Genomic DNA, 56,817 nt, shown 5'->3' on the forward strand with positions numbered 1-56,817 from the left:
CGCGTGCTTTTTCAAACGCGGAGAGCTCACGATTTGTAGGGACCATGCCTCCATGCTCCCGCGGAATCAGGCCACGGTCGATATCGCCCTGGACCAACATCTTGCGCCACCTGCGGAACGTCCAGTCGGAAATGGACTTCGAGGCAAGCCACTCCTTCCTGGTCCCGTGCGGCTGCAAATAATACTCATGCATGAACTCACGGATCTCTTCACGCGTAAAACCCTTGTTATCAACGGGCACCGCCGGCTCCTTCAATCAACAGCTAATGAATGACTCACAACCAGCTTGACGAAGAGGGGCTCTCTCACTTTCTTAGGGAAAGTGAGAGAGCGTTTGGGGTTTTCCTGCATTAACTGAGAGAGCGTCTACCGCGGGTCGGCCACCGTTCCCATGAAGAGCGGCAGGCCCGTTGCAACATGCACGATCTGGTAGTGGAACGGCCGGTTGAAGCTAATGGACCGCTCAGGCCCCGGCGGAGCGCTGGAGACAGCTCCGTTGATCTGAGTGACAGCGGTCCCAGCGCGGTAGCTGGATCTGCACCCGCTCCAGTGCTCCAGCGTCGAAGGCATCCGCGATTTCCGTCAGCATTTCCGCACTGAAAACTGCGGAGGCTGCCTTTCGAGCGAGCGGAGAACCGAGTTCATGGCCGCATCGCGCTTCGCTGCGGGAAATCGCAGGACGCTGTCCATCTCGGCCGCCGTCTCGCCGTACGCTCCCGCACGAAGCATGGCGAGGGCAACCAGAAGGCTCCCGGGCGAGGACACGATGTTTCCGTTGGAGCCGTCGCCGCCATTGGTCAGCAGGGCCTCGCCGAGGACCAGAGCGGAAGTCCGGAAGGAACGCAGCTCGGCGGTATACCCCGCCGAGCGCCACAATCCGCTGTGAACGAAACACTTCAGTTGCCTCCCGCGGCGCACAAGGGCGGGAATCCGCCTTCTCCCAGTCAAACAGCGACGGCGGTGCAAGACGATGACGGCAGGGTCACGCTTTGCACTCATTTTGCTTTCGCCGATCCGCACGGCGCACAGGACGCGCGGCGCGCCGAGCCTACCGCCGGGGAATGTTCCGCAGGTTGCTCCGGGCCATACTGACCGCCTCACCGGCACCGCGGTTCAGCACCACCTTGGACATGGCAGTCGCGAAACCAAGCACCTGGGATCCGGAAATCTTCGGCGGAATCGAGAGGGCCTGCGGATCCGTAATCAACTCCACCAGCGACGGACCGGGATGGGCGAAGGCTGCGCGGTAAGCCCCCTCGATCCGCGCCGGGTCCGTAACCCGCACGGCATGGAATCCCAGGGCCCGGGCGACGGCGGCGTAGTCGGCGTCGGGCACGTCCACGCCAAAGTCGGGAAGCCCGTCCACCAGCATTTCCAGCTTGACCATGCCGAGGGTGGAATTGTTGAAGACCACAACGTTGACCGGCAGTTTGTGGGCAGCCACGGTGACGAGTTCGCCCAGCAGCATCGACAGGCCGCCGTCGCCCGATACTGACACCACCTGCCGGCGGGGGAATGCCAACTGGGCGCCGATGGCGTGGGGCAGGGCATTGGCCATGGAACCGTGCAGATACGAACCGATCAGCCGCCGCGTGCCGAGGGGGTTGACGTACCGGGCCGTCCAGACATTGCACATGCCGGTGTCCGCCGTGAAGATGGCATCCTTCGCGGCCACCTGGTCCAGCAGGGAGGCCGCGTACTCCGGGTGGATCGGCTGTTTCTTCTCCACTTTGCGGGTGTAGGCCCCCACGGCCTTGTTCATCAGCCGGTCATGCTTCTTGAGCATCCTGTCGAGGAAGCGGCGGGTCTTTTTCGGCTTCAGCAGCGGCATCAGTGCGGCGAGGGTGGGCCGCACGTCGCCGTGGACTGCGACGTCGACGTCGGTCCGCCGTCCCAGCCTGTGCGCTGCACGGTCCACCTGGGCGGTACGGGTTTCCGGCAGGAACTGGTCATAGGGAAAGTCGGTGCCCAACAGGATCAGCAGGTCAGCGTCCTCGATCCCCTCCGCGGCAGCGCCGTAACCCAGCAGGCCTGTCATCCCGATGTCGTAGGGGTTGTTGTACTGAACAAAATCCTTTCCGCGGAGTGTGTGCCCGATCGGGGCGTTGATCAGTTCCGCGAGGGAGATCAATTCGTCGTGGGCGCCCTCCACGCCGGCGCCCGCGAAAATGGCGACCTTCCCGGCGTCGTTGATCGCCTCGGCCAACTCCCGGACGCTGGCCGGATCCGGGTTGAGCGTGGCGCGCCGGAACGTGGCGGGCAGCGGCGCTTCGGCTGTCGCTTGCAGCCCCGCGATGTCACCGGGAAGCGTGACGACGGCGACTCCCCCGAGCCCGAGGGCGTGCTGGATGGCGCTGTGCATCACTCGCGGCGCCTGCTCGGCGGTGCTGACCAGTTCCGAGTAGACCGAACACTCGTTGAAGAGCCGGTCCGGGTGGGTTTCCTGGAAGAAGCTGCTGCCGATCTGCTTGCTGGGGATGTGGGACGCGATGGCCAGCACGGGCGCCCCCGAGCGGTTCGCATCGTATAGGCCGTTGATCAGGTGGAGATTGCCCGGGCCGCAGGATCCCGCACATACGGCCAGCCTGCCGGTCAGCTGGGCTTCCGCTGCGGCGGCGAATGCGGCGGCCTCTTCATGCCGGACGTGGATCCAGTCGATTCCGTCCTCCTTGGCGCCTCCGGTTTGTCGGACCGCATCGACGATCAGGTTGAGGCTGTCGCCCACAATCCCGTAAATCCGCTGCACCCCCGCAGCCTGGAGCTGTTCGATGAGCTGGGTGGCGAGTTCCTTGGCCATGAGTGCACACTCCCGCGATCAGGTTGATTGGCTGTCAGGGCCAATATAGTCCCGCCGCCTGAACGCGCAACCTGATATACCAGGGACGCTCTCTCACTTTCCTTAAGAATGTGAGAGAGCGTTTGGAGAAAACCTGCAGGAAGTGAGAGAGCGTTCTGGTGCGGAAGTGGTGACGGCGGTGAACGGACGACGGCGGGCGGCCACCCGCCGTCGTGCGCTCACCGGAGCCTCTGCCTCAGCGTCTAGACGTTGATGAGGTCTTTGTCCTTGTCATCGTCCTTGGCAGGCCGGTTCCAGGCATCGCCCTGTTCGCGGTCCAGGTGCGTGGCCTTCTTGTTCTTCAGGGCGAAGATGTAGACCACCAGCGAGATGGCAATGGCAACCGTGACATAAGTGAAGAACAGATCCACCCGCCCGGCCTTCTGGAACGCGGCACCAAGCAGCGGGACCGTGCCGCCGAAGAGCGAGTTGGCGATCGCGTAGCCCAAACCGACACCGAGGGCGCGGATGGAGGCGGGGAACAGCTCGGCCTTCACGAGGGCGTTGATGGAGGTGTAGCCGCCAACAATGAGCAGGCCACCCATCATGAGCAGGAACGCCGTGAACGGATCCTTGGTGTTGGACAGGGTGGAGAGCAGCGGCCAGGTGAAGAGGACGCCGGTAATGCCGAACCAGAGCAGCAGCGGCCGGCGCCCGACCTTGTCCGAGATGATCCCGTAGACCGGCTGGAGCAGCATGAAGATGAACAGCGCCCAGAAGTTGATCACGGAGGTGTCGGTCTTGGCGATGCCGGAGGTATCGTTCATGAACTTCAGGATGAAGTTGGTGTACGTGTAGAACGCCACGGTGCCGCCGAGGGTGACGCCGATGCAGATCAGCAGCGGCTTCCAGTGCTGGGTGAACAGCAGCTTCATGGTGCCCGGCTGGGCTTGGCCAGCCGCGACGGGCGCCTTGGCGGCCGCGACCTGCTCGGCGGACACGGTTTCCTCCATCGAGCGCCGCAGCCACAGGACCACGAGCGCGGCGACGCCCCCGATCGCGAACGGGATGCGCCAGCCCCATTCGGTCAGGTCGCCTTTTGGCATAACGTTCTGCAAAACGACCAGAACCAGAAGAGCCATCATCTGGCCGCCGATCAGGGTCACGTACTGGAAGCTGGAGAAGAAGCCGCGCCGCTTGGACGTTGCAGCCTCGGACATGTAGGTGGCGCTGGTGCCGTATTCGCCGCCCACGGAGAACCCCTGGACCAGCCGCACAAGGATCAGCAGGATCAGCGCCCAGACGCCTATCTGCTGGGTGGTCGGCAGGATGGCGATGGCGAAGGAGCCGGCGGACATGATCGTCACGCTGAGCGTCAGGGCGGCTTTGCGGCCCTTGCGATCGGCATAGCGGCCGAAGAACCAGGCGCCGACCGGTCGCATCAGGAACGACGTCGAAAAGACGGCCATCGCCTCGAGACCAGCCTGGAGCTGGTCCGTTGAGTTGAAGAAGTGCGACTGGAAATAGGCGGCGAAGACTGTGTAGACGTAGAGGTCGTACCACTCCACGAGGTTGCCGGATGAACCCTTGAGGATGTTGCTCACGGCCCGGCGGGTCTGGGCTGACTCGCTTTGGACTTCGGTTTGCTGGGTGCTCATCGCTGAACCTTCCTGGGCTTCTGCGCCTTCTGGCTTACTTTCATGCTTTCCATGGCTTCGTTGCCCATGGTTCCTCCTCGAAATTGGCGGTCCCCCTTGAACACCGAGGACCTGATCCAAGTTATGCGTGAGCCAAGGCACATCCAACGTGGGAGGGCATTTCCTAACACTTCCTTAGGTTTCACCGGGGGAAGGGGTAACCTCCAAAGCGGGCAGGTTGCAGGTGCCCGCTCAACGAACAAGGGAACAGGACATGGAGTTGCTCATCGTCGAGGACGACGACGCCATGGCGTCCGCCCTCGCCGCAGCCGTTGCGACGGCCGGGCACCACCCCACCCGCGTTGCCCGCGGAGCCGACGCCCTGCTGGTCCACCGGAAGTTCGAAGTGATCCTGCTGGACCTGGGCCTTCCCGATATGGATGGCTTGGAAGTGCTGCGGAAGCTGCGCCAGGTCACGCCGGTGCCGATCCTGATTCTCACCGCTCGCGACGACGAACGCAGCGTGGTGCTCGGCCTGCGGTCCGGAGCAGACGACTACCTCGTCAAGCCGGTGAAGCTCGTGGAACTTCTTGCCCGCATCGAAGCCGTCACCCGGCGTGCCGGCCGCAATAGCGCCCTGCGGCAGCAGAGCGTGGTGCTGGGTGAACTTGAGATCGACCTCGAGCGGCGCGTGGCTGCCCTCCGTTCCGAGGTCCTCCCGTTGACGGCCACCGAGTTCGACCTGCTGGCGCTTCTAGCCAGCCATGCGGGGTCGGTGGTCACCCGCGAACAGATCCTGGACGCGCTGTGGGGCGACGCTTTTGTGGCCTCTTCCCGGTCCCTTGACGTGCACCTGACCGGGCTGCGGGCCAAACTCCAGTTACCGGGCTTCATCATCAACGTCCGCGGCGTTGGTTACCGGGTCGAGGCGGGCCAAGCGTGAAACTGCGCGTGCTGGGCGTCCTCAGCGTCATGGCGCTGCTCATCGTCATCATCACCTCCAACGCCATCCTGTCCTCCGCCAGCCGGGAACTGACCCAGGAACTGCAGATCAACCGTGCCGCGTCGCTCAACCGCCTGGCGCAAGTGGCGTTTGACGCAGCTTCCACCGGCGAGACCGGGCAATTGCAGACGGAGATGGACCGGTATTCCGGACTTTACGGGGAGGGAGTCCTCATCCGCCTCCAGCAGGGAACCCTTCGCGCCGGCGGCCTGAGCGAGGATAGGCCGGACGTCCGGGATTCGGTGGCCAGGGCGAACCTGAACCTCAACGACACCACGCTCGCCCCGCTGCAGCCGTTCGGGCCATCCTCCGAGGTGATCTCCCGTTCCTTTGGCAGCGCCAGCCAGGTCCTGGGCGAGGCCGTTCTCGAGGTCAACCTGGACGCTGCCCGGCAGAAACTTCGTGAGCGGTGGATAGTGGTGGGATTGGCGGCGGCAGCCCTGGCGGCGGCGCTCCTCCTGGGCGCGGCCGGCGTAACCCGGTGGGTGCTGCGCCCTGTGAACCGGCTGAACGCGGCCGTCACCGAACTTGAGGCGACAGGACGGACCGGCCGACTCCCCGAGGACGGGCCGCCGGAGCTGCGGGAGCTGAGCCGTTCATTCACCGCCATGGCGCAGACCGTCAGCAACAGCCTCGACTCCCAACGGCAACTGATAGCGGACACGTCGCACGAACTGCGCAATCCCGTGGGCGCCCTGCGGCTCAGGATCGATCTGCTGCAGCTGGAACTTAAGACCGCCCGGGAACACGACGCCGCGGCTGGGGTGCTGGCCGAGCTCGAGCGCGTGGAGGAGATCCTGGACGGGGTACTGAAGCTGGCGGCCGCCGAGCACAGGGCCTCTGAAGACTCCGCCCGGGGCCCGCTGGGAACCACGTCACGTGCGGCGCAGGCGCCCCTTGATCCTTATCCGGTTCTGCAGGAAGAATCCGAACGGTCGGGCCCTGCCGCCCAGCGCAGCGGAGCATCGATCCTGCTCGAAGATCCGCCTGCCCCCGCCGTGCACATCGCCTGCAGCGCCGCCGAGCTGGCCCAGATGGTCGGCGAACTTCTGAACAACGCCATCAAGTACGCTCCCGGCGCCCACATCTCGGTCGCTGCCCGCGCCCGCCAAAGCATGGTGGCCATCGAAGTGTCCGACGACGGCCCCGGGCTTTCGGCCGACGAACGGACAGCGGCTACGGGCCGCTTCTGGCGGTCCCCGGCGCACCGGACCACTAGCGGCACCGGGCTGGGCATGACCATCGTGGACAAGCTGGCAGCAGCGAACGGTGGCCGGCTGGTGCTTGCCGAGGCATCGCCGCATGGCCTGATCGCGCGCCTCGAGTTTCCGGGCGCAGCGGACGTGCCAGGACGTTTGCCGGGACCCTTTGCCGGACCGGAGCAGGTGGTTCCGCGTGGCTGACCTGACCGGAGCGCGCCTGACCGGAGCGCTGGACCTGCCCATGTCTCCGCCACTTCCCCCGCGGCGGACCGTCCTCAAGGCCGGGCTCGCCGGGATGTCCGGACTGCTCCTGCCGACCCTGGGTGCGTGCACGCCCCCGGACCGCCCGGGCACGGTCACCGTGGCCGGCGGCGAGCCTGGCGGCTTCTATCTGGAGTTCGCCGAGCTGTTGGCGGCGTCCCTCCAGCGTCACGGCGTAGCCGGCCAGGCGTCGGCGCTGACTACCGGTGGCAGCCTGGACAACCTCGAACATCTACTGACCGGCAAAGCCACGTTCGCCGTCGCCCTTGCGGACTCAGCCGCCCAACGCACCGCGGTGGGTGAGACGCCCGCCGTCGGACTTTCCGCTGTGGGAAAGGTGTACGAGAACTACGTCCACTGCGTCATCCGGCGGAACAGCGGGATCCGGGACATTGGCGGGCTTGCCGGCCGGACCGTGGCTGTCGGCGAGCCCGGCTCGGGGACGTCGCTGACCACTCCGCGGCTGATCGAAGCAGCCGGGCTGAGCACCACTGCCGGCACCGCCGACGGCGTCACGATGCTGAGCCTCGGCCTCAACGGGGGCCTAGCGGCCCTGCGGGACGGAACAGTGGACGCGTTGTTCTGGTCAGGAGGAGTGCCCACCGCGGCCATTGCTGCCGCGAACGACGACGTCGGGCTGGGTTTCCTCGATCTGTCCGCGCTGCTGCCGGCGCTGCGGGCCAAATACGGCGTTTTCTACGACCGGGTGCTGATCCCGGCGGGCGCCTACGCGGGGATTCCGTCCGTGTGGACGGTGGGCGTCGCGAACCTGCTGCTGTGCCGGAGCGATCTTGACGACCAAACCGTCAAGCGGACCGTCAAACTGCTGGTGGTCCACGCCGAGGAACTCATCCCGCGCTCCAGCCTGGGCGTTCAGTTCCTCAGCCCGGAATCCCTGATCAACACCGCCGGTTTGCCCCTTCACCCTGGTGCCGCTGCCGCGTACCGGGAACTCCACGGGTAACGAAACGCTCTCCCACTTGTTGCAGCAAATACGCAAACGCTCTCTCGCTTTCCTTAGGACAGTGAGAGGGCGTCCTTGAAAGACCCGCATTAGGTGAGAGAGCGTCCCTGCGGTCAGCTCCCCGAGTGCGCCGCCAAAAAGCTGTAGACCTCGGTCTCGTCCACGCCGGGGAACGCCCCGGGCGGCATCGCAGCCAGCAGGTGTGAGTGGGCCCGGGCAGACGGCCAGGCGTTGCCCGCCCACTCGGAGGCCAGCGCCGCCGGTGGACGTTTGCAGCAGTTCGGGTCCGGGCAGGTGGACTTTTCGCGGGCAGTGGTTTCCCGGCCGCGGAACCACTTCACATGCTGGTACGGTACCCCGATCGACAGCGAGAACTCGCCGTTGACCGAGCGCTCGGTCCGGGCTGTGCACCAGTACGTGCCGGACGGAGTGTCGGTGTACTGGCTGTAGGCGCTGAACTTGTCCGGCACATCGAACACCGCCCGCGACGTCCATGCCTTGCACGACGGCTGGCCCTCGATGGCGCCAGTATGGTCCATCGGGAACGTCACGCCGTCGTTCTCGTAGGCCTTGAAGATGATGCCGCTCTGGTGGGTCTTCTGGAAGTGCGTGGTGATACCCAGGTGCTTCGTGGCCAGGTTGGTGAAGCGGTGGGCAGCGGTCTCGTAGGACACGGCAAATGCGTCACGGATGTCCTCAACCGCGATTTCCTTGGCAGCCTTGGCTTTCTGCAGGTAGTCCACGGCGGCCTGCTCCGGCAGCAGCAAGGCGGCCGCGAAGTAGTTGGTGGCGACCCGCTGGGCGAGGAAATCGCCATAGTTCTTCGGCGTCTCGTGCCCCAAAACGTAGTGACCCAGCGCCTGCAGCAGCACGGACCGGGGGTCGTGATCCTGCCGCTGGCTCTGCGTCAGGTAGATTCTGTGGTTCTTCAAATCCGTCACGGAACGCGTGGAATGCGGCAGGTCACTCACGTGGTGGAGGGTGAATCCAAGCTTCTCGGCGATGTCGGCAATGACGTGCTGGCTCAGCGGCCCGGCCGTGTATCCCACCAGCCCCAGCACCTTCTGCGCCTCGGCCTCATACTCCGGAAAGTAGTTGCCGCGCTCGCGCATCATGGCACGCAGCTCACCGTTTGCGCGACGGGCCTCCTCCGGCGTGGCCACCTGCTCGTTAAGCTTGCGTTCGAGCTCGTGCAGCAGCCCCACCTGCGCCTCCAGCACGTCGGCTGGGAGCCGTGAGCTGATGCGGATTTTGGGCAGATTAAGGGACTCATAAAGGGGCCCGCGCTGGTAGCGTTCCAGCTCAATTTCCAGGGCCGCGCGGCGGCTTGGCGGTTCGGCGCCAAGCAACTGGTCGATACTCACGTTGAGCGCGGCTGCCAGCGCCTGCAGCAGGGAAAGTTTGGGCTCCCGTTTGCCGTTTTCGATCAGGCTCAACTGGCTGGGGGCGGTCCCGACGGCGGCGCCCAGGTCATCGAGCGTGTACCCGGCCTGCTTGCGCAGATGCCGCACGCGGCGGCCCAGGCTGATGACGTCCAGTTCCAGGGAGGCGGCGGACGACGGGGGCAGTACTACTTCGCGGTTCCAGCTTCCAGGCGTCATTTCTTGAGCATACGCGAAGAAGTGCATTTCTTTCCATAGCTTTCCCCTAGAGAAGTGTTCCGAAGTGCTGAAAAGTAGTAATCACGGAAAGAAACACCGCACCGGGGTAGCCGGCCGGAACTGCAACGAAGCAGCTCCGGCCGGCAGATACCACCCGGAGCTCAATCAAGGAGACAACGATGACTGCAGCATTTGAGCCCACCCAGCAGACGCCCGAAGAGCAGGCCGCCGCCCTGGAGCTCGAGTGGGCCGCGAATCCCCGCTGGGAAGGTGTGACCCGTGACTACAAGGCAACGGATGTCGTCAAGCTCCGCGGCCGTGTCTCCGAGGAACACACGCTGGCCCGCCGCGGTTCCGAGAAGCTGTGGAAGCAGCTCACGGAAGAGCACAAGACCGGCGGGTACACCAACGCACTGGGCGCCCTGACCGGCAACCAGGCCGTGCAGCAGGTCAAGGCCGGCCTGCGCGCCATCTATCTCTCCGGCTGGCAGGTCGCCGCTGATGCCAACAACTCCGGCCACACCTACCCGGACCAGTCGCTGTACCCGGCCAACTCGGTTCCCACAGTGGTGCGCCGCATCAACAACGCGCTGCTCCGTGCCGACCAGATTGAATTCTCCGAAGGCATCCAGACTGTTGAGGACTGGATGGTGCCGATCGTTGCCGACGCCGAGGCCGGCTTCGGCGGCCCGCTGAACGCCTACGAGCTCATGAAATCCATGATCCAGGCCGGCGCGTCGGGTGTGCACTGGGAAGACCAGCTCGCCTCGGAGAAGAAGTGCGGCCACCTCGGCGGCAAGGTGCTGATCCCCACCCAGCAGCACGTCCGGACGCTGAACGCGGCCCGCCTGGCCGCCGACGTCGCCGGCACCCCTTCGGTGGTCATCGCCCGCACCGACGCCGAGGCAGCCACGCTGATCACCTCCGACGTCGATCCCCGCGACAAGGAATTCGTCACCGGCGAACGTACCCCGGAAGGCTTCTACAAGGTCCGCAACGGCATCGAACCCTGCATCGCCCGCGCCAAGGCCTACGCCCCGTACTCCGACCTCATCTGGATGGAGACGGGCACCCCGGACCTGGAGCTTGCCCGCAAGTTCGCCGAGGCCGTCAAGGCTGACTTCCCGGACCAGATGCTCTCCTACAACTGCTCGCCGTCGTTCAACTGGCGCAAGCACCTGGACGACGCCACCATCGCCAAGTTCCAGCGTGAACTCGGCGCCATGGGCTTCACGTTCCAGTTCATCACCCTGGCCGGCTTCCACGCCCTGAACTACTCGATGTTCGATCTCGCCCACGGTTACGCCCGTGAAGGCATGAGCGCCTACGTCGAGCTGCAGGAGAAGGAATTCGCCTCCGAGTCCCGCGGCTACACCGCGACAAAGCACCAGCGCGAAGTCGGCACCGGCTACTTCGACGACATCGCAACTGCGCTCAACCCGAACGCATCAACCCTGGCACTGGTGGGATCCACCGAAGAAGGCCAGTTCCACTAAATTTCCCCAAGTAAGTAGCAGTAAGTGTCGTTCTGGAGGCTCACAACGACACTTACTGCTACCCAGCTGGGCCCTGCACCAGGAGAGATTGAAATGAACAGCTTCACTGACAGCTTCACCATCAACGGGATCACTTTGACCGCGCAGCCTGTTTGCCGGCAGGACGAGGTTCTCACTCCGGATGCACTGGAGTTTGTCGCCAAGCTGCACCGGGCCACGGCCGAGCGCCGGCAGGAACTGCTGCAGGCACGCCGGACCCGCCGGGCCGAGATCGCCGCCGGTCAGGACCCCAGGTTCCTCCGCGAAACCGAGGACATCCGAAACGACCCGTCGTGGCGCGTCGCTCCCCCGGCCCCTGGCCTTGAGGACCGCCGGGTGGAGATCACCGGTCCGGTGGACAAGAAAATGACCATCAATGCGCTGAACTCCGGCGCGAAGGTGTGGCTCGCTGACATGGAGGACTCCTCCACCCCCACGTGGCGGAACGTCATCAAGGGCCAGCTTAACCTCACCGACGCGCTGGAACGCCGGATCGACTTCACGAGTCCTGAGGGCAAGGAATACAAGCTCCGCCCGGCCGGCGAGCTGCCCACCATCGTGGTGCGCCCCCGCGGCTGGCACCTGCCCGAGAAGCACATGATCATCGACGGCGCTCCCGTGGCCGGCGGCATCGTGGACTTCGGCCTGTTCTTCTTCCACAACGCCCGCCGCCTCCTGGCCCAGGGCAAGGGCCCGTACTTCTACCTGCCCAAGATCGAGAACCACCTCGAGGCACGGCTGTGGAATGACATCTTTATCCTCGCCCAGGACCTGTTGGGCATCCCGCAGGGCACCATCCGCGCCACTGTGCTGATCGAGACCATCACCGCGGCGTTCGAAATGGAGGAGATCCTCTACGAACTGCGTGATCACGCGTCGGGCCTGAACGCCGGCCGGTGGGACTACATTTTCTCCCTGATCAAGAATTTCCGTACCCGCGGCCCCCGGTTCGTCCTGCCGGACCGCGCCCAGGTGACCATGACGCAGCCGTTCATGCGTGCCTACACCGAACAGCTGGTCCGTGCCTGCCACAAGCGCGGCGCCATGGCCATCGGCGGTATGGCCGCTGCCGTCCCCAACCGCAAGGACGAGGCCGCCAACACCAACGCGTTCGAGAAAGTCCGCGCCGACAAGACCCGCGAGGCCAGCGATGGCTTCGATGGCTCCTGGGTGGCCCACCCGGACCTGGTACCGGTCTGCCGCGAAGTCTTCGATGCCACCCTCGGCGAGCGTCCCAACCAGCTGGACCGCACCCGCGAGGACGTCATCCCCGATGACCGAGCCCTCATCAACGTGGCCGCCACCGAAGGCACCATCACCGAGCAGGGCATCCGGAACAACATCGAGGTAGGCATCCGCTACATCGAGTCCTGGCTCCGCGGGAACGGCGCCGTCGCCATCCACAACCTCATGGAGGACGCCGCCACCGCGGAAATCTCCCGCTCCCAGATCTGGCAGTGGATGTTCGCGTCCGCTATTACCGACCGCGGCGAAATCATCACCCACCAGTGGATCGAGGAACTGCTCGACGAAGAGTTCGCACGCCTGGAGCGCTTCGACGGCGACCGCTTCGAAGACTCCCGCGACATCTTCGAGGAAGTCACCCTCAGCCCCGACTTCCCGTCCTTCCTGACCCTCCCCGCCTACGCCCGCTACCTCACCGAGGCCCGCGAAAAGGCAACCAAAGAGGAGCTCTCCGCGGCCTAGGCTGCGGCAGGCTACTGAATAGATTTCCGTCTGCCGGGCAGGCACGCCCTTCGCAACAGGCATCCCCGAGATCCGGGGCGCCGGCCCGGCGACGGAACACCCCGTGTGACCCGCCGGCGCTCTCTCACTATCCTCAAGATAGTGAGAGAGCGTCGGTCGTTAAGCTGCGTTAAGTGAGAGAGCGTTGGTAAATCAGCAGGGGAGGGAACGTACGACGGCGGACGCGTCAGCGTCCTTTCGGCACCAGCCGCACGGCCAGGGTTGTGCTGACGAAGAAAATAAGCACGGACCCCAGGATCACCAGCAATGCCGGGGTCCACGAGCCCGAAGTGTCGTGCACAAACCCCACCAGCGGCGGGGCTACCGCACCGAAGCAGTAACCGAGCCCCTGGACCGTGGCGGACATCCGGCCCGCGGAAAGCTGGTCCCGGGCCAGCTTGATGATGGCGATGAAGATCAGCGTGATCCCGCCGCCCTGCGCGATGCCGCCGAAGGTGGACCACAGCCACCACAGCTCCGGCGCCAGCAACAGCCCGGCCGGCACGGCCGTCCACAGTGTGCCCACGGTGACTGCCGTCGTCGTCGTACTGAGATACTTGGCTGCGAACGGTACTCCCAGGCCGCCAACAATGGCGAAGATCTGGAACAGCGATGACCCTGCCCCGGCCTCCGAAGCGGACATGCCAAGCTCGTCGTTGAGGTAGCTCGGCAGCCACGCCGTCACTGCGTAGTAGGAAAAAGCCTGTCCGGCGAAGCCTGCGGTGAGCCCGGCGGTAATCCAGCCGGAGCCCTTGACGGCAGGGTGATCCTGCCCGCCGGGCACTGCGGCGCGGGAGGGCACAAACGCGGTGCGGGCGCCCACGGCGAGGGTCCAGAAAACGATGGCAATCACGGCCAGGATGCCCACGGAGGCCAGAGCCACCCGCCACCCGGCCAGCTCGGCCAGGGGCGCCGTGACCATCGATGTCAGGAATGAGCCGATATTCAACGCCGCTGTGTACACGCCCATGGCGGTCCCTTGGCGCAACGGGGAGAAGTCGCGGCGGATAATTAACGGCACTGCGATGTTGCCCACCGTGATGGCCAGGCCGATCATCACCGTGCCCACCACCACCGGTCCGGGGCCGCCTGCCGAGCGTACAATCACGCCCGCCAGGACACCAAGGATGGTGAGGGAGACGGCGAACTCCGCGCCGAGTTTCCTCGTGGTCAGTGACGCCAGCGATGCTGCGAGCGCGAAGCACAGCACCGGGATGCTGGTCAGCAGGCCCAGCATTACGGGGGTAAATCCGAGGTCCGCCTGCATCAGGTCAACCACCGGGGCAACAGCAACGAAAGGCCCGCGCAGGTTCAGCGCCAGAAGTCCGATGCAGGCCAGGAGGATCCAGGCCCTGGGAACTTTGGCCAGGAATTGTCCGCTCATGAGGATTCCGCGGTAGCTGGAAAGGATTTCATCACTTCCATTGCTACCACGCCGTGTTGTGCCGGAAGCTGCAGGCAGCGTCATGGCGCCCTGGCATACGATGAAGCTCACACGAGCCGGCCCCAACGTGCGGGATATTGAGCCGCGCCGTCGGACTGCCGCACCCCTCGGACGAAGGAACTCACATGCAGCAACGGCTTGCCATCCTCGACGACTACCAGGACGTTGCGCATGCCTTCACCGACTGGGCATCTCTGGAGGGGTCCGGTGTGGCAACGTCCGTCTTCCGCGAGCCCTTCCAGTCCGAAGACGCCCTGGCAGCCGCGCTGGCCGACTATCAGATCGTCATTGCGATGCGTGAGCGGACCCCGTTCCCCCGCACCGTGCTGGAACGGCTCCCGGGGCTGAAGCTGCTGGTGACCACCGGCATGGCCAACGCCGCCGTCGATGTGGCCGCGGCAAGGGAACTCGGCATCACCGTTTGCGGGACGCCCGGATCCCCCAACGCCGCGCCCGAACTGACCTGGGCTTTGCTGCTCGCGATCGCCCGCAACCTGCCGGCCGAGGAGAACTCACTGCGCGCCGGCACGTGGCAGTCCTCGGTGGGCATGGAGCTGTCCGGCAAGACCCTGGGCATCGTGGGCCTGGGCAAGATCGGGCGGCGGATCGCGGCGTACGGGCAGGCGTTCGGCATGGACGTGCTCGCCTGGAGCCAGAATCTCACCGACGAGGCCGCTACCAAGGCAGGGGTCCGGAAGGTCAGCAAGGAGGACCTCTTCAGGAACTCCGACATCGTGTCCCTCCACCTGCGGCTGTCTCCCCGTTCCGAGGACATGGTGGGTGAGCAGGAACTGCGGCTCCTGGGGCCGGAAGGCATCCTGGTGAACACCTCCCGGGGTCCGCTGGTGAACCAGGATTCCCTGGTACGGGCTTTGAACGAGGGCTGGATCCGCGGCGCGGCCCTGGACGTTTTTGACCAGGAACCACTTCCCGCGGGCCACCCTCTGCTCAGCGCCCCCAACACTGTATTGTCCCCGCACCTCGGCTACGTGACGGCCGAGAGCTACCGGCAGTTCTACGGTGGCGCGTTCGAGGGCGTCAAGTCCTGGCTGGAAGGTACGCCGGTCCGAGTGATCACGACAGAGTGATAGCGGCAGACTGATCGCGGCCTAGCAGCTAACCGGCCGCCTGGAGCGTCGCCTCAATGGCTGCAGGCGACAACACGTACTGCGTGACCATCTGGCTCGCACCAAGAATCGCCGCCTGGTCCCCGGCTACGGACAGGGCGATCCGCAGGTGGCTGGTTGCCAGCGGCAGGGACCGCCCATAGACCACTTCCCGAACGCCGGCCATCAGGTGCTCTCCTGCCTGGCCAAGGCTCCCGCCGATGACAATCACGGACGGGTTGAGCAGGTTGACCACGGTGGCCAGCACGTCGCCCACATCCCGGCCCGCCTGGCGTAAGGCCTGGATGGCCTTCGGATTTCCCTCGCCGACCAGCCGCAGAACGTCGCTGCCGTGGCGCGCAGGAACACCCTGCCGCTCCAGTTCAGCGGCCAGGGCCGGTCCGGACGCGAGCGCCTCCAGGCAACCATGGTTTCCGCACCGGCACAGCACGTCATCGCCGCGCGGCACGCGTACGTGGCCCAGATCGCCCGCAGTTCCATTAGCGCCGCGCTGCAGTTCACCGTTGCTGATGATCCCGGATCCGATGCCGGTGGCAACTTTGATGAACAGGAAATTAGCGTGCTCCGGCCAGTGCGCCGACCGCTCCCCCAGCGCCATTATGTTCACGTCGTTGTCCACCAGCACCGGCACTGCCAGCGAACGCTGGACGTACGGGACAACGTCGAACCCGTCCCACCCCGGCATGATTGGCGGTTTAACGGGCTTTCCGGTGGCGTGCTCCACGGGACCCGGCAAGCCGATCCCGACGCCGGCGAGGTCGCGGGGTTGCCGTCCTGTGTGCTCAAGCAACGCCCGTCCCTCCTTGATCACCCGGCCGAGCACCGCCTCTGGGCCGGCAGCCACATCCTGGGCCAGCCTCCGCTCCGCCAGAACCCGACCGCTGAGGTCGGTGACCGCAAGAATCACGTGGGTGGCGCCGACGTCGATGGCCAGGACGGCGCGCGCCGCCGGGTTGAAGGCAAAGCGCGACGGCGGCCTGCCGCCGCTGGAGTTCGCCTCACCTGCCGCGCCCACCAGGCCGGAGGCGATCAGGGCATCGATGCGAGCGGCGACAGTTGAACGCGCCAATCCGGTGGTCAGGGCCAGCTCCGCACGAGTCCGCGCCTTGCCGTCCCGCAGGAGCTGGAAGAGGTCGCCGGCGCGCGCCAGGCTGCCGCCGTGGTCTGGGGCGGCGTGCTCGGTTCCGGGGCTGAGGCTCATGGATCATGAATAACACATGAAACTTCTGCCTGTCACGCGAAATAAAGAATATCGACATCCGGGCAACTTTTGCTTGACCATCGGCAAAAGTCATTCTAGCTTTAGTGGAGGTGGCATCGCCTCAGTACGGCAGCACTCAGTCAACGTGGATTCGTCTGCAATCAGGAGAACCAATGAACTACTCGATCCAGCTCTACACACTCCGGGACCAGATCCAGGCGGACCTTTCCGGCACCATCCGCAAGGTCGCCGAGATCGGCTTCACGAAGGTTGAGCCGTACAACTTTGTAGCAACTGCCCAGGAGCTCGGAGCTGCGCTGAGGGAGAACGGCCTGACGGCGCCGTCCGGGCACGCACCGCTGCTGAGCCAGGACCAGGACGAAATTTTTGCCGCGGCCAAGGAGTTGGGCATCACCACCGTCATCGACCCCTACCTTCCAGCCGAGCACTGGCAGTCCGCCGAAGGCATCCATGCCACGGCCACGAAGCTCAACGCAGCAGCCAAAAAGGGCGCCGAGCACGGCATCCGCGTGGGTTACCACAACCACGCGTGGGAACTTGAATCAACCATCGAGGGCCGCACCGCGCTGGAGTACTTCGCTGACCTTTTGGACCCCGACGTTGTCCTCGAAGTGGACACCTACTGGGTTGCCGTGGGCGGCCAGGATCCCGTGGCGGTGCTGGAACGCCTGGGCGATCGGGTGAAGTTCATCCACATCAAGGACGGACCGCTGAACACCGACACCAAGGCGCAACAGCCGGCGGGTCAGGGCAAGGTCGCCGTGCTGGACGTCATCGCCGCCGCAAAATCCCTGGAAGTGGGCGTGGTGGAGTTCGATGACTACGCCGGGAACATCTTCGAAGGCATCGCCGAGAGCCTCGCTTACCTCAATGCCGCACAGGGCAACGGCACGGCCGGAGCACGCGCATGAGCCACGCAGCATCGACCCGCCGCGGCCCGGTGGGCGTCGCCGTCATCGGCGCAGGCAACATCTCCAAGGCATACCTGGACAACCTCACTGTCTTCCCGGACCTGAAAGTCCTCGTCATCGCAGACCTCTTCGAAGAGGCCGCCGAGGCCCGTGCCAAGGAATACGGCATCGCCGAGTGGGGCGGCGTGGACGCGGCGCTGAACCATCCCGACGTCGAAATCATCGTGAACCTGACCATCCCCGCGGCGCACGTGGAAGTGGCCACCGCCGCCGTCAATGCCGGCAAGCACGTCTGGACCGAGAAGCCCTTCTCCCTGGACCGCGCGTCCGGGCTCGGCCTGCTCAAAACAGCCGACGCCGCCGGGATCCGCCTCGGCTGCGCCCCGGACACCTTCCTGGGCGCCGGGCTGCAGACCGCCTTGCGGCTCATCGAACGCGGCGACATCGGCACGCCATTGACCGCCATGACCACATTCCAGACCCCCGGTCCGGAATCCTGGCACCCCAACCCGGCTTTCCTTTTCCAGCACGGCGCTGGCCCGCTCTTCGACATGGGCCCGTACTACCTCACCACCCTGATCCAGGCATTCGGCTCCATCCGCAAGGTGGCCGCCGTCGGCTCCAAAGCCAAGGAAGTCAGGGTTATTGGTTCAGGGCCCAAAGCCGGCGAGGAATTCACCGTCGAGGTGCCCACGCATGTGTCCGCCATGGCGCAGTTCGAGGGCGGGGCGTCCTCGCATAGCGTCTTCTCCTTCGAGTCCCCCCGCGTGCGGATGGGCTTCGTGGAAATCACTGGCACGGAGGCCACACTGTCCCTGCCGGACCCCAACAATTTCGACGGCGACATCCGGCTCTGGCGCGCCGGTGACGAGGACTGGACCACCGTCCCGGCCACGGGACCCGCCAACGGCCGTGGCATGGGCGTCCTGGACATGGCGCGCTCCATCCGTGCCGGGGTGCCGCACCGCGCCACCGGCGACCTGGCCTACCATGTCCTGGATTCCATGGTCTCAATCACCGAATCCATGGAATCCGGAACTTTCGTGGACGTCGAAAGCTCTGCTCCGGCATCCCCAGCCCTCCCTGAGGACTGGGCGCCGGAAGCCGCTACCCTCTAGGAACCCCACCATGACCTCACACAAACCAGCGAACAATCCGCGCCCGGAACTCAAAAAACTGGGTGTGGCGATGATCGGTTATGCGTTCATGGGCAAAGCCCATTCGAACGCGTGGCGGAACGTCGCCAGCTTTTTCGATGTCCCGGCGTTTGAGCAGAAAGTCCTGGTGGGCCGGGACGCCGCCGGGGTTGCCGAGGCCGCCGGGAAGTACGGCTGGACTGAAACATCCACAGACTGGCGGACGGTCATCGAACGCGATGACATCGACATCGTTGACATTTGCGCCCCGGGCTGGATGCACGCCGAGATCGCGATGGCTGCCCTTGAGGCAGGCAAACATGTCCTGGTGGAGAAGCCGCTCGCCAATACCCTTGCCGAAGCCGAGGCCATGGCAGCGGCCGCCCAGGCAGCACGGGCCCAGGGCGTGCAGTCGATGATCGGCTTCAATTACCGGCGGGTACCCGCGCTGGCCCTCGCGAAGGAACTCATCGCGGAAGGCCGGGTGGGCACCGTCCGGCACGTCCGCGCCGCCTATCTGCAGGACTGGCTCTCAGACGCCGAAGCACCCATGACGTGGCGGCTTAAGAAGGAGACAGCGGGCTCGGGGGCGCTCGGGGACATCGCTTCCCACGCGATCGACCAGGTGCTGTTCCTGCTCGGGGACCAGGTCACCGAAGTGTCCGGCCGGACCCACACGTTCACCACGCACCGTCCAGGAGCGGCCGGTCAGGAGGAAGTAACGGTCGACGACGCCGCCTGGGCCACGCTGACGCTCGCTTCAGGGGCAATCGCCTCGGTGGAAGTATCCAGGGTGGCCACCGGCCAGAAGAACTCCCTCAAGCTGGAAATCTATGGCGACAAAGGCGCCATCCTTTTCGATCTGGAGAACCTCAACGAACTGGGCTTCCTGGACGCCACCGTGCCTGCCCGTGAGCAGGGCTTCCGCCGGATCCTGGTCAGCGAGCCCGAGCACCCGTACGTTGACGCGTGGTGGCCGCAGGGCCACATCATCGGCTGGGAGCACACCTTCACCCACGAAATCCGCGACTTCCTGACCGCCATCAGCACCGGAACCCCGCCCTCGCCGTCGTTCGAGGACGGCCTCACCGTCCAGCGGATCCTGAACGCCATTGAAGAGTCCGCCGCCGCGAAAAGTTCCATCATCCAACTGGCCAGCGCCCCGGCCGGCACGCCGACAGCCCTGACCGCTGCTTCTGAAGGAGCCTGACATGTCCCGCCCGTATACCCTGTTCACCGGCCAGTGGGCCGACCTCCCGTTCGAGGAAGTCGCCAAGCTGGCATCCGGCTGGGGCTACGACGGCCTGGAAATCGCCGTCTCCGGGGACCACCTGGACGCCTGGCGCTGGGACGAACCCGGCTATGTCGAAGCCAAGCTCGCCGTGCTGGAAAAGTACAACCTGAAGGTCTGGGCCATCTCCAACCACCTCAAAGGCCAGGCCGTGTGCGATGACCCCATCGACTTCCGGCACGAAGCGATCGTGGGCGCGAAGGTCTGGGGCGACGGCGATCCCGAGGGCGTCCGCCAACGCGCCGCCGAGGAAATGAAACACACCGCCCGGCTGGCCAAGGCCCTCGGTGTGGACACCGTCGTCGGATTTACCGGCTCCTCCATCTGGCAGTACGTGGCCATGTTCCCGCCCGTGCCCGCCGGAGTGATCGAGGCCGGCTACCAGGACTTCGCGGACCGCTGGAACCCCATCCTGGACGTCTTCGACGAATGCGGCGTCCGCTTCGCCCACGAAGTCCACCCCTCCGAGATCGCCTACGACTACTGGACCACCGTGCGCACCCTCGAAGCGATCGGCCACCGTAAAGCGTTCGGCCTGAACTGGGACCCGTCCCACTTCATGTGGCAGGGCATCGACCCCGTCTCCTTCATCTGGGACTTCAAGGACCGGATCTACCACGTGGACTGCAAGGACACCAAGCTCCGCCCCACCGGCCGGAACACCGTCCTGGGCTCCCACCTACCCTGGGGCGACCCCCGCCGCGGCTGGGACTTCGTCTCCGCCGGCCGCGGCGACGTCCCTTGGGAATCCTCCTTCCGCGCCCTCGCCGCCATCGGCTACAACGGCCCCATCTCCATCGAATGGGAAGACGCCGGCATGGACCGCCTCCACGGCGCCCCCGAAGCCCTCGCAGCACTGAAAAAGTACGACTTCCCGCCGTCGAACACCTCCTTCGACGCCGCCTTCAGCACCAAGGACTAGGAGGCGCACGTAGAATCCCTGCATGACCCACACGATCCGAAAGGCCATAACGGACGACGCCGGCCCGCTCGCCGGACTGGCGGCAGTCACCTTCCCGCTGGCCTGCCCGCCCTCGTCGTCACCGGAGGACATTGCCGCTCATGTGGCCAACACGCTCAGCGAACGGCACTTCCGGGAGTACCTGGCGGACGCTGATGTCACCATCGTGGTCATCGACGCCGACGTCGCGCTCCACGGCTACAGCCTGCTCGTGAACCGGCCGGCGGAGGACGCGGATGTGGCATCGGCGCTGAAGGTCCTGCCCTCCCTGGAGCTCAGCAAATGCTACGTCCACCCCGACCATCACGGCCTGGGCGCCGCCGCTGAACTGATGCACGCCAGCCTCCTTGCGGCGGCAGAGGCGGGCGCGGCCGGGGTGTGGCTGGGCGTGAACAGCCAGAACGCGCGGGCCATCCGTTTCTATGAAAAGTGCGGCTTCCGCAAGGTGGGCAGCAAGTCCTTCCGGCTGGGGAGCACCGTGGAGCATGACTTCGTCTTGGAGCGTGCCGTACCCTAAGCGTCCCCCGGGAAACCTGCCGCTAGTCGCCGGCCCGTCCGCCCAGGCGTTCGTCGAGGGGCGGACGCGGTTCCTTCAGCAGCTTCAGCCGCGCTGGGAGGCCGTCGATGCGGCCCTCCCTCCCGCGCGCGCTGATGGCCACACGCGAAGTCCCCAGCAGGACGTTCTCGGCCCTGAAGTCCCCGATTTCCTCCGGGAGGATCGGTGCCAGATGGACCACGTTGCGCGTGAAGTCCGGATCGAAGCGCAGCAGGATCCGGGCAAGTTGAATGGGAGCTGCAGCGGCCCAGGCCTGGGGCGAGCATGCCGTGGGGTACGGGACGGGGCCGTGGAAGTCGGACCGATCAAACCCGCAGAACAGCTCCGGCAACCGGCCGTCGAAGTGTTCGGCGGCGTCCAGGATCCCGCTGGCGATTTCCATGGCCTCATCAACAAATCCATAGCGCATCAGCCCTGTGGCCACGATCGCCGTATCGTGCGGCCACACCGATCCGTTGTGATAGCTGACGGGGTTGTAGGCGCCCATGTCCGAAGCCAGCGTGCGGATCCCCCAGCCGCTGAACAGTTCGGGGGACATCAGGCGCTCCGCCACTGCCGGGGCCTTTTCCTCGTCAACGATGCCCACCCACAGGCAGTGGCCCATGTTTGAAGTACATGCGTCAACGGGGGTCTTGTCCTTGTCCAGCGCGATGGCGAAGTAGCCCTTGTCCGGCAGCCAGAACTTCTCGTTGAAAGCCTCCTTCAGGGCAATTGCCCGATCGGCCCAGTGGCGCTCTGTTTCAGCATCCCCGGCCCAGCGGGCCAGCAGGGATCGTCCCACATAGGCGGCGTAGACGTAGCCCTGGACCTCGCACAGGGCAGTGGGCGGTTCGGCGATCCGCCCGTCGGCAAAGTTGATCCCGTCCCAGGAGTCCTTCCAGCCCTGGTTGATGAGACCGTGCTGGTTGGGGCGAAGGTATTCCACAAAGCCATCGCCGTCGCGGTCGCCGTACGTTTCAATCCAGTCAAGGGCACGGTCGGCATGGGGAATCAGCGAATCGATGATGTCTTCCGCCAGTCCCCAGCGGCTCAGCTCTCCCAAGAGGCTGACAAAGAGCGGGGTGGCGTCCACGGTGCCGTAATAGGCGGATCCGCCCAGGGACAGCCCGGCCGTCACGCCCAGCCGAACCTCGTGCGGGATGCGGCCTGGCTCTTCCTCGGATTCCGGATCCACCTTCGTGCCCTGAAGGGTTGCCAGCGTCTGCAGCGTTCCGGCCGCCAACGTGGGATCAACAAGCAGGGACATGTAGGAGGACAGCAGCGAATCCCGGCCAAAGAGTGCCATGAACCAGGGCGCCCCCGCGGCCACGGCCGCACGGTCCGGGTGCTCGGCGTCGAAAATCCGCAGGGACCCCAGGTCGCTTTGGCTGCGGCGCAGGGTGGCCTCGATCTTGCCGTCCGCGGCGCTGATGCGGGGAATATGTTCTTCCCATGCCAAGTGCCGCTGAACGCCGACGCGTCCGCGCGGTTGCCCCTCTTCCGTGAACGGCGCCGCGGGTCCCACACCGTTGACGAGCGGGACCACAATCACGCTGGTGGACCACTCGCCGCGCGCCGGAATGGTCGCGTGGAAGCGAAGCATCCCGGTGGAGATTTCGGCGCCGGCGGCGCGGATGGCGGAGCCGCGCTGCTGGCCGTTACGGAGGGCCTCGATCAGCAGCCCTCCGTCGCTGACCGTTCGGCTCACCCGCCCGCCCTGCGGAATCCGCCCGCCCTTGACGTCGAAGAGGTCGGCCTGGTCGGCGTCAACCAACAGTTCGATATCGCACTCCACGGCTTCGGCGGAATAGTTTTCGAGGGTGATGTCATCCTGCAGGCCGGGTCCGATATGACGGACCTGGCGGACCACCAGGGGACTGTCGAACCTGCCGCCGGGCCACTGGGCGCGGCCCACGAACGTGGCCTCGTAGGAATTCGGCCGTTGAGCCACCAGTGGCTCGCGGAGCGCGCCGTTGATGCGCAGCATCCACCGGGACACAATCCGGGTGTCCCGGTAAAACGCGCCGTTCGTTTCACCGTCGGAACTGATGTCGCCGCTCCGGGTGGAGATACAGAAGGAAGACCCTTCCACCACCGTTATGGCCTCAGCCCCGCCAACATCAGCCTCGGTGTCGGCATTCCATGCAGTCATGGATGTTCTCCTCCCTCATGACCGCCCGCTGGAGATCGGGCCCGGTTCCGGCGCCCGGATAAGTGCTTTCCCTGTCTGATTCTGGCCTACATGGGAAGCATCCGGAACCCCGGAAAGCTGACTCGTTTCCAGCAGTTTTGCATAGAGGTCCAGGTGGCTGCCCACCATCCTTTCGGTGCTGAACAGATTGAGGGCCCGGTCCCGGCAGTGTGCCCTGTCCAGCCCTGAGGCGAGGGGAAGCAGGGTGTGCAGTTGATCCGTCGGCCCCAGGTAACCTGTCCTTCCATGGTCCACAATCTCCGGTGCGGATCCGATCGGCGTTCCCACCACTGGAGTGCCTGTTGAGAGGGATTCAATCATCACCAGCCCAAACGGCTCGGACCATTGGATGGGATTCAGGAACGCCATCGCTTCGCCCATAAGCTGATACTTGTCCGCGTCCCCCACTTCGCCCAGGAAATCCTCGTTGGAGCCCAGGAGCGGCTCGATGACGGAGCGGAAATACTCGATCTCGTCAGGCGCGCGCATCTTGGCCGCAATACGCAGCGGAATTCCGGCCCTGCGGGCGATATGGATGGCTTCAAGGATCCCTTTGTCCGGGCAAATCCTGCCGACAAAACAGGCGTAGCCGCCTTTCCCTGAACCGATCGGTACGGCAGCGACGTCCATTCCGTGATGAATCACGCGTGTTATCGGGACATCGGGCATGCTGGAGGCCTGGTCACGTGAGATCCCGACGATGGCCGTGTCGGTGGCCATGGCCCGGTATAAATCGGCCGACGCCGGGATGAGGGGGCCGTGAATGGTGGTCACCACGGGGGCGTTGCACTTCCGCCGGGCCATCAGTGGCCCGGCCAGGGTGTGGTCGTGGATGATGTCCGCGTTGCCCAGGCCTTCATAGGCCCTGACGACATGGCTGAGCTCAGACAGCGTGAACCCCAGTTCAGCAGGTCTTGAAGGCCTCATGCCTGGTACCAGGGATGCCGGACACGTGCTGTCCGAAGCCGCGGCCAACAACACCTCGTGCCCGGCCGCGATGAATCCCCGCGCAAGAGAGTCAACAACCCTCTCTATGCCCCCATATCCGATTGGGGGAACCGGAATCCATGGTGCTGCAACAAGTCCTATCCGCATGATTGTCCTCCGCGAGGATCACATGCCACGCCCCCAGACCTGGCGATGGTGTATTCCGAACGGCCTCTGCTTAACCCGTAGTTCCGACTATCGCCCCGCGAGGGCCCCATTTCAAGCCCCTGTGTGACAAATCCGACACTGCCCGCGGGGAATGGGCGCCTGACCTGCACAGTTATGGCAAGCATGAAGATTGAGATCTGGTCAGACGTCGCGTGTCCGTGGTGCTACATCGGCAAGCGCCGGTTCGAGGCCGCCCTGGCCGAGTTCCCGCACCGCGACGCGGTGGAGGTGACGTGGCGCAGCTACCAGCTGGACCCCACCCTCCCCGAGCACTATGACGGCACGGAGCTGAAGTACCTGAGCACGCGAAAGGGCATGGCTCCGGCGCAGGTCTCGCAGATGTTTGAGCACGTCACCGAGCAGGCCAAGGGCGAGGGCCTGGACTACCGGTTCGACCAGGTGGTGGTGGCCAACAGCTTCACCGCACACCGCCTGATCCATCTCGCGGCCGAGCGCGGTCAGCAGGATGTCGCGAAGGAACGCCTGCTGAGCGACCACTTCGAGCACGGCAAGGACATCGGCAGCGCCGAATATCTCACGGCTTTGGGCCAGGAGCTGGGGCTCAGCACCGATGCAGTCGCCGAACTCTTCACCACGGACAAATACGCCGACGATGTCCGTTTTGATTTCGAGGAAGCCCGTGCCCTGGGCATCACGGGCGTGCCGTTCTTCGTGATTGACCGCAAGTTCGGCCTCTCTGGTGCCCAGCCGGCCGAAACGTTCACTGCGGCGCTGCACCAGGCCTGGCAGGAGACAAACCCGCTGGTTCTGGTCAACGCCGCGAACGGCAACGCCGGCGAGGCCTGCGGCCCTGAAGGCTGCGCGGTCTGAACGATCCAGGACTACACAGGGGCCGGACCGAGGAGTTTACTGACACTTCGCGGTAAAGTGTCTGCATGCCCAGGATTTCGGCGGCCAACAATGCCGCGCAACGTGCCGAGACGCAACGCCGGGTCCTGACGGCGTTCGGGGAACTCCTGTTCACCCACGGCCTGCCCGGACTGACCATGACAGACGTCGCCCGGCATGCCGGGGTGGGGCGCACCGCGGTCTATAACTATTACGCAGACATCGAAGAGCTGCTGATCTCCTACGCCCTGGATGAGACCGAGCGGTTCCTGGCCGAGCTGCGTGAGTCACTGAACACTCTCGAGAACCCCGTCGAACGGTTGGCCCTGTACGTGCGCACCCAGGTGGAGGACCTCAGCCGCCGCCACCTCCCGCCCGGACCGGCGATGGCGGCGGTACTGTCGCCGTCGTCCTTTGCCAAACTGGCCGGCCACGTGGGTGAACTCAGCGTTTTGCTGCAGGGCATCCTCCGGGACGGCATGGCGCAGGGGTACCTGCCGCAAGCGGACATCGGCCAGCAGGCTCAGCTCATCCACGGCACACTCTCCTCCAGCGCCGCACGCGGCAGCAACGAGCCCGCCGACCTTGAGGCCCGGGTCGCCCGCACCGTGCGGTTCATCCAACTGGGCGCCGGAGCAAGGTTCGACCACGACGGCGCACCCCTGCGCGTCAGCCTCCCCTTGCCGTAAACCCCTGGGTTGCTCTAACACCTACGGTCGTCATCCGCCTTGTTTAGCGACCAGCGTGATAGAGCAACGGCAACAGGTCACGGGCCGGCCGTCGGAATAACCGGCCACTTGGCATCGTCGGCGATCCTTCGGCTTTCACGCGGGCAGCTGAGCTTCCCCGGCGTCTGGTCCACGCGGTCCGCGGCGGCGAGCTCCCGGTAGTCGCTGGCAAGTATGACGTCGACACTGGCGTCCGTCCGGCCATCCTGGAAGTAGTCGGAGCCCGGCAGGTTCCGCTGGACGCTGAAGGCGGCAGACTGCCCGGCAGCCCCGGACACCACCGCAGCCACGCCGCGGAAGCCGGCCTCCGTGTTGGCCACGGCCCCCACCACAAATTTCCGGACCAGCAGCTCATCCGCCACGGAGCGGGCCAGCCCGGGACGGCTGGTGGAGTTGTAGACGTTGAGGTTGATTTTATCGTTGGGAGTGTAGTCAAAGGTGGCCCCGGGACAGGTGGCCCGGGGCTCATCGCTGCCCGCCGTCGTCGGAAGCTTAAGATGCCCGTTCATGATGGCCAGCGCAACGATGATGGCGCCGGTAATGAGGCCCAGCAGCAACACCAGGACCACTCCATGCACCACTCGGCGTCGCAGCCGCCCCGGATTGTCGGGGTCGCCGGCAGCTTCAAAGGTGGCCCGCAGTTCGGGGCCGGTGACTACGTGGTGCCCGTGCAGGACGCTGGCGTCCCTGGGCTTCCTAGCCATCTATGACCAGCACGCGGGCGTGGATGGCGGTCCGCTGGTGCAGGGCTGTCCGGACGGCGCGGTGCAGGCCGTCCTCCAGGTACAGGATTCCCTGGTACTGCACCACGTGGGGAAAGAGGTCGCCGAAAAAGGTGGAATCTTCAGCCAGGAGCGCTTCCAGGTCCAGCGTCCGCTTGGTGGTCACCAGTTCGTCCAGACGGACAGGGCGCGGCGGCAGCGATGCCCACTGTTTGGGCGTGTTGAAACCATGATCGGGATACGGGCGTCCCTCGCCTACAGCTTTGAATATCACCATGCCACCCTAGGCAGCTTGGCGCCCCAAGAGAAGTGTCCGGCCCGCAGCATCCCAAGGTTGTAGCCAAACTGTCACATGCAGCGGACATTGCACCGCCGGCGCAGGACCGGGGGCCTCCGGCTGACACAATGGAGCCATGACTGCACCCGAATTTCCTGCCGGCACCACGCCCGGCGTCCGCCTGCCGTCCACCCCTCCCCTGGCCCTCCTGCTCGACGTCGACGGACCCGTGGCCAGCCCCGTGACCCGCGACGTGAAACCGGGCATCATTGCCGATCTCGTGGCGCTGGCCAGCGCCGGGATTCCAGTTGTTTTCAATACCGGCCGCTCCGATGCCTTCATCCGGGAGCAGGTCATGGCACCGATGATCGCCGCCGGTATTCCCGCTGGGACGGTCATCCACGCCATTTGCGAGAAGGGCGCCGTGTGGTTCAGCTACACCGCTGCCGGGCCCGGCCCCATCCACGTTGATCACGACCTTGCCATGCCCAAAGCTTACGGCGATGACATCCGCCGGCTCGTGGCCGAGGACTACGCCAAGCACATGTTTTTTGACGAGACGAAGCGCGCCATGGTGTCCGTTGAGCAGCACATCGAGGTGCCCTCCGCCGATTACCTGGCCGAGCAGAAGCTTTTCGACTCCGATGCCATGGACCTGATGATCCGCCACGGCATGGGCGTGGTCCGGCTGGAGCACCACGCACCGAATTCCGACGACGATGTGGACTACCGCGTCGATCCCACCATCATTTCCACCGATATTGAGTCGGTGCGGCTGGGCAAGGACCTCGGCGCCAGCCGCGCGGTGGAGTTGCTGGCAGCGCAGGGCATCACGCCGCAGGCCTGGCGGACCGTGGGTGATTCCCGCACGGACTACGCGATGGCGGACTGGCTGCACCATAATGACCATTCCGTGAAGCACGTTGATGTCCGCCCGGCGGACGGCGTTCCGGTCAAACCCTATGACGTGTTGACGGCCACCGATCTGGGGCTCGGGGAAGATGTCATTCACGACGACGCCGGCGGAGCTTTCCTGCGCAGCTGGCGGGAGGCAATGGCCAGCTGAGCACGTTCCCGGCTGGCGGCGCCCGTTTGGGGCCTGCCATTTTGGGGTGTCGCGCTATTATTCAGGTAAGAACGCTTACCATTTACCCGCGACGGAGACAACCATTACAGAAGCACCTGTCCAGGACGAGATCTACTACGGCGGCCAGGCGTCCGTAGAACCGCGCACCCACGCCGAGGTGACATCTCCGGCGGCTGAGGCGCGGCTCAAACACCGGCCTGACGTGGTCCGACACAAGGGCAGGTATGCCCTGATCAACCACAACCGGACGCCGTTCCAGGCCATGGTTGAGGACCTGTTGTTCCTGCGTGGTGTCCTCGCGGGCGAAAGCCTGGACTACCTGCTGGTCCGGGGCAACAACGACCGTCCGGTCATCGCCCTGGACTGGAAGGACCGCAAGAAGCTGCGGGCAGCCTTGGTGGAGGCCTGCCGCAACGAGCCCGTCTACTCCATGACCGTGGACGCGAAAAAGAAATCCTCCGTGCTGGTGGCCGACGGGGACCTATCCCCCAACCGCCAGGCCCGCATCTTCCGCCTCTACCGTCCACGGGTTGAGCCCGACGGCGGTTTCGAGTTCGGTTCCTCCGCCGGCGTCCAGATTGAGCTCTGGAGCTTTGAGGGCGACCAGCTGATCCTCCCGATCGAAAACTCCCTGACCCGCCGCACCATGCAGTCCCAGGACGCTGTCCGCGGGACGGTTGAACGGTACGGGCACACCTGGCCCACCATCGAGAACATGTTCGCAGATCACGCCAGCGACATCAGCTTCGACATCGATCTGGTCTTCTCCTGGGTGGACGGCAGCTCGCCCGATTACATCGCGGCCCGCCGCGCCCAGCAGAAGGGTGTGGTTCTCGGCGAAGGCGACGACAACGAAGCCCGCTTCCGGCAGATCAACGAACTCAAATACGCTCTGCGCTCGGTATACATGTTCGCGCCCTGGATCCGCCGCATCTTTATCGCCACGGACTCCCCCGCCCCGGAGTGGCTCGCCGATCACCCGTCGGTGACCATCGTCCGCAGCGAGGAATTTTTCGCCGATCCCACAGTGCTGCCCACGCACAATTCACAGGCCGTTGAATGCCAGCTCCACAACATCGAGGGCCTCTCCGAGCACTTCCTTTACTCGAATGACGACATGTTCTTCGGCCGGCCTGTGGGCCCGGACATGTTCTTCACGCCGGGTGGCGTCACCAAGTTCATCGAGGCCGAGACCCGGATCGGGCTGGGCGATAACGATGCCGAGCGCAGTGGCTTCGAGAACGCCGCCCGAGTCAACCGCAAGCTGCTCTGGAACCGCTTCGGGAGGATCACCACGCGGCACCTCGAGCACACCGCTGCCCCGCTGCGGCGCAGCGTTGTGGCCAGGATGGAGCGTGAGTTCCCGGAGGAGTTCCAGAAGACGGCGGGCAGCAGGTTCCGCGCCGCCGACAACATCTCGGTCACCAATTCCTTCTACCACTACTACGCGCTGCTCACAGGCCGCGCGGTCACCCAAACCGCAGCCAAAGTGCGTTACGTGGACACCACCGCCCGTGCCGGGCTGAACTACCTGCCCAAGCTGCTGGCGAAGCGGAACATGGACTTCTTTTGCCTCAACGACGGCAGCTTCCCCGAGGTCCCGGCGGACGAGCGCGCCGAGATCGTGACCGATTTCCTGGAGAAGTACTATCCCATCAAGGCGCCCTGGGAACACTGAGGTTGGGTGAACCAACGTCGGGCGCTCTGGCGTTGGTCCACAGGCGGTGGGGGCTCATGCCCGGCCGCCGAGCAGGGCTAGACAGCGAAGTTCGGAAGGGATACCTTCCTGACGCCTCCTGCTTTCGCGCTGTCAGGGATGCTGACGCCCGCGGCGGCCAGTCGCTCGGCCGTCATTTCCGAGGTGACATGCTCCCCTACGGTGGCCGCGTTCCCCAGCGGAACCACGGAGTGGACAATGGTGTGCTCATAGACGTGCACCAGGTTGAAGGCCTGCCCGCCGTCCCGGCCGCGGGTACCGCCGACGGCAACGTTGAGGTCCTGGGTGTAGCACGTCGCCGAGGCAACAGAGACAGGAATCCCCGCAAACGTGGCGGTGGTCGAGTAGTGCAGATGCCCGGCAAGAATGGTCCGGACGTCGGAGTTGCGGACCACCGAAGCCAGGCTGGCCTGATCCCGCAGTTCCACGAGCACTGCAAGGTCCAGGATCGACGGGACCGGCGGATGGTGGAGCGCCAGGATGGTGCCGTCGGGGGCAGGGGTATCCAGCTGGCGGGTAAGCCACCCCAGCTGTGACGGGCTTAGCTCGCCGTGGTGGTAGCCCGGGACCGAGGTGTCCATGGTGATGATGCGCAGGCCATTGATGAAGTAGCTTCGATCCACCGGTGCATCGCTCGCCGGCTCGTCCAGCAGCCCGGTCCGGAAGTTGGCGCGGTTGTCGTGGTTGCCCATCGCCCAGATGACTTGGGCGCCCATGTCTTCGCAGGCGGGATCAACAATTGCCCGGAGCTTTGCGTAGGCTTGGGGGTCGCCTTGGTCGGCGAGGTCGCCCGTGAAGATCACGGCCTCGGGCCGCGCGCCGGAAGCCCTGACTTCGTCGAAAAGCTGAATGAGCTTGGCTTCGCTGTCAACTGTGCCGTAAAGGGCATCCGGACCTCCCAACAGGTGGGGGTCGCTCAGGTGGAGAAGGAAGTGGCGTGGCCCAGGGTGTTCGGCCTCGATGTGCTTCATTGCTGCCTCTGTGGTTGGTGGGAAACGGCGTTTCCCTTCTACCCTTCAGTAACTATTATCCAATCAGACAATTGGCAAACTGTGGGTAAATTGTTGCGGCCAAGTTGGAAAAAACTAAAGAATTAAGGCCTGGAAAGTCCGGTTGTGGGCGCAGGGCCGTCAAATTCGGCCAGTGCCATTTCGATGGCATCGATAACCTCCGCGGAGTCCGGTTCAACGGTGGGCGCGAAGCGTGCCACCACCTCACCCTTGCGGTTGACCAGGAACTTCTCGAAGTTCCATTTCACCAGGCCGGGCAGCACACTGGTTTTGAACCTGGTCAGCTCCGCATAGAGCGGATGCTGATCCCTGCCACGCACGTTGGCCTTGGCCGTCAGCGCGAAGGTGACACCAAAATTCCGCTCGCAGAACTCGGCGATCTCGCTGTCGTTGCCTGGCTCCTGGCCGGCGAATTGGTTGCACGGAACTCCGAGCACGTCGAAGCCACGGTCGCGGAACTTCTCGTACAGCGTCTCCAGGCCCCCGTACTGAGGAGTGAACCCGCACTTTGACGCCACGTTCACCACCATCACCACGTTGCCTTTGAACCGGCCAAAATCGGTTTCGGTGGCGTCGTTGAGGGTGAGGGGAATGGTGTACAGATCTGTCACAGCGCCGTCCTTGAAAGGTTGGTCATGCAGGTGATTCGTTGCCAACCATCAAGGGTACGGGTGCAGTCTGGGAGTTTGCCGTCAGCGTCTCGCAGTGTCGGACCAGGTTTCGGTGTCTGTGGGCGTCGCGCTGGTGCTAGGCCTGAACGGCCGCTACCTGGAGACAGTGGTCGTTGGAGACGGGGATTCGCTCGTCGTCGGAGCAGGCGACGTGCCCGTGGGGGTGGGGGACGTCGTCGTCGGCGTAGCGCTTGAGGTTCCCGTCGGCGATGGCGTCGTCCCGGGCGAGGAAGACGTCGTGGAGGCTGACGCCGACGAACTGGCTGTTTCCGTCGCCGTTTCGGTTGCTGTTGCTGTTGCTGTTGTTGCTGTTGCTGTTGCTGTTGCTGTTGCTGTTGTTGCTGTTGCTGTTGCTGTTGCTGTTGCTGTTGCTGTTGCTGTTGCAGTTTCCGACGCCGTGGGGTCCGGCGACGCGGCTTTAGACGACGTAGCTTCCGACGACGGGCCTTCCGCCAGTGCCGCATCATGCGGTTTCGGCGTGGTCGCCGGTGGTTCCACTGGCGGCGCCTCGGACAGCTCCTCTTCGCCGCCGAGGACGGTGTGGCTGTTGTCCTCGGCGACCGGGATGGCCCAGCGTTGCGCGCCGTCAGCTGCGGGCTTGGCGTCATAGCTGACCATGGCTATGTCCGAGAGCTTGTCCACTTGACGAATAGGGAGGAGTGTCCAGTTCAGCGGGCTGGTGTGCTTGCCGTGGAGGATGGTTTCGAAATGCAGATGGCAGCCCGTGGACCATCCCGTGGTGCCGACCCGGGCAATAATCTGCCCCACCTGCACGGAATCCCCCGCCCGGACGGCGACAGCCTCCAGGTGGTTGTACGTGGTGATCAGCCCGTTGCCGTGGTCTATCTCCACGCGGTTCCCGCCGCCCCAGGGGTGCCAGCCGGCGGCCCTGACCACGCCGGCGTCGGCCGAATAAACCCTGGTGCCGCAGCCTGCAGCGAAGTCCTGGCCCAGGTGGAAGTCGCCGCCCGCACCGGTGATCGGGCTGACCCGAAACCCGAAAGGAGAGCTTGAGACGAGGAGTTCAAGGGGCGCCATGAGGGACCCCTCCGGCGGGCGCCTGAGCCCGGCCGAGGCCACATTGAGCGGAGCGCTCCCGCCCTTGGCGATGGTGCTGACCAGTGTGCGGTTGAACGGAACCAAGGCCCGGCTGTCTGTCAGGAAAGCACCGGCCAGCCCAGGCAGGCCAACGTGCCCGGCACCGACCGGCGCTGCCGGGCGGTGTTCAATGGGGGGCGTTCCAGGGAATCCGACGGCGAAGAGGGACGCGGCAACAACGGCACTGGCGGCCAGGACGCGCACAGCCATGACGCAGCCGCCCGCAGGCGCCTTCGCCCGGCCGGATCCCCAATGATTGCCCACTCGCTACTCCGGGTTGGCCCGCCAGACCCCGGATCCAGACGGACTTTACCATTTCATGGGACCACAAAGCCCCGTGGATGTGAACCCCGCGCAGGTACGGCTGCGGATATTATGTGGATCCGCGTCGAAACATGCCCGCCGGGCTCTGGGAGACAATGGTGGCATGCGAAATTTCCTCAGGGAATGGCAGGGCGAAATCAAGCGGGTATTCACCGGCAGCACGGACGGCCCGCCCGCGTGGGTTCCGCGGCTGGCCGAGGGGGACGACGCCGGCTATCACCTGCCCGGCTCGGCCGTCTGGGCGGTGCACGGCTCCATGACCACCATTGTGGCCGGAGTCCGCGCGCTCCTGATGCAGGCCTTGCATCCGGGAGCGCTGGCGGGAATCCACGAGCACTCCGACTTCCGCGCAGATCCGCTGAGCCGGCTGGCCCGGACCATCCGCTGGATCTTCACTGTCACCTATGGCCCGAAGGCCGCCGCAGACGAGGCTTCCGCCAGGGTCCGTCGCCTGCACGAGCCTGTTCAGGGTAATTACGGTGACGGGCACGGCGGCGCGCGGAGCTACTCGGCCAACGATCCGGAACTCGCCCGCTGGGTCCACATCGCGTTCGTGGACGCCTTCCTCGCGGCCCACAAAATCTGGGGTGCCGCGATCCCCGGCGGACCGGACGCCTATGTGCGCGAGTGGGCCCAGGCCGGGCGGCTGATGGGCATAGGGGATCCACCCCTCAGCGAGGCCGAAATGCGGGAGCAACTGGACCGCTGGTATAACAACGGTGAGCTGGTCGCGGACAGCAGGGTTGCCGAGACCGTCGAGTTCATCCGCAACCCGCCGCTGCACCCGTTGCTGCGTCCTGGCTACCGGATCATCTTCGCCGGCGCCGTCTACAGCCTGGAACCGAAGTACCGCCTGATGCTGGGGCTCCAGGTCCCCCGGCTGGGGCCCTTCCCGCTCCCCGTCAGGCTGGCGACGAAGGCGACTCTCGGTGTCGTACATCTTGCCCTTGGACGCGGGCCTGGACCCAGCGAGCAGGCGGCCCGGAAACGCCTCCGCCGCCTCGGCTATGCGGGCCGCTGACCCGGACAGCTGACCGGAGAAGCTGAGCCGGGAAGCTGGGCTGGGCAGCTGGGCTCCAGTCGCCGGTCAGCGACTGGCTGGAGCAAAGCAAAAAACCCGGCCCTGACGAGGTCAGAACCGGGTTTTTGCTGGCGGAGAATGGGGGATTTGAACCCCCGAGGGCGTTAACCCAACACGCGTTCCAGGCGTGCGCCATAGGCCGCTAGGCGAATTCTCCAGCTGCTTTCGAATCAAAAGCAGATACTAGAATACCTGAACTTTCCGGCATCGCCCAATTGGCCCTTCGGGCTATTACCGCGGGCGCGCAACCCGGACCCCATCTGGCTGCTTAACGTAAAAATGGACGCCCCCAATGCGCCCATTCCTCCGATACGCCGTTGAGCTGCCGGGTCCGGCCCTCCAGCCAGGCCCCGCAGCTCACAATCTTGAGATTGCCCCAATCGGTGTACATATCCATGATCGGCCCTATCCGCCGGATAAGCAATGGAATTGCTGCCGGCAAGCCTGCCTTCTTGGCAGGATGAGGCCATGACACAGCTGCACGCCCTGGTGGTTTACGTTCCGGATACCCACACGGAGGCGCTGCTCGCGGCAATCGGCGGCGCCGGCGCGGGCAAGATCGGGAACTATTCCCACTGCGCCTTCACGTCCTCCGGTACCGGGCGCTTCACTCCGTTGCCTGGCGCCGAGCCGCTCATCGGAGCCGTGGGTGCGGGCGAGCGCGTGCCGGAAACCCGTGTGGAGTGCGTTGTGGAAGAAGAGATGCTCGACGCCGTGGTGCCGGCCCTCCGCGCGGCGCACCCGTACGAGGAACCGGCATTCATGACCTGGCCGGTTGACGGCTGGCGACGCTAGCTGGATTGCCTGCAGGCCTTGCACCGCTTTCGCGGTCCTGGCCCGCTTGAGCGGGGCGGGCCCGCAACGCTCAAGCGGGCTTGGGAAGCTCATCGAGAGATTCGCGCCGCGAGGTGGCACCCCAAAGGGGGCTTTGGCCGGCCGCTGCCCGGGCCGTCCAGACCTTCTCGAATCTTCGGGTAAACTTGTCTGCGGCCCCTCATGTGGCGTCATCCTGTTGAACTCCCCCAGGACCGGAAGGTAGCAAGGGTAAGCGGGCTCTGGCGGGTGCATGGGGGGTCTTTACTATTCCCCCACAGGGCGGCAGAATGTCAGCCCGGATTGGTAGGGTCTTCTCGTGACTGTTACTACCACCGCCCTTTACCGCAGGTACCGCCCGGACTCTTTCGCTGACGTTATCGGGCAGGAACACGTCACGGAGCCGCTGATGACGGCGCTGCGGAAAAACCGCGTCAATCACGCCTATCTCTTCTCCGGCCCCCGCGGTTGCGGAAAGACCACCTCCGCCCGCATCCTGGCCCGCTGCCTCAACTGCGCCCAAGGCCCTACAGATACTCCCTGCGGGACGTGCCCCAGCTGCATTGAACTGGCACGCGGCGGCTCAGGCTCCCTGGACGTCATCGAGATCGACGCAGCCAGCCACGGTGGCGTGGACGACGCCCGCGACCTCCGCGAACGCGCAACGTACGCTCCGGTCCGCGACCGTTACAAGATTTTCATCATCGATGAGGCCCACATGGTCACCTCCGCCGGCTTCAACGCCCTGCTGAAAATCGTTGAAGAGCCGCCGGAGCACATCAAGTTCATCTTCGCCACGACGGAGCCGGACAAGGTCATCGGCACCATCCGCTCCCGCACGCACCACTACCCTTTCCGGCTTGTCCCGCCGGAGCCGCTGATGGCGTACCTGGAACTGCTCTGCAACCAGGAAAACGTTCCCGTGGCACCCGGCGTTTTGTCCCTGGTGGTCCGGGCCGGCGGCGGCTCAGTCCGAGATTCCCTGTCTGTGCTGGACCAGCTGATGGCCGGCGCCGGACCCACCGGCCTCAATTACGAGCTGGCCGTTGCCCTGCTCGGCTACACGCACGCATCGCTGCTGGATGACGTGGTGGAAGCTGTGGCCGCCTCAGATGCCGCCACCGTTTTCCGGGCTGTGGACCGCGTGGTGCAGACCGGCCACGATCCCCGCCGCTTCGTCGAGGACCTGCTGGAACGCTTCCGCGATCTCATCATTGTCCAGGCCATGCCCGAAAGCGCCCAGGTTATCCTCCGCGGCATGCCGGCGGACCAGATCGCCCGGCTCCAGAACCAGGCGCACAACCTCGGGGCCTCCGAACTCTCCCGCGCAGCCGATGTCACCAACACGGCGCTGTCCGAGATGACCGGCGCCACGTCCCCCCGGCTGCACCTCGAGCTGCTTTGCGCCCGCATCCTGCTCCCCAGTTCGGAACAGACCGAACGCGGCATCGCTGCCCGGATCGACCGCGTGGAGCGGCGCCTGAACTACGCAGGGAACGACGTCGGTGCTCCCGCTCCGGCGGGCGCGGTTGCTCCAGTGCCAGCCGCGGCACCGGAACGTGCGGCGGCGCCGGTTGCCGCACAGCAGCCGTCGGCACCCGCCGCTGCCGGTCCCGAGCCTGCCCGGCCACAGGCCGTCGGAGCCGAAGAGGCCAGGCCGTCGCTGACGCCGCCCAGGGTCAGCACCAACGACTGGCCGGTTGACGAGTCCACAGGCGGGCGGCCCGCTTCCACGCCGCAGGCAACCGGTCAGCCCAACCGGGAGACCAGGCAAGACGCCACCCGCGAAGTTCCGCCAGCCACCCCGCCGGCAAACACAGACGACGTCGCGGTTCCTGCCCCGGCTGCGCCTGCCCCTGCCCCTGCCGCCGCCACCGTTGCGGCAGTGACCGGGGATGTTGAAGTCCTGCGCCGTGCCTGGCCGGAAGTTCTGCAGACGCTCTCCAAGATCAAACGCAGCACGTGGGCCCTGGTTGAGCCGAACTCCCAGGTAGGTGCCTTCGACGGCCAGGTCCTGACGCTTTCCTTCAGCACCACGGGGTTGGCCAGCGCCTTTGGCCGGGCTGACCACGCTGAGAACCTGCGGCAGGCGATCCACAAGACGGTAGGCATCGACTGCCAGATCACCGCAGTCGCCGGTGGCGCCGCCAACAGTTCAGCGAGCGCTGAGCCAAACCCAAAAGCACCCGCTAGCCCGGAAGCTCCGGCCAGTTCAGCCGATGCCGCGTGGGGCCTGGCCCCTGCCACCGCTGTTTCCACCCCTGCCGCCCCTGCCACCGCGCCCGCACCTTCTCTTGCCCCCTCCCCCGCGACGCGTGCTCCTGAACCGGCCGTACTTCCTGCCCCTGCTGCGCCCCCTGCCGCTTATGCACCTTCCACAGTCCCAGCGGCCCCGGCGGCTCCTGTCCGGCACACCGGCGCCGTCAGCGCCCCGGCAGCCACCGAGTCTGCCCAGGTACCAGCCGCCCAGGGTCAGTCCGAGCCGGCTGACTCTGATGTCCCTGCCGGCCCGTACGCCTACTCCGAAGACGACTGGGGCCCGCCGCGCGACGAAGATGCTCCGTCCCTGGACGAGGAACCCCCCATGGACTGGGATCCATCGGCTCCTGCTGCGTCACGGCTGTCGCCTGCACAGCCTGGCTCTTCGGCAGCAGCACCCGCCAAGCGGTCTGCTCGAAGGTCCTCAAAGGCTGCAGCATCAATAACTTCCCCAACGGCCAGGACCTCTGCCGCTCCGTCGCAGCCCGATGCGGCACTGGATCCGTGGGGCCGCGCCGTCGAGCAGGCTCCGGGCGTATGGGTTGTTGGTACCGAACCCAATGTTGGCAAAAGCCTGAAAACGCCCGTCCCTGAAGAGGCCGCCAGCGCCGCTCCCGCCCCCAGCTACGAGCCGGCCACCGCTCAGATGCCTCAGAAGTCACCTGTCGTTAGCCAGTCCGAGGCCGACGCCAGTTGGGGCTTGCCGCCCGTGGCTGGCGCCGCAACGTCCGGCGTAGCTGCGCAGCAACCAGCCGCACCACAAAGACCCGCACCACAAAGCCCTGCACCGGAAACCGCGGCGTTTCCTAGCCCGGCGCCGACCGGCCAAGTCCCAGCGGCTCCGGCAGTCCACACGGAGAAAGCGGTGGTTCCAGAACCTGCCGAAGTCCGCGAGTACGCCATGGCATCGACTACTCCGGCAGCCGCGCCCCTGCAACCGGCACCGGCAACCTCCGAGTCCGCTGCTGCCGCCCGGCAGAGTCTTTACCAGCGCCTGTCCAACAGCCCCGAAGCCGAGGCCGGGCGCGCCAAGGCTCCAGCCAAGGCTGCCGCCGCCACCTACGTCCAGGACATTCCGAGCGCGGACGATGAAACCATCGAGGAATCCGGCGTCTTCGGACGCGCCGCCGTGGAGCGTATTCTGGGCGGAAAGCTCATCGAAGAGCGGTCCCCGGACGGAAGCCCCATCGTTTCGAGGTTCTAGGCACCTGCAACCCGTGCTCCCGCAACTCCAATCACCATTCAAGCCAAACCAAAAGAGGAAAACGTGTACGAAGGCGCAGTCCAGGAGCTGATTGACGAGCTCGGACGGCTTCCCGGTGTCGGTCCCAAGTCCGCCCAGCGGCTTGCCTTCCACATCCTCGAAGCGGACCCCCAGGACATGAAGCGACTCGTGGAAGCCATCACCATGGTGAAGGAACGCGTGAAGTTCTGCACGGTATGCGGCAACGTCACCGAGCAGGAATTGTGCAACATCTGCCGCGATCCCCGGCGGGACCCGTCAGTCATTTGTGTGGTGGAGGAGTCCAAGGATGTCCTCGCCGTGGAGCGCACACGATCCTTCCGCGGCCGTTACCACGTGCTGGGCGGGGCCATCAACCCCATTGCCGGCGTGGGGCCCGAGCAACTGCGGATCAGGGAACTCCTGACCCGGCTGAACGACGGCGCCATCCAGGAAGTCATCATTGCCACCGACCCCAACCTCGAAGGCGAAGCAACGGCCACCTACCTGGCCCGGATGCTGAAGACCATCGGCATCGTGGTAACCAGGCTGGCCTCCGGCCTGCCCGTGGGCGGCGATCTTGAGTACGCCGACGAGGTCACGCTCGGCCGCGCATTCGAAGGCCGCCGCAACGCCCTGACCTGATCTGGCCTGATCTGGTCTGCCGCGATCTGGTCTGCCGTGATCTGAAAGGACGCGTTCAGGCGGCAGGGTTGAGCCGTCGTCGGGCAGCCCGGTGGCCACCTGCCAACAGAATGCCTGCGGCCCCGGACTGCGTGCCAACGCCGATCAGTGCCAGTGGCATTTCGACGCCTGTCTTCTCCTGTTCCTGCCCCTCCACACAAGGAACCTGGGTTCCTTCCGCTGCGTTTTGCAGTTCCCCGGGGAGCCAATCCAAGGCGTTCTCCTTAGGCTCGGCTTCACCGGCAATCAGCGCCAGAATCACCATCGGGTTGCTCGTTGCCATCCAGAAGATCCGCTCGGTGTGGTAGACCTCGGAGATGCCACGGAACTCCGGCGAACACCTATAGGAGACAACCGTGCCGAACTCGTCCCGTTGAATGTTGATGGCCACCAACACCGGCTCATACGCCCTCACGCTGGGCAGCAGCGCGATCACCGCCAACACATTTCCAACCAGAAGCAACGCTGCGACGCCCCACGCCAGAACCCTTCCCTGCTGACCTTCAAACCACCGCGCAGCGCCCGCGCCAATGCCGCCAAAAACCAAGACTTCAAGCATCATCAGGACATAGGTCACCCCGGCAATTGCGGGCGAGGACTCAGACCAGAACGCGAGCAGCAGCAGGAAAACGAAAGCCACGCTGGCGAAGACCAATCCTGTGGCACTGCAGCGCGCCCAGTCCAGCAACGGGCCGTCCACCGCACCCTCGACGGGATCCTGGCCACCGCCGCGCCGTACGTACCCCCACCGGACAGCGAGTACGCAGCTCATCAGCACCAGCATTGCGGCCGTGAGCATGTACACCCAGGCATGGGAATCCGGCGGCAGGTCACCGCCGGTGACCAGGGCGATCACCAACAGCGTACCGGCGCACCAGCAGGCACCGAGAATGGCGGCGCTCTCCCACCAGAAGCGGCCAGAGCGGACAGTCTGCAGCGCCGTTGCCAACGCACTGCCGGCAAGCAACCAAACCTGGGCGCCGCCCGGCGACGGGCTGTCCCCGGCGTCGTCTTCGTCGTCGTACTGGTTTTTTCCGGCGCCAATGGGTTCGTACAGAGGTTCGTCGTCGGCCGGATCTTTCCCCTCAGCCACCGACCTCATCCGCCACGTTCTTATCAGCCACGTGCCGCCTCCATCCCTCTGGACAGGACCAGCCCCGACAGCCAGCCGCCATGTCGGCCAGCTACTCCAATCGTGATCCGCTGAAGCAGGCCTGTCCAGTACCCCCGCAGTCCAGTGGCCTAGCCGTCAAGGCAAGGACTGTCATGGCAGGGGCACGCCGGCTTTAGGCAATGCGTGTTCCGCTCGCCATCCTGTGCGCCGGGGTGCGCAGCGATCGCCAACCCAGCCACATCAGCAGCCCGGCAAGCAGCAGCTGCAGGCCAAGCCCCAGCGGCCACAACGGAGTGGACTGCGCCAGATACTGAGGCTTGGCCTCGCCGTTGGCGCAAGGGTATGTGCCCTCCGGACCGGCCATGGCGTAACGCGCACCCTGGCTGATGGATTCGATGGCCCCTACTGGTGACGACATGCCGAAGCCACTGTTAACCCGGACCGTATAGGGGATGGCGTCGGCCACCACCACGTAGGGGTTCATGGCAAGCATCCACGCCACCCTCTCTGTGCGCACGGTCGGCTGGGCACGCAGCGGTCCGGAGCAGGTGTACGCCGGTTCCTCCGCCACCGTGTCGTCGGGTACCGGCCGCAACTGTTCGTAGTTGCGGTACTGCGCCTGGTTGGCCATGATGGTTCCCTGCGATAGCCCGGTGCCCAGGCCAAAGGCAATCAGGGAACCGAAAACCAGCCCGGCGACGGCAAGGTACGTGACCACAATCGAGAACAGCGGGCGCCCCGCCAGCGCGGAAATTCCGACGCCGATGGCACACACTACGCCGACTTCAACGGCCAGCATCAGCAGGGCCACGAGGACATGGCCGGGCGTCATGCCGCCGAGGGCGACTCCGATGATCAGGAACGGCGTGCTGGCCACCAGGAATGCCAGAGCGGCGGCCCACGCGGCGAAGAACTTGCCCCACAGGATCTGGCCGGGCCGCAGCAGGGTCACCTGAAGGATGGCCAGGGTGCCGCCGGCGCGGTCGCCGTTGACGGCATTGGCAGAGAGTGCGGGCGCCACCAGCAACGCGAAAAGGAGGACAAAGGCCAGGACCACTTCGAAGATCATGGACCCTGGTCCGGTGTCGGGCGGCATGAAGTTGGAGTAGGCCCGCTGGGCTTCGCGCTGGGCATTCCAGCTGGCCCACGTCAGCCAGGTCACCAGGCCCGTCAGGATGAACCAGATCGCCAGCATGATGTACCAGCCGCGGGACCGGAGCCGCTGTTTGAGTTCCAGGACCACCACATCACGGATACCGGCAAGATGGCCGGCACCAAAACCGGCGGCCGCCGGGCGCTGGGTTATATCTGTCAGCTCGCTCATCGCCGCTCCCCCTCAAGGTTCATGTAAGTCTCCTCCAGGGCACCCGAGGCGGGCGCAAAGGAGCTGACCCCGACGCCGGCCAGCACCAGGTCGCGCAGGAGGCGGGCGGCGTCGTCGTCGTTCAGCAACACCAGGCTGACGGCCGGCCGCCGGCCGTCCTCAACCCTGAACGCCAGGCCCAGCTCCGTTAGTTTGGCGGCGAGCGCGGTACCGTCGGTTGCCGAGATGGCGTAGCGCCTGCCGGAGGCGGAAGCCTCATCCGTGGTCTGGTGCCGGACCGTCTTCCCCTGGTTGACGAACACCGCGGCGTCGGCAATCTCGTCCAGCTCGCTGAGTACGTGGGAGGAGACAACTATGGATTTGCCCTCCGCCGCGAGCTGCCGCAGCATCACGCGCAGCTCCACCCGCGATCCCGGGTCCAGGCCGGACGCCGGCTCATCGAGGAGCAACACGGACGGATCGTGGATCAGGGCCCTGGCCAGGCTGAGGCGCTGCTGCTGCCCCCGGGACAGGACGCGGGCCGGCTGGTCCGCCAGATCGCTCAGGCGGACACGTTCCAGCATGGCGGTGACGCGCTGCGGGATGCCGGCCTTGGGCAGCTGGTAGAAACGGGCTATCTGCGTGAGAATTTCACGGGCTGTCAGGGACTCCCACACCCCCAGGGTGTCCGGCATCCAGCCAATCCTTTTGCGCACTTCCGCGCTGTGGCGCTGCGGATCGAGCCCATCCACCGTGATAGTGCCGGAATCCGGTGCCAACAGCGAAGCCAGCATAAGCAGCAAGGTGGTCTTACCGGCCCCGTTAGGGCCGATCAGGGCGGTGACTTTACCCGCCGGAGCATGGAAATCCATGTGCTCGACGGCGTGCACCTGCCCGAAGCGGCGGCTCACCGCGGAGGCGCTGATGCCGTCCTGGCGAGGACTTTCCGGCTGGGCCGGAATGCCTATTTGGTCCCAATTTTCTGTCATTTTCCGAGCACCTGTCCCCCAAGCCGTTCATACATACTGACTATTTGAGCCTACGCCCGGGCCGACGGGCGCAGTATCCGCCGGAAGGCTGAGATTTGGACACAATTCCGCGTGCGGCCACAGGCGGCGATAAACTGGGCTGACACGTCACGCCGTCCAGCCGCAAGGCCGTGCCTGACCTCCAGAACTCCGATTGATCCAGTGAAGGTACGCGCATGAGTACGCCCACTTCCGAAGTGCACGCAGCAACGCAGCCACAAGAGCTGCCCGAAGACCCTGCCGTGACCAAACAGCTGATCGTGCAGAAGTTCGGCGGCTCCTCGGTGTCGGATGCCGAGGGAGTCAAGCGCGTCGCCAAGCGCGTGGTCGACGCCCAGCGAGCCGGCAACGAAGTGGTGGTGGTCGTTTCGGCCATGGGCGACACGACCGACGAACTACTGGACCTTGCCGCCCAGGTGACTGATTCCGCCCCTGCCCGCGAGATGGATATGCTCCTCTCCGCCGGTGAGCGCATCTCCATGGCCCTGCTGGCCATGGCCATCAACAAGTTCGGCGCCTCAGCGCAGTCCTTCACCGGCTCCCAGGCGGGCATGATCACCGACGGCATCCACGGCAAGGCACGAATCATCGACGTCGATCCGCACCGCATCCGCACCGCCCTGGACAAGGGGCACATCGCGATCGTGGCCGGCTTCCAGGGGATGAGCCGCAACACCAACGAGATCACCACCCTGGGCCGCGGCGGCTCGGACACCACCGCCGTCGCCCTGGCTGCCGCACTCGATGCCGATGTCTGCGAGATCTACACAGACGTTGACGGCATCTACACCGCAGACCCCCGGGTGGTGCCGTCCGCCCAGAAAATCGACACCATCTCCAGCGAAGAAATGCTGGAACTCGCGGCGTCCGGCGCAAAGATCCTGCACCTGCGCTGCGTTGAATACGCACGCCGGTTCGGCGTGCCGTTGCATGTCCGGTCCTCATTCAGCCAGAACGAAGGCACCTGGGTCATCCCCAGCGCCGAAGACAAGATCACCACTCAAGAGGGAGTTGCCTTGGAGCAGCCAATCATCTCCGGCGTTGCACACGACCGTTCCGAAGCCAAGGTCACCGTGGTGGGTGTCCCGGATATCCCCGGCAAGGCCGCGGCGATCTTCCAGGTCATCGCTGACGCCCACTCGAACATCGACATGATCGTGCAGAACGTTTCCACGCACGGCACGGGCCGGACGGACATTTCCTTCACGCTCCCCATCGTCGAAGGTGCGGAGGCCCTGGCAGCACTCAAGGCCGCGCAGCCGGACATCGGCTTCGAGAACATCGAATACAACGAACAGATCGGCAAACTGTCCCTGATCGGGGCCGGCATGCGGTCACATCCGGGCGTCTCTGCGACGTTCTTCAAGGCCCTGTCCGACGCCGGGATCAACATCAACATGATCTCCACCTCGGAAATCCGGATCTCCGTGGTGACACACGCCGATCTCCTTGACGACGCCGTCCGGGCCATCCACAAGGCCTTCGACCTGGACAGCGAGGACGAGGCAACCGTCTATGGTGGCACCGGTCGCTAGGCCAAGTCCGCCCTCTACAAGCAACGCGGGGTCACTTCCGGCCCGATAACCTTCGTTCATCTGGCCGGAAGTGACCCCGCGTTGCCCTCGTTTCAGGCTTGTTTGTCCAGTTCTTCGCGGCGCACGGCGTAGTGATGACCTTCGGAATCGGTTTCCACTGCGAAGTGGGAAAGGTCCTCGTCAGAGGCCTGCTCATACTCATCATGCTTGTGGACCACGGGCAAATCCGTGTCCAGACGCGTTGCCGGCCCGAAGACAAAACGGAGCCTGTCAGTCACGTGCATAAAACCGGTGAGAGCATGTCCCATTGTTTCCACCCCCTTCCCGCGTTGCGGGTGAAAGAGCCGCTACCTCCTGTTGGAGTCAGTGCCCCTATTTTACGCCCGCTTCCGCAAAAAGAGCCCAGTGAGGTTCGGCCTGATGGAACGGCCGGGAGAGGCTCAGCGGAGGGACTGGTCGTCCGGGTTCCTGGGCACAACATAGGTACTGCCGTCCGGCCGGGTCAGCGTTTCCCATTGCTGGGTTTCCCGCTCGCGCTGAGCCAAGAGTGCCTGGTTCTCTTCGGTCATGTCATGCACCAGGGAACTGCGGTTGGCCGGGCCGAAAATTGCCCGGAGCTTCCCGGTTGCCCGCATGAACCGCTGGGATGCGTTGCCCTTGTCCGCTGACTTGCCTGTGACCATGAAAGTGACCCCTTAGATAGAACCATCTACTCGCTCCAGTGTACGCTAACAATTAGTGCACTAACTATTGGAGGAATGTGATGACGGTACGGGCCGGCGCTGCGCGGCAGCAGGACGATGACCTCCGCTTGGAACAACAGCTCTGTTTTGCCCTTACCGTGGCATCCAGAAGCGTAGTGGGCGCCTACAAGCCCGTCCTCGAAAAGCTCGGCCTCACACACCCGCAATATCTCGTGATGCTGTGCCTTTGGGAATCAGCACCCCGCACCCTGCGCAGCATCAGTGAAGCCCTGGTTCAGGCGCCGGCCACTATCTCACCGCTTCTTCGGCGGCTGGAGGAGGCCGGCTTTGTCACCCGCCAGCGGGCGGACGGAAACGAACGCAGCCTTGCCGTGGGCCTGACGCCGGCCGGCGCCGCCCTGCGTCAGCAGGCCATTGCCGTCCCGGGCACCATGATGGAACGCCTGGGGCTGACCCGGGAGCAGGTGGGCGAGCTGCACAAGTCCATGACGGGGCTCATCGCCGCGACCGCCGGAACCGACGGGCAACCAGTCGGGGAGTAAACCCGCCAAGGCGTAAAATGGCAACAACCTAGGAGGGTCCATGCGTTTGAGATCAGTACGGCCATTGCTGGCGGTCCTCGCCGTTGCCTTGCTTGCCGCGTGTACGGGCACGCCTGACGGGACCGGGACTTCGTCCGCCACCCCTTCAGCCAGCTCCTCCGCCAGCCAGGGCACGTCCGCCGCCCCCGCTCCGGATACCGAGACCACCGTCCCGGCACCGTCCCCTTCCGCACCCCCAGCCCCGACAGCGGGCCCCGGCGACGGAAACGCCGAGCTTGCCATCATGGTCAAGCCCTCGCCCGCTGAGCCGGCGGTGAACTACACACTGGTCTGCCGCGATGGCCTTCCCACAGCCGAGAGCAAGCACCCCACGCCTGAGGCTGCGTGCACTGCCCTTAAGAACAACGCTGCGCTCCTCAGCCCTGCTCCCAGGAGCAAAGACGTGGCCTGCACCGAACAATACGGCGGCCCGCAGACCGCCACAGTCACCGGGATTGTGGACAATACTCCTGTGGATGCCACATTCGCGCGCACCAACGGCTGCGAAATCGGTGCCTGGACCGCAGCCCGGGACATCCTGGGTGCCAGCGGTGGAGCAACTTAGCCTGCTGACGGCCGATGCCCGGTGCGCCCGCGAAGAAGCGTACGAGCAACGCGTCCGCCGTTATTCCGATCCCTACCTTGCCCGCCGCTCGGCGGGCCGGAAGCACCCGGTGGAGGATTTTCTTTTCACTTACTACACGCAGAAGCCTGGCCAGCTGCTGCGCTGGCACCCCGGAGCCGGCGTCGTACTGACCGGGGAAGCGGCGTCTGCCCGGATGGGCTGGAAGCACTACAGGACGCTCGACGACGGCGAACTCGCCTCCCTGGGGCTGCCGCCAGGAACCCCTGCCGTGACTTTTGATCGCGACAAATTCCTGGCCGACCGGCACGAGGCTGTGGCCTTCGCGGACATCATTCTCCGCGGCACCGCGGCCCGCCCTGCGCAGTTTGGCTGCTTCGGGCTGCACGAATGGGCCATGGTCTACCGCCAGGACAAGTTCGACCGGCGCCACGAATACCTGCAGCTGAGGCTGGGTTCTACCGGCACGGACAAAGTGGTGGAGGACAACCGGATCCGGTGCTCACACTTTGACGCCTTCCGCTTCTACACGCCCGACGCCATTGCGCTGAACGAACTGACGCCCAGCCGCGAAAACCAGCGGCACATGGAACAGCCGGGCTGCCTGCACGCCAACATGGATCTCTACAAGTGGGCATACAAATTGCTGCCTGCGCTTCCCAGCGAACTGGTTATGGATTGCTTCGAACTGTCCTGGCGGATCCGGGCCATGGACATGCAGGCCTCCCCCTACGACCTCGCGGAGTGGGGTTACCCGCCCGTTCGGATCGAAACAGCTGAAGGCAAAGCGGCCTACGTTGAGCATCAGCGGACCTTCGCGGCCGAGGCTGCCGCGCTTCGCGCGCGCCTGGCGCAGGCCTTGGCACCGCTTCGGACGGCAGGGACGGTATGAAGGACCTCGAGCTGACCATCAAGGTCACCGAAGACCCCGACGCCCCCGAGTACGAATTCCGGCTGATAGTCCACGATGGCCGCCCCGCCGACGGTTGCACATTGCCCGATCCGGCAGGAGCGTTGTCAGCCATGGAACGCTTCGGCGAGGACATCTTCTTCCCCAAACCGGGCCCCCAGAAACTCTGCACACAGCAATACGGCGGGCCGCAGGTGGCCGTTGTGACCGGCTCCATCAACGGCCGTCCCGTGAGTGTGACTTTCCGGCGAACTGACGGTTGCGAAATCTCCCGCTGGCGCGCCATGGCGCCCCTGCTCGGCGGGACAATGGGTTCCCGCGGCGAAACCTGACCCTCTGCGGCAATCTCCGCACCGACGGAAACGCCGACGGACCCAAGCGGTCCGGCGGCGTTTCCGGTCTCATTCTGAAGAGCTAGAGATCCATGTTGCGGTTTCCGGAGAACTCCGGGACCTCCTGCTTCTTCTTTTCCTTTTTGATCTTGTCCTTCTTGTCTTTCGAGTCCGTGGCAGGGTTATCGGCCGTTTCATCATCAGGGACCACCACAGCACTTCCCGGAGCGACAACCACGGAGACGAAGGTGGGCACGCTCGAACCGTCGAACGTCACCCGGCCGATGTACGAGCCCTCAGCGAGGTCCTTCCACTGCAGCTTCACAATTCCCGCTTGGCCATTACCGAGCCGCAGCGGGTTGGGGGTCACCGTGGCATTTCCCACATTGGCTCCCAGCACCGCCGCGTCCACGGACGCCTTGGTGGGCTGCCCATTGGGGCTTGCGTAGAGGTTCACAAAAATCGTGTAAACGCCCGGCGCCGGGTTCGGAACCGAAAGCGATTCACTGGCAGAGGCCGTCTGGGCCAGCAGCGCCTGTCCCGCCGGGTTGAAGACCACCATGTCGAAGTCGGCGGCCTGGTCGGCTGAAAAGACGGAGAACTTTGCCAACGGCGATCCTGCCGGAACGGTGACCTCCTTGGCGAAGTTAAACGCGTTCGTTGCCAGGGCCAGCGGTCCGGGAACCAGCTCGATGGCTGAGGAGTCAGCCTTGGACAGACCATCCAGGGTGATCTTCACGGGCGCGTTGGTGCCGGAAACCACCGGAATGTCGCCCTGCCCCTGGCCGCCTTCCGAGGCGAAGGCCAGGTTCGCCGGCGCCACCACCGACTGCGGGCGGACAGCCACCGGCGATGCCACGTTCTTGCCGGCACCCTGCCAGACGAGGTTGCCCATGGCAAACTGCCCCAAAGCAGCGCTGGTGTTCTCGAACTTGACCTTGAAAGTGCGCTTCTCGCCGGCAGCATTGAAGCTGAGGATCGACGGCGTGACCGTCACCTTGATGCCGGGAACATTGGCCTTGGCCCGGTAGACGCCCGGGGTCAGCGCAGTGAGCGTCCGGGTGACCTCGGTCTTCCCGGTAAGCGCCCCCAGCGCGAACGAGGCAACGTTCATATCCCGCGGCGCGGTTGTTCCGAGATCCGGGATGCCCAGGTCCAGGCCCGTTCCCTGGATGAACTTCAGGTAGTCGTCCGCTGAATTGTCATAGACCAAGCCGGGATCAAGGACCCGCGCAATGTCTACCTGGCCGGCGCCGGTGGCGAAAACGTCACCGTTCCGGCTGCCGTCTTCGTTCTTGATGTCAGCTGCCGTGGTCATCATGGCCGACTTGACGGTGGCAGGAGACCACGTGGGGTTCTTTGCCAGAATCAAGGCGCCGAATCCGGCCACATGCGGCGCAGCCATTGACGTGCCGGACATCATGCCGAACTGGTCGCCGCCGGAACCGATGGGCGAAACGCCTGCCAGCACCGCTACACCCGGCGCTGCCACGTCAGGCTTGAGCAGGTCTGAGCCGGTGGCTAGCAGCGGGCCCCGGGAGGAGAAGCCGGCGATCTGCGGCTGCGGCGCGGCCGGAAGGCCCGTGGTGTCCGTGTTCACCAGGGCGACCTTGATCCCGGGGTTGGCGGTGATCTTGTCCTTGATCTGCTGCGTGGCCGGTGGGTTCACGTGCACTGTGGGGACTGCGTGACGGTCCAGGTCCTCGGAGGAGGTGGTCACGTTGACCAGGATCATGCCGATGCCGCCGGCACGCTGCACCTCGGCGCTCTTGGCTACGCGGTCCACCACCCCGCGGTCGCAGACAACGATCTTCCCGGTCACTTTGGCGGGATCCAGGGCATTGGGGGCGCACAGTTCCGGGTTTGCTGCACCGGCGGCTGCAGCACCTGCCGCCAGCACAACGTTACTCGCAGGAACGGGAGCGGCCATAAGACTGGCGCCGCGGTACTTGCTGCCGTCCTCAAATTCGACGGTTCCCTGCAATGCCGTGGAGAAGGAGCTCGCGGCAACTGTGGTCAGCCACGGCGCGCCGTGGTTCACGGTGCTTGCCGTTGGCCCCGAGTTTCCGGCGGACGCGGCAACAAAGATTCCGGCCGAGGCTGCGGAGAGAAAGGCCAGCGAAACGGGGTCTGTGGTGGTTGAGGTACTGCCGGAGATGGAGTAGTTCAGCACATCCACTCCGTCAAGGATGGCTTGATTGATCGCGGCCACGGAGGCGGAGCTGTAGCACCCGCCCGTGGCCGGATTGTTGTCCTCCCAGCAGACCTTGTAGACGGAGATCTTTGCGGCCGGTGCCACCCCGCTGGTGATACCCATATCGGTTGCACCAAGGTTGGCCCGGACGTTCGCATTGCCCGCGGCGGTGCTGGCCGTGTGCGTCCCGTGGCTTCCCACATCCACAGGCGAAATCAGTTCTTCGGGCGCACGGTTCTCCGGTGCCACGTACGCCATGTAGTCGTCAGCGAAGTAGCGGGCACTCAGGACTTTGGAGTTGCAGGCGCTGCCGTCAAACGCAGCCCCGGTTCCCTGGCCCTTCTGGCACTCACCGACGAAGGTGTCGCCGTCGGACTTGAGCATGGCGATGTTGCCATCCGCGGTTCTGTAGGGGGCGCCCACTTGGGCCTGGCCGGCGAGTGGTTGCACGTCTTCCCCGGCGAAGAACGGGTTGGAGGGGGTGTAGCCGGAGTCGATAACGCCAACTACGACACCTTTGCCGGCATTCTCCTGCCCGCCGAAGACAGTCTTCCAGAGGCCGTTTTCACCGCTGAGCCCAAGGAAGTCTGTGGTGGAGTAATCCGGCGCGTTCTCCGTGTCCGGTGCCACCATGAGGACGGCCGGGTCCTTGGCGAGCTTAGCGGCCTGGTCGGCGGTCAAATCGGCCGAGAACCCGTTGATGGCAGCCGTGTACTGGCGCTTGATCCGGACGCTTTCGGACCCGGCCACAGCGTTCTGCCTGTCCTCAAGATGCGCCTGGTACTGCTGGACTTCGGGCCGGTCGGCGTCAAGCTTGCGGCCGTTCTGGGGCTTCGTCGCTGCGAGTCCGGGAGACCCGCCGTCGTAGGTGGCCGCTGGCTTCTCGGCCAGGACCACAATGTAGCGGCCGGCGGGGTAGTCACCTGGGGTGATCTTCTTTGTAGCAACTGCCGTGTTTGCTTCAGCGGGCGCCGCGGTAGCGGGGCTCATCGCTATCGACGAAAGGAGCAGCGGCAAGCCCACGGCCAATGCCGCTGCTTTCCGGAGTCCCCCGCCCCGAATGGGGCTTTTTCCAGTTGATTTCACGAGCGACTACACCTTTCACAAGGAACGGCCGGCCACGTTGCCGGTCTGGAGCAGCTGGGAACGGCACACGACATTACAGATTTTGTAATGCTGTGACCAGCCGTTACAAACAGTACAGACTGAGAGCTGAATATGACATAGGACACATTAGTTGCAGACGTCAATCATGCAGCGTTTAGGGGAGAGCCGGGAAGGCACAAAAGAAGACCCCACGCGGGCCGGACTTTGGGTAAGCCCGGCTCCACGCGGAGGTCGCCTTTGGTGCTGGGAAATCACCTGGCTTAGCCCTTGGGAGTCACCTGCAGGCGGTCGAAGGAGACCTGCCTGCCATTCTTGTCCAGCACCACAACGTCGTCGCGGCCGTTCTGCACGCCGGAGGGCAAAATGAACTCAACCGTGTTGTCCGTGGTGGGGAAAATCCAGCCGATCCGGTAGCTCTTCTTGTTCAGGTATACGTAGTACCACTGGCCGTAATCGAGACCCTTCAGGGTCACCTTTTGGCCGTTGCGGTACTGGTCCTGGGTGCCGAGATCGAACGGAGCCGTCTGCTCCTCAAGGTCCTGGACGGCGAGGACGGGAACCGCCTCGGGCTGCGCCGGCTGGAGAGCCAGCACCAGTGCGCCGCCGGTCACCGTGGCCGTGACCTGCTTGGCGCCGTTGGTGGCAATTGCTTCGAACGAGACGGCGTCGAGGCGGCCTGCCGCGACGTCGGCCGCGGTGAGGACGTGCTCGCGCGTTGCCGTCACCGTCCCGCCCACGGCCAGGCCGTCCTGACCGATGGAAGCGCCCGGGGCGCTGAGCCCGGTGAGGGCAACATTGCCCGCGTTGCCAACGGTGTAGGTGTACAAGACGGCATCGCCTTCGCTGGCGAAACGGTCGCCGTCGGCGTCGGCCCACTCAGCGGACACGGTGCCTTCCAGCTTGGCGTCGCGGACCTTCAGGTCCACTTCGCCGCCGTCGATCGTGTAGACCTTGTTGCTCTGGCCTGCGGAACTGACCTCCCAGGTGGTCTTCGGAACGAAGTAGCCCTGCGCGGCCTCTTCCGCGGTCACGGTGTGGCGCGGCGTGGCGCAGCTGTAGCCCTGGCCGGCCGGGAGCACGCCGTAGCGGCAGTTGCCCGGGCCTTCGGGGACGAACGGGCTGAAGTTGCCGGCGGTCGGAACCACTTTCTCCACCAGCGGGCTCGTGTTGCTCACGCTGAAGGTATACGGAAACGCGTCGCCGGCGGCGTACGGTGCGGTGGCGAGGTCGCGGCCGGAGTCCGCACGGGCGCCGGCGATGGTGGCGGAAACCAGACCGTCACGCAGTGCCACCGCGGCGCCGGTGAACGGAACGGTCTTGGTGAGCGACGGCGTCGCGCTGGCCGTGATGGTGAAGCTGACCTGGGGAACGAAGTAGCCGCGCTCGATGTCCTCCGCGGTCACCGTGTGCTTGGCCGTGGTGCAGCTGTATGTGGCACCGGCGGCCAGGTTGTTGAACCGGCAGTTGGGGGCACTGGGTGCGCCGGGCGCGGGAGGCAGGAAACCGGTCTCGAAGTTGCCGGAGACCGGGACGGAATTCGCAGTGACGTTCGCTGTGCTCTTGACGGCGAACGTGTAGCTCATGACGTCGCCTGCCTGGTAGGGGCTGGCGATGACGTCGCGAGCCGGGGCGGTTCCGTTGATGGTGAGTCCCACCTGCGGAACTGACGGGACGGTGGCGGTGAAGGTGAACTGCGAAACCCGGCCATCCGCCGTCGTAAATGCCGCGTTCAGGTTCTGCGGACCACCGGCGTTCGCCGGGGCGGTCAGTGCGACATTGACAGTAGCCGAGGCCCCGGGCGCGACGGCGGGCACGGGCACCGTGGTGGCGGTCCAACCGGCCGGGGTGTAGACGGTGGCGGTGGCGCCGGAGAGAGTGGTGGCTTCCTGGTTGGTGACGGTGACGGCCACCTGCGAGGTGGCACCGGGAGTCGTGGTCACGGCCGGCACGGACAGCGGGGCGCAGGCGTAATTCAGCCAAGCGTCGTCGAACTTCGCGAACTGCATGTTGTCCGTGTAGTTGCCCTCATAAAGAACGCCGAACGTGCCGTCCTCGAGGCGGGACACGGTGGAGTAGGCGGAGAAGCCGGCGCGGATGGTGCGTACGCCGGGCCAGGTGGCACCGTCGTCGCAGGAGATGCGAGCGGAGACGTTCTCGCGGCCGGTCTTGGAATTGGAGTTGGTGAAAATGAGCTTCTTGGCGTCCGCTGAGCCCTGTGCCGCGGCCGGGAACATCCGGGCGATGGAGCCGTTGTTGGCCGGGTCCGGCAGCTCGGTGTCCTGGGTGACCGGGCCGTAGGTGGCGCCACCGTCGGTGGAGACGGCCACCTTGCGGTAGCCCTGGTTGGCGTTGTCGCGGGAGTTCAGCAGCACGCGGCCGTCGGAAAGTTCCACGGTTTTGTTCTCGTCCATGCGGTCGCCCACGTTGGCGCCCTTGTGCCAGCTGACGCCGTGATCGTCCGAGTAGACGCTGTAGGCCTGGATCTTGTTGGTGCCGTCCGCCTGGCGCACATCGCCGGCGTACTGCTGGATCAGGCGGCCCTTGAACTGGCCGTACTTGAGCTGGATGCCTTCACCGGAGGACGCGAAGTTGGAGCGGATATCGCCGGCCACGGGGCTGGTCTTGCTGGTGCCCGGCTTGGTGACGTTGGTGATGAGCCTCGGCTGGGTCCAGGTGACGCCGCCGTCGGAGGATTCGATGACGGCCGAGGAAATGACGGCACGGTCGGCGTCGTTGTTGCCGAACTGGCTGCCGAAGAAGCCCTGGTCCTTGGAGTACACAAACAGCGCGAAGACCTTGCCAGCCTCGGCGTCGTAGATGTAGGAGGGATCGCTGTAGCCGTACCGCGGACCGGAGGCGTCGCCCACGTGGCCTGCGGCGATAACCTGCACGGGGCCCCAGGTCTGGCCCCCGTCAGTGCTGCGGCGCTGCACGATCGAATTGGGATTGGGGGCGTCCGCCGCGCTGCCGGGACGGCCGTCCCATGAGGCGAGCACCACGTTGTTGCCAACGTAGGTGAGGGCGGGAATCCGGTAATAGAAGTTCGCCGCCGTACGGTCGGCGCCGATGTTGGCCTCCGCAAATGAACCGGGAGGTGCGGTGGGGCTGTTCGAGGGGATCGGTTCCGCCTGCGCAGCGATCCCGGACCCGGTTAGCAGCGCCAGCGCTACCAGCCCGGCTCCTGCAGTTCGGCCAATATTTCGGTACCGGCTCCGCTGAGTAAAGATTCGCAATTCCATATCCTTTCAAGGCGCCGCGGGGCGGCGGATCGGGAGAATTCGGCCGTGCGGGCGGTCTCGATACCCAAAGGGATACCACCTGCCACATACGACGTCCTACGACCATAGTGTGTAGAACCTCACATGGCTAGGTGATTCTGAAACAATCCTGGCAGCGACCCGGGAGCAGGGCATTTTGCAGCCGAGGATCTGGCGCAGGGGCCCTGGCGCTGGGCACAAAAATGGGCGCCCCGTGGTGGGACGCCCATTTGGGCTTGCGTAATGTCTTGAGGCCTGGGTAAGCAGGCGTCTACTGCCTGGGCGTTCGGACCACGTCGCTGATCCACTGGCGGGTCTTTTCGTCCATAGGGCCGGTCACGTGCGTTTCCCGGGCAGCCCGGTCCGCCTTGATCTTTTGTGCCACCATCCGGCCCAAGCCGGCAAAAACGGCCAAAGCCATCATCGGCAACAGCATGGATTTCGATTTTTCAGCCATGCCGCAATCCTAGTGACGCTGGCCCCGCGAGGCCATAGCCGCCGTCGTGCCCCACCTCCCGAAAGCCCGCCCCGCCGCGATGACTGTGGCCGATCCCTCCGAATACAGGGTGCGGCGCTCCGCCCGGTAGAATGGGCTAGCAAGCTCGCGGAGCGCCCGTCCACACTGTTCTAAAGACACTGTTCGAAAAAGAATGTCCACAACATCCTGGAACGGCGTAAGACGGCGTGACTCCGCTGCGCCCTTACCCAATGCTCACGCACAGGAGTTGCCGGATGCCCCGGATCGTTGTTGACGTCATGCCCAAGCCCGAGATTCTGGACCCGCAGGGGAAGGCCATCGTGGGTGCACTCCCCCGTCTGGGCTTCACCAGCTTTAGCTCTGTCCGCCAGGGCAAGCGCTTTGAACTGACGGTTGACGGCGAGGTGACCGACGCAATCCTGGCCCAGGCCCGCGAAGCCGCCGAGACCCTGCTGTCCAACCCGGTGATCGAGGACGTCGTCAACGTCGAGGTCGTCGAGGCCTGAGATGACTGAACTTCCCTTGATCGGCGAGGCAATTGCCGTCGCCGCCGACGCTCCTGGTGCTCGCAGGCTCGCCGGTGCCCGGATCGGCGTTGTCACGTTCCCCGGCACCCTTGACGACCGCGACGCCGCCCGTGCAGTCCGGCTCGCCGGCGGCACCGCAGTGCCGCTCTGGCACGCAGACACCACCTTGGGTGACGTGGACGCCGTCGTAATCCCCGGCGGTTTCTCCTACGGCGACTACCTCCGCGCCGGCGCCATCGCCCGCTTCGCCCCGCTGATGTCCGAGATCACTAAGGCAGCGACAGGCGCCGCGTCCTCGAATCCTTTGCCCGTGCTGGGCATCTGCAACGGCTTCCAGATCCTGACCGAGTCGCACCTGCTGCCCGGCTCCATGATCAAGAACGACCACCTGAAGTTCATGTGCCGCGACCAGGTCCTGCGCGTGGAAAACAGCAACACCGCCTGGACCCTGGACTACGAGGCCGGCCAGGAAATCACGGTTCCGCTGAAGAACCAGGACGGCCAGTACATCGCCGACGAAAAGGTCCTGGACGCCCTCGAAGCTGAAGGCCGCGTGGTGTTCCGCTACGTGGGCTTCAACCCCAACGGCTCGCGCCGCGACATCGCCGGCATCTCCAACGCGGCAGGCAACGTCGTGGGACTTATGCCCCACCCCGAGCACGCGGTGGAAGTTGGCTTCGGCCCGCAGTCACTGGATGGCATTGGGGGCACGGATACCGACGGCCTGGGGTTCTTCACCTCCGTACTGAACAAGATTGTGGGAGGCAACAAATGACCGAGACCAATTCGGTGGTCGAGCCTGTCGAGACCTCATCCAAGAAGTTCAACATTGACACCGTCGAGAACGCTGCCAAGACGCCGGACACCGACCTGCCGTGGGCCGAGCTGGGCCTGAAGCAGAACGAGTTCGATGAGGTCGTCAAGGTCCTTGGCCGCCGCCCCACCGGCGCCGAGCTGGCCATGTACTCCGTCATGTGGAGCGAGCACTGCTCCTACAAGTCTTCGAAGAACCACCTGCGCCAGTTCGGCGACAAGGTGACAGAGGAGATGAAGAAGGACATGCTGGTGGGCATCGGCGAAAACGCCGGCGTCACCAACCTGGGCGACGGCTGGGCCGTAACGTTCAAGATCGAGTCCCACAACTCGCCGTCGTTCGTGGAGCCCTACCAAGGTGCAGCCACCGGCATCGGCGGCATTGTCCGCGACATCATCTCCATGGGCGCGCGCCCGGTTGCAGTGATGGATCCGCTCCGCTTCGGCGCCATTGACCACCCGGACACTGCCCGTGTGATGCACGGTGCCGTTGCCGGCATCGGCGGCTACGGCAACTCGCTGGGCCTGCCGAACATCGGCGGCGAAATGGTGTTCGACTCGGTTTATCAGGGCAACCCGCTGGTCAACGCGCTGGCTGTTGGCGTGATGCGCCACGAGGACATCCGCCTCGCCAACGCGTCCGGCAAGGGCAACAAGGTGGTCCTGTTCGGTGCACGCACCGGCGGCGACGGCATTGGCGGCGCCTCGGTGCTGGCCTCGGAGTCCTTCGACGACACCAAGCCGTCCAAGCGCCCCGCCGTCCAGGTGGGCGACCCCTTCGCTGAGAAGGTCCTGATCGAGTGCTGCCTGGAGCTCTTCAAGGGCTCGCTGGTTGAAGGCATCCAGGACCTCGGCGCCGCTGGCATCTCCTGCGCCACGTCGGAACTCGCCTCCAACGGCGACGGCGGCATGGAAGTTGAGCTGACCTCCGTCCTGCTGCGCGACCCGACGCTGACCCCGGGCGAGATCCTGATGTCCGAGTCGCAGGAACGCATGATGGCTGTGGTCACCCCGGAGAACATCGCCGCCTTCGAAGCCGTGATGGACAAGTGGGCCGTGGAGTACTCCTGGCTCGGCGAGGTCACCGACACCGGCCGCCTGATCATCACCT

49 protein-coding genes, 1 tRNA gene, 1 other RNA gene and 1 pseudogene (1 of these 52 only partly in view) are annotated in these 56,817 nt (G+C 65.2%); 28 read left to right on the forward strand and 24 right to left on the reverse strand.

The genetic code is table 11. The annotated features are described in order from the left end of the window. The 5 genes and pseudogenes from DAD99_RS05750 to DAD99_RS05765 form a co-directional block, all read right to left on the reverse strand. A pseudogene (locus DAD99_RS05750) lies at nt 1-241 on the reverse strand (hypothetical protein); the annotation flags it as partial. Between the two features lie 125 nt (nt 242-366). Further along, nucleotides 367-570, reverse strand: a complete 204-nt coding sequence (locus DAD99_RS22260; protein WP_227007717.1) for a serpin family protein — start codon at nt 568-570, stop codon at nt 367-369. A 12-nt stretch (nt 571-582) separates the two neighbouring features. After that, entirely contained in the window at nt 583-876 is a 294-nt protein-coding gene (locus tag DAD99_RS21535) for a serpin family protein (RefSeq protein ID WP_227007718.1), read from the reverse strand. A gap of 172 nt (nt 877-1,048) precedes the next feature. After that, nucleotides 1,049-2,797: a pyruvate dehydrogenase gene (locus DAD99_RS05760; protein ID WP_193340732.1), complete on the reverse strand. Its 1,749-nt coding sequence runs from the start codon at nt 2,795-2,797 to the stop codon at nt 1,049-1,051. A gap of 242 nt (nt 2,798-3,039) precedes the next feature. Next, nucleotides 3,040-4,434: an MFS transporter gene (locus tag DAD99_RS05765; RefSeq protein WP_193340733.1), complete on the reverse strand. Its 1,395-nt coding sequence runs from the start codon at nt 4,432-4,434 to the stop codon at nt 3,040-3,042. 253 nt (nt 4,435-4,687) lie between these two features. On the opposite strand from DAD99_RS05765, the gene DAD99_RS05770 reads away from it, so the two are divergent. The 3 genes from DAD99_RS05770 to DAD99_RS05780 are packed head-to-tail and all read left to right on the forward strand — an operon-like array spanning nt 4,688 to nt 7,843. Then, a complete protein-coding gene (locus DAD99_RS05770; RefSeq protein ID WP_193340734.1) occupies nt 4,688-5,356 on the forward strand; it encodes a response regulator transcription factor in 669 nt (222 codons plus the stop codon). Next, entirely contained in the window at nt 5,353-6,819 is a 1,467-nt protein-coding gene (locus DAD99_RS05775; RefSeq protein WP_193340735.1) for a HAMP domain-containing sensor histidine kinase, read from the forward strand. Before DAD99_RS05770 ends, DAD99_RS05775 begins: the two co-directional genes overlap by 4 nt. Before the next feature lie 40 nt (nt 6,820-6,859). Continuing rightward, entirely contained in the window at nt 6,860-7,843 is a 984-nt protein-coding gene (locus DAD99_RS05780) for a TAXI family TRAP transporter solute-binding subunit (RefSeq protein ID WP_193340772.1), read from the forward strand. Between the two features lie 113 nt (nt 7,844-7,956). Here the strand turns inward: DAD99_RS05780 and DAD99_RS05785 are convergent, their stop codons facing one another. Continuing rightward, complete coding sequence (locus DAD99_RS05785) at nt 7,957-9,471, reverse strand: XRE family transcriptional regulator (RefSeq protein ID WP_185262478.1); 1,515 nt, start codon at nt 9,469-9,471, stop codon at nt 7,957-7,959. A gap of 152 nt (nt 9,472-9,623) precedes the next feature. On the opposite strand from DAD99_RS05785, the gene aceA reads away from it, so the two are divergent. Further along, complete coding sequence (aceA, locus tag DAD99_RS05790; protein ID WP_185262477.1) at nt 9,624-10,940, forward strand: isocitrate lyase; 1,317 nt, start codon at nt 9,624-9,626, stop codon at nt 10,938-10,940. Between the two features lie 93 nt (nt 10,941-11,033). Then, the gene (gene aceB, locus DAD99_RS05795) at nt 11,034-12,686 is read left to right on the forward strand and encodes a malate synthase A (RefSeq protein ID WP_185262476.1); all 1,653 of its coding nucleotides are present in this window, start codon (nt 11,034-11,036) and stop codon (nt 12,684-12,686) included. A gap of 226 nt (nt 12,687-12,912) precedes the next feature. Here aceB and DAD99_RS05800 read toward each other — a convergent pair whose 3' ends face one another. Beyond that, on the reverse strand, nt 12,913-14,109 hold the full coding sequence (locus DAD99_RS05800) for a CynX/NimT family MFS transporter (protein ID WP_193340736.1): 1,197 nt from the start codon (nt 14,107-14,109) through the stop codon (nt 12,913-12,915). Nucleotides 14,110-14,294: 185 nt separating this feature from the next. Here DAD99_RS05800 and DAD99_RS05805 point away from each other — a divergent pair, with 185 nt between their 5' ends. Further along, nucleotides 14,295-15,257: a D-2-hydroxyacid dehydrogenase family protein gene (locus DAD99_RS05805; protein WP_193340737.1), complete on the forward strand. Its 963-nt coding sequence runs from the start codon at nt 14,295-14,297 to the stop codon at nt 15,255-15,257. A gap of 28 nt (nt 15,258-15,285) precedes the next feature. On the opposite strand, the gene DAD99_RS05810 is transcribed toward DAD99_RS05805, so the two are convergent. Continuing rightward, complete coding sequence (locus DAD99_RS05810; RefSeq protein WP_193340738.1) at nt 15,286-16,497, reverse strand: ROK family transcriptional regulator; 1,212 nt, start codon at nt 16,495-16,497, stop codon at nt 15,286-15,288. A 173-nt stretch (nt 16,498-16,670) separates the two neighbouring features. Between DAD99_RS05810 and DAD99_RS05815 the strand changes: the two genes are divergently transcribed. Genes DAD99_RS05815 through DAD99_RS05835 form a run of 5 tightly spaced genes read left to right on the forward strand, consistent with a single transcriptional unit; the run spans nt 16,671 to nt 21,334 of the window. Continuing rightward, the gene (locus DAD99_RS05815) at nt 16,671-17,429 is read left to right on the forward strand and encodes a sugar phosphate isomerase/epimerase (protein WP_193340739.1); all 759 of its coding nucleotides are present in this window, start codon (nt 16,671-16,673) and stop codon (nt 17,427-17,429) included. Further along, nucleotides 17,426-18,547 (forward strand): Gfo/Idh/MocA family protein, encoded by a 1,122-nt coding sequence (locus tag DAD99_RS05820; RefSeq protein ID WP_193340740.1) that lies wholly within the window; start codon nt 17,426-17,428, stop codon nt 18,545-18,547. The genes DAD99_RS05815 and DAD99_RS05820 overlap by 4 nt, the downstream gene beginning before the upstream one ends. Before the next feature lie 10 nt (nt 18,548-18,557). Then, nucleotides 18,558-19,775 (forward strand): Gfo/Idh/MocA family protein, encoded by a 1,218-nt coding sequence (locus tag DAD99_RS05825; RefSeq protein ID WP_227007719.1) that lies wholly within the window; start codon nt 18,558-18,560, stop codon nt 19,773-19,775. A 1-nt stretch (nt 19,776) separates the two neighbouring features. Next, nucleotides 19,777-20,778 carry a sugar phosphate isomerase/epimerase gene (locus DAD99_RS05830; RefSeq protein ID WP_193340741.1) on the forward strand — a complete coding sequence of 334 codons (1,002 nt, stop codon included), beginning with the start codon at nt 19,777-19,779 and terminating at the stop codon, nt 20,776-20,778. Between the two features lie 22 nt (nt 20,779-20,800). Next, a complete protein-coding gene (locus DAD99_RS05835; protein WP_193340742.1) occupies nt 20,801-21,334 on the forward strand; it encodes a GNAT family N-acetyltransferase in 534 nt (177 codons plus the stop codon). 22 nt (nt 21,335-21,356) lie between these two features. Here the strand turns inward: DAD99_RS05835 and DAD99_RS05840 are convergent, their stop codons facing one another. Together DAD99_RS05840 and DAD99_RS05845 are read right to left on the reverse strand one after the other, a co-directional pair. Beyond that, nucleotides 21,357-23,504, reverse strand: a complete 2,148-nt coding sequence (locus tag DAD99_RS05840; protein ID WP_185262470.1) for an amylo-alpha-1,6-glucosidase — start codon at nt 23,502-23,504, stop codon at nt 21,357-21,359. Nucleotides 23,505-23,519: 15 nt separating this feature from the next. Then, nucleotides 23,520-24,638 carry a glycosyltransferase family 4 protein gene (locus tag DAD99_RS05845; RefSeq protein ID WP_193340743.1) on the reverse strand — a complete coding sequence of 373 codons (1,119 nt, stop codon included), beginning with the start codon at nt 24,636-24,638 and terminating at the stop codon, nt 23,520-23,522. 183 nt (nt 24,639-24,821) lie between these two features. Here DAD99_RS05845 and DAD99_RS05850 point away from each other — a divergent pair, with 183 nt between their 5' ends. Next, on the forward strand, nt 24,822-25,529 hold the full coding sequence (locus DAD99_RS05850) for a DsbA family oxidoreductase (RefSeq protein ID WP_193340744.1): 708 nt from the start codon (nt 24,822-24,824) through the stop codon (nt 25,527-25,529). Between the two features lie 65 nt (nt 25,530-25,594). Next, entirely contained in the window at nt 25,595-26,236 is a 642-nt protein-coding gene (locus DAD99_RS05855) for a TetR/AcrR family transcriptional regulator (RefSeq protein WP_185262467.1), read from the forward strand. Nucleotides 26,237-26,313: 77 nt separating this feature from the next. Here DAD99_RS05855 and DAD99_RS05860 read toward each other — a convergent pair whose 3' ends face one another. Together DAD99_RS05860 and DAD99_RS05865 are read right to left on the reverse strand one after the other, a co-directional pair. Next, nucleotides 26,314-26,979, reverse strand: coding sequence for a LytR C-terminal domain-containing protein (locus tag DAD99_RS05860; RefSeq protein ID WP_193340745.1), 666 nt, complete (start codon nt 26,977-26,979; stop codon nt 26,314-26,316). Then, nucleotides 26,972-27,271 carry a type II toxin-antitoxin system VapB family antitoxin gene (locus DAD99_RS05865; protein ID WP_181577293.1) on the reverse strand — a complete coding sequence of 100 codons (300 nt, stop codon included), beginning with the start codon at nt 27,269-27,271 and terminating at the stop codon, nt 26,972-26,974. Before DAD99_RS05865 ends, DAD99_RS05860 begins: the two co-directional genes overlap by 8 nt. 139 nt (nt 27,272-27,410) lie before the next feature. Here DAD99_RS05865 and DAD99_RS05870 point away from each other — a divergent pair, with 139 nt between their 5' ends. Both DAD99_RS05870 and DAD99_RS05875 read left to right on the forward strand, forming a co-directional pair. Next, nucleotides 27,411-28,340, forward strand: a complete 930-nt coding sequence (locus DAD99_RS05870) for a hypothetical protein (RefSeq protein WP_185262465.1) — start codon at nt 27,411-27,413, stop codon at nt 28,338-28,340. A gap of 46 nt (nt 28,341-28,386) precedes the next feature. Next, on the forward strand, nt 28,387-30,039 hold the full coding sequence (locus DAD99_RS05875) for a stealth family protein (protein ID WP_193340746.1): 1,653 nt from the start codon (nt 28,387-28,389) through the stop codon (nt 30,037-30,039). A gap of 77 nt (nt 30,040-30,116) precedes the next feature. Here the strand turns inward: DAD99_RS05875 and DAD99_RS05880 are convergent, their stop codons facing one another. From DAD99_RS05880 to DAD99_RS05890, 3 genes are all read right to left on the reverse strand, one after another. Beyond that, a complete protein-coding gene (locus tag DAD99_RS05880) occupies nt 30,117-31,049 on the reverse strand; it encodes a phosphodiesterase (RefSeq protein WP_193340747.1) in 933 nt (310 codons plus the stop codon). Between the two features lie 122 nt (nt 31,050-31,171). Beyond that, nucleotides 31,172-31,699, reverse strand: coding sequence for a glutathione peroxidase (locus DAD99_RS05885; protein WP_185262463.1), 528 nt, complete (start codon nt 31,697-31,699; stop codon nt 31,172-31,174). 153 nt (nt 31,700-31,852) lie between these two features. After that, on the reverse strand, nt 31,853-33,121 hold the full coding sequence (locus DAD99_RS05890) for a M23 family metallopeptidase (protein WP_309233209.1): 1,269 nt from the start codon (nt 33,119-33,121) through the stop codon (nt 31,853-31,855). A 163-nt stretch (nt 33,122-33,284) separates the two neighbouring features. On the opposite strand from DAD99_RS05890, the gene DAD99_RS05895 reads away from it, so the two are divergent. Further along, nucleotides 33,285-34,202: an oxygenase MpaB family protein gene (locus DAD99_RS05895; RefSeq protein WP_193340748.1), complete on the forward strand. Its 918-nt coding sequence runs from the start codon at nt 33,285-33,287 to the stop codon at nt 34,200-34,202. A gap of 129 nt (nt 34,203-34,331) precedes the next feature. Here DAD99_RS05895 and DAD99_RS05900 read toward each other — a convergent pair. After that, nucleotides 34,332-34,419, reverse strand: a tRNA-Ser gene (locus DAD99_RS05900). Between the two features lie 311 nt (nt 34,420-34,730). Here DAD99_RS05900 and DAD99_RS05905 point away from each other — a divergent pair. The 4 genes from DAD99_RS05905 (at nt 34,731) to recR (ending at nt 39,201) form a co-directional block, all read left to right on the forward strand. Continuing rightward, complete coding sequence (locus DAD99_RS05905) at nt 34,731-35,057, forward strand: hypothetical protein (RefSeq protein ID WP_193340749.1); 327 nt, start codon at nt 34,731-34,733, stop codon at nt 35,055-35,057. A 190-nt stretch (nt 35,058-35,247) separates the two neighbouring features. Further along, an RNA gene (ffs, locus tag DAD99_RS05910) (signal recognition particle sRNA small type) lies at nt 35,248-35,344 on the forward strand. A 50-nt stretch (nt 35,345-35,394) separates the two neighbouring features. Beyond that, nucleotides 35,395-38,538: a DNA polymerase III subunit gamma and tau gene (locus tag DAD99_RS05915; protein WP_193340750.1), complete on the forward strand. Its 3,144-nt coding sequence runs from the start codon at nt 35,395-35,397 to the stop codon at nt 38,536-38,538. 63 nt (nt 38,539-38,601) lie between these two features. After that, nucleotides 38,602-39,201 (forward strand): recombination mediator RecR, encoded by a 600-nt coding sequence (gene recR, locus DAD99_RS05920; protein ID WP_056348564.1) that lies wholly within the window; start codon nt 38,602-38,604, stop codon nt 39,199-39,201. A gap of 55 nt (nt 39,202-39,256) precedes the next feature. Here the strand turns inward: recR and DAD99_RS05925 are convergent, their stop codons facing one another. The 3 genes from DAD99_RS05925 to DAD99_RS05935 form a co-directional block, all read right to left on the reverse strand. Then, on the reverse strand, nt 39,257-40,333 hold the full coding sequence (locus DAD99_RS05925; protein WP_193340751.1) for a hypothetical protein: 1,077 nt from the start codon (nt 40,331-40,333) through the stop codon (nt 39,257-39,259). 193 nt (nt 40,334-40,526) lie between these two features. Next, nucleotides 40,527-41,678 (reverse strand): ABC transporter permease, encoded by a 1,152-nt coding sequence (locus DAD99_RS05930; RefSeq protein WP_193340752.1) that lies wholly within the window; start codon nt 41,676-41,678, stop codon nt 40,527-40,529. Continuing rightward, complete coding sequence (locus DAD99_RS05935) at nt 41,675-42,646, reverse strand: ABC transporter ATP-binding protein (protein WP_193340753.1); 972 nt, start codon at nt 42,644-42,646, stop codon at nt 41,675-41,677. The genes DAD99_RS05930 and DAD99_RS05935 overlap by 4 nt, the downstream gene beginning before the upstream one ends. A gap of 215 nt (nt 42,647-42,861) precedes the next feature. Here DAD99_RS05935 and DAD99_RS05940 point away from each other — a divergent pair, with 215 nt between their 5' ends. Then, nucleotides 42,862-44,220, forward strand: a complete 1,359-nt coding sequence (locus DAD99_RS05940; RefSeq protein WP_193340754.1) for an aspartate kinase — start codon at nt 42,862-42,864, stop codon at nt 44,218-44,220. 92 nt (nt 44,221-44,312) lie between these two features. Here the strand turns inward: DAD99_RS05940 and DAD99_RS05945 are convergent, their stop codons facing one another. Beyond that, the gene (locus DAD99_RS05945; protein ID WP_193340755.1) at nt 44,313-44,528 is read right to left on the reverse strand and encodes a hypothetical protein; all 216 of its coding nucleotides are present in this window, start codon (nt 44,526-44,528) and stop codon (nt 44,313-44,315) included. Between the two features lie 132 nt (nt 44,529-44,660). Then, a complete protein-coding gene (locus DAD99_RS05950; protein WP_193340756.1) occupies nt 44,661-44,903 on the reverse strand; it encodes a hypothetical protein in 243 nt (80 codons plus the stop codon). 80 nt (nt 44,904-44,983) lie between these two features. On the opposite strand from DAD99_RS05950, the gene DAD99_RS05955 reads away from it, so the two are divergent. The 4 genes from DAD99_RS05955 to DAD99_RS05970 are packed head-to-tail and all read left to right on the forward strand — an operon-like array spanning nt 44,984 to nt 47,330. Beyond that, nucleotides 44,984-45,466: a MarR family winged helix-turn-helix transcriptional regulator gene (locus tag DAD99_RS05955; protein ID WP_193340757.1), complete on the forward strand. Its 483-nt coding sequence runs from the start codon at nt 44,984-44,986 to the stop codon at nt 45,464-45,466. Between the two features lie 40 nt (nt 45,467-45,506). Further along, nucleotides 45,507-46,070 carry an SSI family serine proteinase inhibitor gene (locus tag DAD99_RS05960; protein WP_193340758.1) on the forward strand — a complete coding sequence of 188 codons (564 nt, stop codon included), beginning with the start codon at nt 45,507-45,509 and terminating at the stop codon, nt 46,068-46,070. Further along, a complete protein-coding gene (locus tag DAD99_RS05965; RefSeq protein WP_193340759.1) occupies nt 46,048-46,980 on the forward strand; it encodes a 3-methyladenine DNA glycosylase in 933 nt (310 codons plus the stop codon). The genes DAD99_RS05960 and DAD99_RS05965 overlap by 23 nt, the downstream gene beginning before the upstream one ends. Beyond that, entirely contained in the window at nt 46,977-47,330 is a 354-nt protein-coding gene (locus DAD99_RS05970) for a serine protease inhibitor (protein ID WP_193340760.1), read from the forward strand. The genes DAD99_RS05965 and DAD99_RS05970 overlap by 4 nt, the downstream gene beginning before the upstream one ends. 82 nt (nt 47,331-47,412) lie before the next feature. Here the strand turns inward: DAD99_RS05970 and DAD99_RS05975 are convergent, their stop codons facing one another. The 3 genes from DAD99_RS05975 to DAD99_RS05985 all read right to left on the reverse strand — a co-directional run bounded on the left by DAD99_RS05975 (nt 47,413) and on the right by DAD99_RS05985 (nt 54,345). Next, on the reverse strand, nt 47,413-50,514 hold the full coding sequence (locus tag DAD99_RS05975) for a S8 family peptidase (RefSeq protein WP_193340775.1): 3,102 nt from the start codon (nt 50,512-50,514) through the stop codon (nt 47,413-47,415). Nucleotides 50,515-50,891: 377 nt separating this feature from the next. Continuing rightward, complete coding sequence (locus tag DAD99_RS05980; protein ID WP_227007721.1) at nt 50,892-53,864, reverse strand: exo-alpha-sialidase; 2,973 nt, start codon at nt 53,862-53,864, stop codon at nt 50,892-50,894. 295 nt (nt 53,865-54,159) lie between these two features. Further along, a complete protein-coding gene (locus DAD99_RS05985) occupies nt 54,160-54,345 on the reverse strand; it encodes a hypothetical protein (RefSeq protein ID WP_193340762.1) in 186 nt (61 codons plus the stop codon). A gap of 275 nt (nt 54,346-54,620) precedes the next feature. On the opposite strand from DAD99_RS05985, the gene purS reads away from it, so the two are divergent. The 3 genes in view from purS to purL are tightly spaced (at most 1 nt apart) and all read left to right on the forward strand, a layout consistent with a single transcriptional unit that may run on beyond the window. Further along, nucleotides 54,621-54,872, forward strand: coding sequence for a phosphoribosylformylglycinamidine synthase subunit PurS (purS, locus tag DAD99_RS05990; RefSeq protein ID WP_056631212.1), 252 nt, complete (start codon nt 54,621-54,623; stop codon nt 54,870-54,872). A 1-nt stretch (nt 54,873) separates the two neighbouring features. Continuing rightward, nucleotides 54,874-55,668, forward strand: coding sequence for a phosphoribosylformylglycinamidine synthase subunit PurQ (gene purQ, locus DAD99_RS05995; RefSeq protein ID WP_193340763.1), 795 nt, complete (start codon nt 54,874-54,876; stop codon nt 55,666-55,668). Further along, nucleotides 55,665-56,817, forward strand: partial view of a phosphoribosylformylglycinamidine synthase subunit PurL gene (gene purL, locus DAD99_RS06000; protein WP_193340764.1) — the beginning only. The gene runs 1,184 nt beyond the window's last position; only the first 1,153 of its 2,337 coding nucleotides appear in the window; it begins with the start codon at nt 55,665-55,667; the stop codon falls past the right edge of the window. Before purQ ends, purL begins: the two co-directional genes overlap by 4 nt.

The organism is Pseudarthrobacter sp. AB1, from assembly GCF_014926485.1.
Taxonomy (GTDB): domain Bacteria; phylum Actinomycetota; class Actinomycetes; order Actinomycetales; family Micrococcaceae; genus Arthrobacter.

What these genes read in the sequence shown, in the direction of transcription:
- DAD99_RS22260 (WP_227007717.1), bottom strand. Translation starts at nt 570, where the DNA reads ATGCCTTCGACGCTGGAGCACTGGAGCGGGTGCAGATCCAGCTACCGC.
- DAD99_RS05760 (WP_193340732.1), bottom strand. Translation starts at nt 2,797, where the DNA reads ATGGCCAAGGAACTCGCCACCCAGCTCATCGAACAGCTCCAGGCTGCG.
- DAD99_RS05765 (WP_193340733.1), bottom strand. Translation starts at nt 4,434, where the DNA reads ATGAGCACCCAGCAAACCGAAGTCCAAAGCGAGTCAGCCCAGACCCGC.
- DAD99_RS05770 (WP_193340734.1), top strand. Translation starts at nt 4,688, where the DNA reads ATGGAGTTGCTCATCGTCGAGGACGACGACGCCATGGCGTCCGCCCTC.
- DAD99_RS05780 (WP_193340772.1), top strand. Translation starts at nt 6,860, where the DNA reads ATGTCTCCGCCACTTCCCCCGCGGCGGACCGTCCTCAAGGCCGGGCTC.
- DAD99_RS05785 (WP_185262478.1), bottom strand. Translation starts at nt 9,471, where the DNA reads ATGCACTTCTTCGCGTATGCTCAAGAAATGACGCCTGGAAGCTGGAAC.
- aceA (WP_185262477.1), top strand. Translation starts at nt 9,624, where the DNA reads ATGACTGCAGCATTTGAGCCCACCCAGCAGACGCCCGAAGAGCAGGCC.
- aceB (WP_185262476.1), top strand. Translation starts at nt 11,034, where the DNA reads ATGAACAGCTTCACTGACAGCTTCACCATCAACGGGATCACTTTGACC.
- DAD99_RS05800 (WP_193340736.1), bottom strand. Translation starts at nt 14,109, where the DNA reads ATGAGCGGACAATTCCTGGCCAAAGTTCCCAGGGCCTGGATCCTCCTG.
- DAD99_RS05805 (WP_193340737.1), top strand. Translation starts at nt 14,295, where the DNA reads ATGCAGCAACGGCTTGCCATCCTCGACGACTACCAGGACGTTGCGCAT.
- DAD99_RS05810 (WP_193340738.1), bottom strand. Translation starts at nt 16,497, where the DNA reads ATGAGCCTCAGCCCCGGAACCGAGCACGCCGCCCCAGACCACGGCGGC.
- DAD99_RS05815 (WP_193340739.1), top strand. Translation starts at nt 16,671, where the DNA reads ATGAACTACTCGATCCAGCTCTACACACTCCGGGACCAGATCCAGGCG.
- DAD99_RS05820 (WP_193340740.1), top strand. Translation starts at nt 17,426, where the DNA reads ATGAGCCACGCAGCATCGACCCGCCGCGGCCCGGTGGGCGTCGCCGTC.
- DAD99_RS05825 (WP_227007719.1), top strand. Translation starts at nt 18,558, where the DNA reads ATGACCTCACACAAACCAGCGAACAATCCGCGCCCGGAACTCAAAAAA.
- DAD99_RS05830 (WP_193340741.1), top strand. Translation starts at nt 19,777, where the DNA reads ATGTCCCGCCCGTATACCCTGTTCACCGGCCAGTGGGCCGACCTCCCG.
- DAD99_RS05835 (WP_193340742.1), top strand. Translation starts at nt 20,801, where the DNA reads ATGACCCACACGATCCGAAAGGCCATAACGGACGACGCCGGCCCGCTC.
- DAD99_RS05840 (WP_185262470.1), bottom strand. Translation starts at nt 23,504, where the DNA reads ATGACTGCATGGAATGCCGACACCGAGGCTGATGTTGGCGGGGCTGAG.
- DAD99_RS05845 (WP_193340743.1), bottom strand. Translation starts at nt 24,638, where the DNA reads ATGCGGATAGGACTTGTTGCAGCACCATGGATTCCGGTTCCCCCAATC.
- DAD99_RS05850 (WP_193340744.1), top strand. Translation starts at nt 24,822, where the DNA reads ATGAAGATTGAGATCTGGTCAGACGTCGCGTGTCCGTGGTGCTACATC.
- DAD99_RS05855 (WP_185262467.1), top strand. Translation starts at nt 25,595, where the DNA reads ATGCCCAGGATTTCGGCGGCCAACAATGCCGCGCAACGTGCCGAGACG.
- DAD99_RS05860 (WP_193340745.1), bottom strand. Translation starts at nt 26,979, where the DNA reads ATGGCTAGGAAGCCCAGGGACGCCAGCGTCCTGCACGGGCACCACGTA.
- DAD99_RS05870 (WP_185262465.1), top strand. Translation starts at nt 27,411, where the DNA reads ATGACTGCACCCGAATTTCCTGCCGGCACCACGCCCGGCGTCCGCCTG.
- DAD99_RS05880 (WP_193340747.1), bottom strand. Translation starts at nt 31,049, where the DNA reads ATGAAGCACATCGAGGCCGAACACCCTGGGCCACGCCACTTCCTTCTC.
- DAD99_RS05895 (WP_193340748.1), top strand. Translation starts at nt 33,285, where the DNA reads ATGCGAAATTTCCTCAGGGAATGGCAGGGCGAAATCAAGCGGGTATTC.
- DAD99_RS05905 (WP_193340749.1), top strand. Translation starts at nt 34,731, where the DNA reads ATGACACAGCTGCACGCCCTGGTGGTTTACGTTCCGGATACCCACACG.
- DAD99_RS05930 (WP_193340752.1), bottom strand. Translation starts at nt 41,678, where the DNA reads ATGAGCGAGCTGACAGATATAACCCAGCGCCCGGCGGCCGCCGGTTTT.
- DAD99_RS05935 (WP_193340753.1), bottom strand. Translation starts at nt 42,646, where the DNA reads ATGACAGAAAATTGGGACCAAATAGGCATTCCGGCCCAGCCGGAAAGT.
- DAD99_RS05940 (WP_193340754.1), top strand. Translation starts at nt 42,862, where the DNA reads ATGAGTACGCCCACTTCCGAAGTGCACGCAGCAACGCAGCCACAAGAG.
- DAD99_RS05945 (WP_193340755.1), bottom strand. Translation starts at nt 44,528, where the DNA reads ATGGGACATGCTCTCACCGGTTTTATGCACGTGACTGACAGGCTCCGT.
- DAD99_RS05950 (WP_193340756.1), bottom strand. Translation starts at nt 44,903, where the DNA reads ATGGTCACAGGCAAGTCAGCGGACAAGGGCAACGCATCCCAGCGGTTC.
- DAD99_RS05955 (WP_193340757.1), top strand. Translation starts at nt 44,984, where the DNA reads ATGACGGTACGGGCCGGCGCTGCGCGGCAGCAGGACGATGACCTCCGC.
- DAD99_RS05960 (WP_193340758.1), top strand. Translation starts at nt 45,507, where the DNA reads ATGCGTTTGAGATCAGTACGGCCATTGCTGGCGGTCCTCGCCGTTGCC.
- DAD99_RS05970 (WP_193340760.1), top strand. Translation starts at nt 46,977, where the DNA reads ATGAAGGACCTCGAGCTGACCATCAAGGTCACCGAAGACCCCGACGCC.
- DAD99_RS05975 (WP_193340775.1), bottom strand. Translation starts at nt 50,514, where the DNA reads ATGAGCCCCGCTACCGCGGCGCCCGCTGAAGCAAACACGGCAGTTGCT.
- DAD99_RS05985 (WP_193340762.1), bottom strand. Translation starts at nt 54,345, where the DNA reads ATGGCTGAAAAATCGAAATCCATGCTGTTGCCGATGATGGCTTTGGCC.
- purS (WP_056631212.1), top strand. Translation starts at nt 54,621, where the DNA reads ATGCCCCGGATCGTTGTTGACGTCATGCCCAAGCCCGAGATTCTGGAC.
- purQ (WP_193340763.1), top strand. Translation starts at nt 54,874, where the DNA reads ATGACTGAACTTCCCTTGATCGGCGAGGCAATTGCCGTCGCCGCCGAC.